We start from the raw sequence: 57,671 nt of genomic DNA on the forward strand, positions 1-57,671 counted from the left end.
AAGCATCCCATTGTAATGAGTACGTCGACAAACTCAAATCTCTTGGAATACAAATAAGTATGACGCAAAGCGGAGACCCATTGCACAACGCCCTGGCCGAGAGGATGAACAATACGCTCAAGAACGGATGGCTCTTCAGTACAGAAGACAAAAGTCTGCAGCAGGTCAGGCGCCTCACAAAGAAAGCCATCGACCTGTACAACACGTTCAGACCGCATCAGAGTCTGCAGATGAGAACGCCAATGGAAGAAGTCGGAAGGTTGACGGCATAACTTCCTCGGCACACATTATTAAGTCAAACAATAAAAAGAAGGAGGCAGAAACAACCGCAACAAGAAAATAAAAGAGTAATTTTGCAATTAGAAGACAACTGTCAACTAACTATGTAGTTAAGAAAAGACTACGACAAGTGTATTTGAACTTAGCAAATAAACTTGTCAAAGAAGAATGAAATTAAGAAACCAAAGTTGTCAACTAATTCTAGGACATTACAAAAAGTTATCAACTAATTCCAGGACATTACAAGGACATTTCGTATTCCAAGCTTTGGAGATTTTAATTCCAAAGCTTGGAATTTTTTTCCCAAGGCGGAGAATTTTATTCCCAACGTGCAGAGACGCTATTTGATAGCCTAGAAAATGAAAATGCATTACAGATCAGCAATTTACAAAAAGACGGAAAATAGAAAGGTAGGGCTTTATGCTTGCAGTTCCTTGTGGTCGGCCAAACGATAACATTCAGTAATTTCACTTGCCGGTTTCATGAGGGTTGTCTTTTCTTAACTTAATTGATTATCAACCATAAACACACGAAAGACTATCCTCTTTTAGTTTTTGTTGAAACTGTTTTAAGGTAAAAACAGGCATTGCTTATCTCTAATTGGGTTTAATAGTATTTACGTAAAGTTCTTAATAAAGTAAGATTTTAAAGAAGATATTTAGTAGAATCAATTTTTATGTGTAAATTTGGAAGCAGAAATCAATACACTCGAAAGCATGAACTATTAAATACTTTCTCGCGTACGCAGTTGGAGGAAGAGCTTGATAGCGTTACAGTCAAGAGGTCTAAACGATGTCATAGACGTTAAGTTTTGAAGGCTCTTTTTGGCACCGATCTCTTGCCCGACTGATCAGTATCTGACTGTATTTTGATAGATGTGCCTTTCTTTGGACAGCGGTGAACTTATGAAACTAATCCTGAAATTTATATCTCATGGTTCTTCAGTGCAAAACAGATATATCCGTGCAGTATTATTGCCGGGAATAATCCCCAACCCTTCCGGCTTGGTTGCACATTTTCTCAATCCTATGTCTAACTTAAGTTATTCTAATCGACAAGTTAAATAAATAACCGTAGTCGTGTTCTTACAGTTGGAGTTTCTGGAATGACACGATAAGCAATAAAAAACTCACCTCATTAAAACTTTAACTAATATGAAACGACATTTAAGGCAAAGCGTGAAAGTCTTTATGGCATGGTCTCTGATGTGTCTGCTTCACATTGGCAATGCGTATGCGCAGAGCGAGTACACAACCCTTTATGGCTGTATGGCTTCGGATAAGCACGGTGCAGGCTTGTTCTCCTTTACAACAGCAAAACTGGGCTTTACGCCGATAAAGCTGGAAAACGGCCTTAAGGCATTGGGCGGAGGAACCTTGGCTGAACATAAGTTCTTCTCCATCAATGCCGACGATCCGCAAAATCGAAGACTGTATATTTATGATGCAGACACTTGGGAATTGTTGGTTGACAATCCGGTAGAGAACCCTGCCGTAGATCTTACTTACGACCCTGTCTCAAAGAAAGTCTACGGTTGTTTTACGAAAGGTCAAACTGTTATGCTGGGAACGATAGACGAAAAGGGCAAACAGCAGACTATCGCCAATATGGATGTGCTTCCTTCGGCATTGTTCTGTGACAGAGAAGGACAGCTTATGATCATTGGGCAAGACGGCATTCTCTATAAATTAGACAAACAGACGGCTAAAACGGAGAAAGTAGGCGCAACCGGTATTATGCCCTTCTTTGTACAGTCGGCAACAGTCGATCCTAATACCGGCAAGTGCTTTTGGACGTCTATGACGCAAGAAGGTTCAGGTCTACAAGAGGTGGATCTCTCTACGGGTAAGGCGAAGCAAATATATGCCTTTGAAAATGTAGAAGAAATCGTAGGTCTTTTTATCCCAATTGTAGCCAAAGTTACGGCCCCTGCAATGGTAGAAGACATTATGCTGCAGTTTGCCGGTGGTTCGCTTACCGGTAAAGTCGTTTTCAATATGCCATCAAAGACCAAAGGCGGGGCTGCCATAGTGGGTAAGCTTGCCTATAAACTGATGGTAAACGATAAAGTGTATGAAGGGAAGGCTGTTGCAGGCTCACAGGTAGTTATAGATATGACGCTCACCGAGGGAAACAAAAAGTTGGTGCTTGTCACGACCAATGCTGCCGGCGAAGAAAGCGACCGAGCCGTAAAGGTGATGTGGGCCGGACAAGATGCCCCCGCTGCTGTAACAGGCGTAAAACTACATAAGGAAACTCCGGAACGAGTAAGGCTCTCCTGGAGCGCTTCAACAGAAGGTAAACATAAAGGCTATGTTGACCCGTCTACAATTACATACAAAATTGTGCGTTATCCCGATCAAGTAACATTGCATGAAAACTTTAAGAAAACGACGCTCACTGACAACATCGCTCCAACAGAACTTGTGAAATATTGGTATACCATTATACCGACAACTAACGGCAAGCAAGGAGAAGAAACGCAATCCAACAAGGTGATTATGGGGCCAAGCTATGAAACTCCTTACAAAGAATCATTTGCGACACAAGAAAGTTTTGAAAAATATACCGTAGAAGATGGCAATAAGGATGGGATCACATGGGGCTACAATATATATGGTAACTATGTAGAATATTCCGGTATTAAAAAAGGAGATGACTGGCTCATCTCGCCACCGGTGAAATTAGAAAAGCGGGGCTACTATAAACTCTCGTTCAATGTTCGATGCCTTTCAGCAAATGTACATCAATTGTCTGTATTTGCCGGCAGTTTGCCCGACACGGAAAGTATGAAGCAACAACTGGTGCCGACGACCGAGTTCAAGACAGACTTTATGGACAAACTGGTAGAGCAGAAGTTTATGGTGGATAATGACGGAGACCGCTATTTCGGTTTCCATACGACAGGGGAGCTTGGAGCGCCCGTCACGCTCAATCAGATTTGTGTGGAAAGAATATCATCGATTGATGCGCCTGCTTCCGTATCTGACCTGAAGCTTGTTGCCGGAGAAAAGGGAGCACAGAAAGTCTTCGTCTCGTTCAAGGCTCCGGTAAAAACGATTGGCGGCAGTCAACTCACAGCTATAGACCGCGTGGAATTGTTCCGCCTAACGGAGAATGGCGAAAAGAAAATTAAGACCTTCACAAGCGTCAAGCCCGGCACCTCCTTAGAGTTTACGGATAATGAGCCGGCACTCAAGGAAAACACTTATCGGGTAGTTGCCTATAACACAGAAGAAGCAGGCGATGATATTATCGCGACGGTGTATGTAGGCCAGGATGTTCCGGGAAAAGTTTCCAACATACGATTGAAAGAAGTAGGAAATGCCATTGTAGAAATATCGTGGGATGCTCCCACTAAAGGTGTGCACGATGGATATATAGATGTCTCGAAGCTCACCTATCACGTAAAGCGCAATGGTTCGCTCCTTGTTGGGGGAAAGCCTGCATCTTCGCTTCACGTGACTGACAGTATAAACGACTTGGGCGCAGACCAATTCTTCGTGGGCTATGAAGTCGTTGCTTTATCTGAAGCCGGGATGGGCCAAGGTGTTATTTCTCCATTCCTGACTGTAGGAGCTCCTTATGATGTTCCGTTTAAGGAATCTTTTGTCAATGGTAAAGGTGCAAAAGGCTGGGGAAACAACGCAGATAAGGAAGGCGTGAGTTGGTCTGCCCGTATGACCAGTGCCGAGGATTCTCAAGATGGCGACAAGGGCATCATCTCACTTGTACCCTATATGCCGGATAATGGAAAGACAGAACTTTTGTCACCAAAGATAGCTATAGGCAAGACGGTTCATCCAAAACTTTCGTTCTGGTTGCGCCATACGGCTATCGACGAGTCTTTGAAGGTAGTCATTTATTCTGCCGATAGGAAGGAACATCAGATGAGAGAAATCAAACTCAATGAGAACCCTGACGAATGGCAGAATTATGTGATAGATTTAGGAGAATATCGCAACGAGGAGTTTATACAAATAGGCCTTCAAGCATTTAACTTGCCGGTGAGGAGCAAGATTGATATGGACAACTTATCGGTGTTTGATGATCTGAAGCGCAACCTTAGCATTACTGAAATAAACGTCCCACAACGCGTTCGCGTAGGCGAGCAAGGCGAAGTTGTGATTACGGTGTCAAATCAGGGAACAGAGAAAGTCGATGCCTTTACCGTAGAGTTATATGATAAGGACAACAAGCTGATAGCCTCTTCAAATGGTGCAGGAATAGAACCGGCGGGAACACAAAAGGTAAACCTGATCGTCATACCGCAGGCTAAGGATCTCTATGAAATGACGGTGACAGCCGTTGTGAATTGTCAAGGCGATCAAAACTTATCCAACAACAGCAAGACGGGCAAGTTCACGGTTGTACCGTTGTCTTATCCAACTCCTACAGAATTGACCGGTATGAAAAACGGCACCAATGTCAAACTCTCGTGGAAAGCTCCCGACTTGACAAAGCCTTATTACGAAACTACCTTTGAATCGTTTGAGGACTATCCATCATTCACGGTCTCGGATCTTGGAGAATGGAGTATGATAGACGCTGATGCAAAAGAATACACGATGCAGTTCCGTACTTCCGATGGAAGGTGGATAGACTATGAGAATTGCGCCGGACCTATGGCTTTTCAGCTAATTGATCTTTCGCAGATTATAGGAACGGAAGATGAGGGCTGGAGCAGTGCGTCAGGCAAGAAAATACTAATTTCCGTCTATAGTTCAGGAGGAGGAAACGACGACTGGCTTATCTCTCCGGAACTTACCACCGAGGCCCAAACCATTTCTGTATGTGCGAAGAGCCTCAACTACGAAAGGAGTGGACTCGAATCTATGGAAATTCTCTATTCCGAGACAGATAAGCAGGCAGAGAGTTTCAAGTTGTTGAAGCAAGTGAGCGAGATCCCCACGCAGTGGACGGAATACAAGTTCGACCTGCCTAAGGGCGCGAAATACTTTGCCATTCACTCTAAAAAGGCCAACAGTGCACTTATGATTGACGATATTAGATACGTAAAGGCAGGGACGCAACAAGTAACGCTTGACCTGCAAGGATACAATATATATCGTGATGGAGAGAAGCGCAACGAGGCGTTGCTTAATGACCTTACCTTTGTTGACAACAACATTGAAGAAGACAAGACGTACAACTATTTCGTCACGGCAGTATATGCACAAGGCGAATCAGACTTTTCCAATGTCTACCAGCAATCTGCCACCTCTTCTGTAGAAAACATTGCCGACGGAAACACCTCCGTCAGCGTCAGATCGGCGGACGGACAGATTATCGTGAAGGGTCTCAATGGGCAGCAAGTAAGCCTTTATACGCTTTCGGGCACGAAACTATATACGACTTCAGGCAAAGAGAAGCTCACTCTACAAGTTACGGCCGGCGTTTATATCGTAAGGATAGATCAATCATCCTATAAAGTGATCGTAAAGTAATTCCGATGTAAACAGAGGGCCAGCGTGTACAAAAGTGGGCAAACCGCCACAATATATTGGCACATATCCCATTTAGCATACCTACCAATAGATAGACAGAATGCTCCTTTATGGGGCATTCTGTCTATCTATTGTAGAATACCCCTTTTATTTCGATTAACTTACCTAGATAATTTGCTTCTGAATAACTACATATCTATTGGTTTTGACAGAACAGTATTAAGCCCTTAAACCATCTAACAGAATCTCAGCAAAGAAACAATCTAGCTAATACAACTCCTCAAACTACACCAATTCATTTAACGCAAATATGATATAATGTCTATACACAAATCATTCTAAAATCTGCTCTCTGCAATATTAAAACTCGTTTTAGCTTTTTTATTCAACACAAGCCCATATCTTTGCATTTATATAGGTACGACCACAACTTTATGAAACTAGGGAAGAATACATTCATCTCTGTAAATATACTTTTGAAGGGAGTAAGGCATTCTAGAAATAAGGATCTTCAAAGCTTTAAATTTGAGGTTCTGAATTACCCACGTTTATAATCATAAGCAATTCTATCTTGACACCATCTTTAATGTGGCAAATTCTAAAGACGTTTTTTCTAAAAGAAATAGTACAAAATACTTCTAAGATACCAAAATATGACTATAGACCAGACCCTCTCGCTCAAATTGCTAAATATTGAAAAGTTAGCATAAGATATCTATAGATGAACATAATAAGATATGAATATAGTAAAACAATCCAACTCACACATATTTACCAATCAGAATGGCAATACCTTAATGAAAGAATTTGAGGGGGTATTGCAGCATAACCCGCAAATCAGGAATCTTGATGCTGTCGTGGGCTTTCTACGAGCATCTGGTTATTTTTCCCTTCGTCCATTCCTTGACAGTATTAACAAGGTAAGGGTGCTTATTGGCATAGATGTGGATAAGTATATTGCGGAAGCCACTCGACAAGGCAAACTTTTCTTTGGTGCGGAAGATGATGTAAAACAGGACTGCCTCCGTCAGATTCGTAAAGACATTGAAAGCTCTGATTACAGAAAGGAGATAGAGGATGGCATATTCCAAATGATTAAAGATCTTCTTGATGGCAAGTTGGAGTTACGTGCCCACCCATCGAAGAAGATACACGCAAAAATATATGTACTCTATCCCGATGATTTTAACCAATACACACAAGGCATGGCGATTACAGGCTCCAGTAATCTGTCTGGCAATGGTCTTGGTATTAGTGAGGAGCGACAGTATGAGTTCAATGTAAAGATGACCCAACACGAGGACGTTCAATTTGCCAAGGATGAATTTGAACAGTTGTGGGAGGAAGCCAAAGATTGCGAGATAACAGCCGATGATCTGAAGACCTCAATCGACCGTACATATCTGAAAGGTGAAGTTTCACCATACGACCTTTACATCAAAATGCTTATGGAGTACTTCTCCGATCGCATATTGGAGACAGACAATGATGAACCTCTTGATATGCCAGAAGGCTACACCAAATATGACTATCAGGTGGATGCGGTTATAGAAGGCTATCAGAAACTTGTTCGCTATGATGGTTTTTTCCTTGCCGATGTAGTTGGTCTTGGAAAAACAGTTATTGCTACTATGATAGCAAAGAAATTCCTAATCGAGAATGGACGTGACCACACCAAGATACTTGTGGTATATCCTCCTGCCGTAGAGCTGAATTGGAAAACGACCTTCAAAGACTTTGGAATTGACAAGTATGCTAAATTTATCAGCAATGGTAGTCTCTCCAAGGTTCTTGACGAAGACAATTATAACTATTGGAATGCTGACGAATACGACCTTGTATTAGTGGACGAAGCACACAAGTTCCGTAGCCATACAACCTCTGCCTTTGAACAGCTACAAGAGATTTGCAAGATGCCCCGTATAGAAACAGGCAACATTTCAGGCTATAAGAAAAAAGTGATGCTCATTTCAGCAACACCGATGAACAACACGCCTGCTGACCTCTATAATGAAATTCTGCTGTTCCAAGACCCACGTCATTGTACTATTGATGGTGTAGGCAATCTGACTGCATTCTTTGCTCCTTTAATTGTTGAGTTTAGGAAACTTCGTAACAACCCAGAAGCGGATATTAGGGATTTTAAGAAATTAGCAGAAAAGGTTCGAGACCGAGTAATCAAGCCTCTAACGGTTCGCCGTACCCGTACAGATATTGAAAATGTAGCACGCTACAACAAAGATGTAAATGGATTTCCAAAGGTAGAACGACCAATAGAGAGTAGATACGAGCTTAATGAGCATCTGGCAAATCTCTTTGATCGAGCTATGCAGACACTTGATAAGGAACTAACCTATGCACGTTATCAAGCTATTGCTTATTTGAAGCAAGATGTATCGAATGGCTTATATGATAATGCTGAACTAATCAGTCGGAGCTTGGCGGGAATCCGAAAAAATGGGCTGGTTAAGCGTTTGGAAAGCAGTTTTTACGCATTTCAAGTTTCTATTAACAGTTTCCGTCAGGCTAACCAAAATATGCTTGATATGTTTGCTAACAACAAAGTATTCATTGCGCCAGACCTTGATATCAATACGATGTTGGCAACAATGACAGAAGAGGAAATTGAAGAACGATTGAATGAAAAGGCTAAGAACAATCCAAAGAACGCAGTGTTCAAGGCAGATGATTTTCACCCAAATTTCATTGAAATGCTACAAACAGACCAAGTTATTCTTGAACAGATGTGCAACGAATGGCAAGATATTTCCGATGACGACGATTCTAAATTTGCTAAGTTCAGGGAACTGCTGAAACATGAACTTTTCAAAATAGAAAATAATCCTGAGCAAAAGCTCGTTGTATTCTCGGAATCTGCTGATACTGTGAACTATCTGCAACGCCGAATCAATCGCCCAGACGTTCTAGTTATATCGTCTGACAACCGGGGGCAGCAGTTCAAGACAATCAGAGAGAACTTTGATGCTAATTATAAGACAAAGCTCAATGATTATAATATCATCCTGACAACAGATGTCTTAGCTGAAGGTGTCAACCTTCATCGTTCCAATGTTATTGTAAATTATGATACACCTTGGAACTCTACTCGACTAATGCAGCGTATCGGGCGTGTGAACCGTATCGGCTCTGTTTCAAAACACATATACAACTATGTGTTCTATCCTTCTCGTGAAGGAAATAAGGAAATTAACCTCAACCAGATAGCTGTGAGTAAGATTCAGACGTTCCATTCTACATTTGGCGAAGATAATCAGATTTATTCTCAAAATGAAATTCTTGACCGTAGCATGAGTAAACTCTTTGATGAAGCATTGAAAGAACAGAAGAAAGATTTCAATCAAGAGATTCCCTACTATGAGGAATTACGATCACTCTATCAGACAAACCGTAGGGAGTATAATCGTATAGCAAAGTTATCTCTGCGTAGCCGTACAGGACGCAAGTATCGTATGGTTGATGGTGTAACACTTTCATGCGATACACTGGTTTTCCTCAAAACTAATTTCAGGAAAATGTTCTTCATCGTGTCTGAGAATGCCGAAGAAATTTCTGTGCTTGATGCTTTAAGGTATTTCAAGGCTTTACCTGATGAACAACCAGTGGAGCGAATTAAAGAACATCATCAGCATGTAGAAAAGGCGTTGGTGAAGTTCCGTGCTATCCGCGACACAGAAATACAGCAGGAAGAGACGGCAAGAGAAGCACAAGGCAATATGGGCGCACAGGTGAGTACTGCAATAAGTTTGCTCACAAACTTTATGCGTGAGATTGATGACAACGATCTATATCTGAAGGTAGCCCAACTAAAAACGTTGGCAGAGCGTGGCGTTATCACCTATATTGCAAAGCGTTTGCAACGGATGCAGAAAGACTTGCGTCGTGTAAGTGGCAAAACCCGAATGACACATGACGAGGCTTTGGCAGAGATTATTGAGATGGCAAAAAAGTATGCACCCTATTATATGGCAGAAGAAGCCTTACTCAACGAGAAAGAAACCGATGCCGAAATAATTCTTTCAGAGAGTTTCCAATAAATAGAAAATTGAATTATGAATTATAAGGAAGTCATAGAATCAAGATATAATCGTGCGGCATGGCAACAACTCCTTCACGATATTTTCCACAACAAGGTGAATTTCTGGAATCGTCCTTCAGAAGTTCATGTTAGTAGTCGTTTGGCAAAACAAGCGCTTAATCTTGGTAAAATATCTTTGTCAGACGGTGAGTCTATCGCTGTTTACGAAGTGGAATTAGCCGATAATGTGAACATAGAACGCAACCGTCGTGGCATACGTGACATGCTTACTACAGACTGGCATAATATGGGTTATGCTGGGGCATTTATGTTTTGCTTTCGCAAGGATGAAAGTGCGTTGCGTTTCTCCTATGTTAGTGAGACCTGGGGCTTTAACAAGCAGGGCGAATATGAGAAAATATCGACCAACACCAAGCGTTATACTTATCTGCTTGGTGAAGGGCGTGGTTGTCGTACAGCCATTGAACAGTTCAAAATCCTCCATGACAGCAAGCTGGCTTTGAGCGACATTACAGCAGCTTTTTCTGTCGAGACGCTCACAAAACAGTTCTATAAAGATTTGTTTGAGTGGTATCAGTGGGCTGTAGAACCAACTTCAAATATCACTTTCCCAAACAACACTACAACAGAAGACGATGACCGGGATGACATTGAGACAAAGATCATCCGCATGATTACTCGCATTATGTTCGTTTGGTTTATCAAACAAAAGAACCTTGTTCCTGATCGCATATTTGATATAGATTTTCTGAGTACAGTATTAAAGGATTTCGACCCATATAGTACATCAATTGGCAATTACTATAATGCTATCTTGCAGAATCTTTTCTTTGGGACGCTAAATCGTGCTATAATAGATGAGGACGGAAATACCAGGAAATTTGCAACATCAAGCAAACGCGATATAAAGACATTATACCGCTATGCGGAAATGTTTTCTATTAGCGAGCAGGAAGTCATCAAAATGTTTGCTGAAATTCCATTCTTGAATGGTGGCTTATTTGAATGTCTGGACAAAACTCGACATATTGATGGTGTTGAACAATGTTACAATTTTGACGGTTTCAGTCGCAATGACCTGCGTTTTGCCGATGGGCGCTACAAGCATCGTGCCGTTGTACCCAATAATCTATTCTTTGAGCCAGAGAAAGGATTGATTCCAATTCTCAACCGCTACAACTTCACCATAGAAGAGAACTCTCCAGAAGAGCAACAGGTGGCACTTGATCCAGAATTGTTGGGCAAGGTCTTTGAGAATCTTCTTGGGGCTTATAATCCAGAGACCAAAGAAACCGCACGTAATCAAAGTGGCTCTTTCTACACTCCGCGTGAAATAGTCAACTATATGGTTGATGAAAGTCTGATTGCCTATTTGGGCGACAACGATTTTACCCGCTCATTGTTCCGTAATGATTTCTCTTTTGAAAAGTCGAAAATCGAAGAATACAAGAAACTCGCAGAGAAAATAAAGACTGTAAAGATTCTTGACCCCGCTTGTGGCTCTGGTGCATTCCCAATGGGACTGCTAAACAGAATGGTTGAAATACTGGAACGCATCTCACCCGACGAATATATCTATAACCTGAAACTCTCAGTTATTGAAAATTGTCTTTATGGTAGCGACATACAGAGTATTGCAGCACAGATAACAAAACTCCGCTTCTTTATTTCATTGATATGTGACTGTGAGAAGGATGCGTCAAAACCTAACTTTGGCATACCGACACTTCCTAACCTTGAAACGAAATTTGTATCAGCAAATTCTCTTGTTGCAAAGAAAAAGAAACCTGCACAAGGAAATCTCTTTGAGAACCCAGAGATTGAACATACTAAAAATGAGTTGGCAGAGATACGCCATAAGCATTTCTCCGCAAAATCGGCATCTGCTAAACATCGTTTAAGAGAGAAAGATCAGGTATTGCGTGAGAAACTGGCAAAACTACTTTCAGACGATGATAACTTTGCCCCAGAAGATGCAAAACAATTGGCTGCATGGAGTCCCTATGACCAAAATGCTGTCAGTCCTTTCTTTGACCCTGAGTGGATGTTCGGTTTAACAGATGGATTTGACATAGTAATTGGCAACCCACCTTATATTCAACTTCAAAATAATGGCGGTGAATTGGCTCAGCTGTATGAGGGATGTGGCTATTCTACCTTTGCCCGTACAGGCGACATCTATTGCCTATTCTATGAGTGTGGGTGGCAGTTGCTAAAGAAGAATGGCCATTTGTGCTATATCACATCTAACAAATGGATGCGTGCAGGATATGGTGAGAAAACAAGAGGATTCTTTGCCAATAAGACCAACCCAATGCTTCTGATAGACTTTGCAGGAGTAAAGATTTTCGAGAGTGCTACGGTTGACACCAATATCCTGCTGTTCTCTAAATCAAGTAATCAGCATAAAACGGTCTGTGCTGTTGCCAACAAACAGAACAAAGATAGCGTAAAGAATTTGAGCGATTTTGTGCAGCAACAGAACTCCGTTTGCGACTTTGGCTCGTCTGACAGTTGGGTGGTTCTTTCACCTATTGAACAAAGCATCAAAAAGAAAATAGAAGCCGTTGGTACGCCATTGAGAGATTGGAATATAAACATCTATCGCGGTGTGCTGACAGGTTGCAATGAGGCCTTTATTATCAATACTGAAAAGCGTGATGAGATATTGGCAAATTGCCAAACTGATGACGAGCGGACAAGAACGGCTGAACTTATACGACCGATTCTTCGAGGCAGGGATATTAAACGGTATGCTTATGAGTGGGCAGAACTTTGGCTTATTGCAACATTCCCATCACGGCATTACAATATTGATGAATACCCAGCTATCAAGGAATATCTGCTTTCTTTCGGTATTGAAAGACTGGAGCAAACTGGCAAAACACATATTGTCAATGGTGAGAAAGTGAAAGCCCGAAAGAGAACCAGCAATAAGTGGTTTGAGACACAAGATAGCATTAGTTATTGGGAGGATTTTTCTAAGCCAAAAATCATCTATCCAAACATGACTAAATATATGCCATTTGTATTTGATAATGAAATGTGTCTTACAAATCAGAAATGCTTCATTATTACTGGGAAGTATGTGGCATATCTTACAGCGTTTTTCAATTCGTCGCTATTCAAGTATTGTTTTAGAGATTCATTCCCAGAATTACAAGGCGGAACGAGAGAGTTGAGCAAAATATTCTTTGACAAAATACCCGTTTATGAAGTTTCTGATGCCCAAAACCTACAATTTCAAGATGCTGTAGAAGATATACAAAAAGAATATACAAAACAAAAAGCACAGAGAATAGACTCTATGCTATTTGATTTGTATAATCTTTCATCAGAAGAAAGGGCAACTATTGACTTTGTTGAGATAGTTTGACAAATTGTGTAACATATTCTCGTTCAATAGGAGATAGGCTGTATATTGTGAAAACAATGTCGTTTATCTCCTTTTCTATCACATTAGAGCTATTGGTAATTTGGGCAGTAAGTAAAGAGGATAACCGTTCATCATATTGACTATTATAAGGAATACAGGCTGGTTCAATGGCTTGAACACTCACCAATAAATCCCCTGTTCCTGTTTTTGGAGAATCCTTCAACAAATAATGCCCCATTAAAGAATTGAGCACACAACATAAATATTCTATATGCTGACCTGTGGCAAAACATGTACTGTCTAAACCAAGACAGCCCTTGCTGTCATAAGAAAAACGTAATATAGATCCGATTCTTTTCCAAATGATTTTTGGCTTAGAAAAATCCTCCAAATAAGCGCAGTTACGAAGATTATATGGAGTGTCACCTTTATCCGCACGAGTGGAGATTCTGTCCCAATATTGGTCTAAATGCGTTTTTACAGCAGGATAATCGTTGATGTCAATGCGTGGGAGTTTGTTTCTAATGCCATTGTGGGTGTTGATTAAGAATAATCCATTGTCCACATAACCATATCTCTTTATATCCCTGCCTCGCAAAATCGGTCGAATAAGTTCAGACGTTTTCTTGCGTTCATCTTCCGTCTGGCAGTTGGCAAGGATTTCTTCTCGTTTCTTGGTAGAGATTATAAACGCCTCGTTAAATCCAGTCTTGATGCCATAGTTTATTTGGATGTCCCAATCTTTAAGCGGTGTTCCTACTTTCTCTATTTTACGTTTAATACTCTGTTCAATGGGGGATAGGATAACCCAGCTATCTGAATGAGAGAAGTCACAGATAGAGTTCTGTTGCTGCACAAAATCGCTCATTATTTCTCTGCCAATTCTTTAATCCTAATAAACCGTGCAAGCGTATTCCTATCAACCTTACAAACCTTGGCTATCTTGCGTTGGGAAGTGCCGTTCTTTAATAGTTCAGATATGAGAACTTCCTTACCTGAAAGTTTGTATTTGTTAGGGGAACTTTTGCGACCTCTCGGGCGACCAAGGATAACACCTTCTGCTTTCTTTCTTGCCAATGCCTCTTTTGTGCGTTGGCTGATGAGGTTTCGCTCGATCTCCGCCGATAACCCAAAGGCAAAGGCGAGTACTTTGCTTTGAATATCATCACCAAGACGATAGTTGTCTTTGATAGTCCAAACGCGACATTCCTTAGTCATACAGATATTCAATATTTCCATAATCATAAAGAGGTTTCTACCAAGGCGTGATAACTCGCTACAGATGATGATATCGCCCTTGTTGACTTTCTTCAACAGGTTGCCCAGCTGTCGTTTAGTATAATTCTTCATGCCACTGATGGTTTCTTCAATCCAATCGTCAATTGAAAGTTTTTGATGTTCACAAAAGTTGTTGATCTCGAATCTTTGATTTTCTACTGTTTGCTTATCGCTACTTACTCTAATATACCCATAAATCATAACTGCAAATGTTATTGTCTACATGAAAAACAAACGAAGGTCGTAATGTAGAAATGTAATGCAACAATTCCAAGACTTACGTATGCAAAAAATAGTACGTACTTTTCAAGGAAAAGGTCCGTACCTTTTATGAAAAAGATACAGACTAATTGATCAAAAAGTACGCATCTTTTGTGTAAAAGGTACGGACTATTTTTGCACAGTCAAAGGATTGTGCGTAAATGCCTATTAATCTTATCTTTATAGCTAAAATGACAAAAGAGAATAATTAGAGTAAACATCTACCAAAACTATAGTTTCCTGATTTAGGTTGACTACGTTTGAGCCTTATGCTTTAAAAGTTGACTCAGTTAAACACTATAACTGATTAAAGTTGACTTTACTAAAGTTTCCCACCCCTTAAAACGCAGTCTTTTCCCATTCACTTTTGCCTGTCTTCTCCCATATCCATTGAGTTTTAACACATGGCTAATAGAAGTTATGCAGACTGCCCACATACTTCATCCCATTTTTCCAACGCTTCAGCCATTACAAGGATTTTGCTCATCTCTTTGTCGTTGCCGCAGATCGTAGCCATAAGGTGTTGGGGCGTCACCCCAAGTGTTTCTCCTAAAACACGAAGAACGCGTTCGATACAGGCAAGCACTCGCTTCCATAACGTGAGTGCCATGAGATCGCCCTCCATATCCGAAAAGAGTTCGCCCAGGGTTTGATATTCTGTGAACCGCTTTTCCAAGGCCATGACGGTATTTACCCCAATTCGGGATAAGCAAGGCTTATTTTTGTCTTAAAATAGTTTCAATAAAAGCCCAAAAAGAGGATTATTTTTCGTATATTTGTTGTTGATAACCAAACAGATAACAAAAAACAATCCTCTATGAAACTTGTCAGCAAAGTTACGGGAATTTATTGTATTGCAGATGATTTCTGCAAAGAATATGAGTTAGAATTGAACAAAAAAGCACTTTCGCTTTCAACCCCCTCTCCAAACACCCCTAAAACTCGCAATAGAAAGGGAAGAATGAGCGATGCAGAAATGATTACCATTCTTGTGTTGTTCCACAGCAATACATTTCGCAATTTCAAACATTTCTATCTCTTCTACGTCTGTCGAGAACTTAAAGAAGAGTTCCCTAACCTTCTTTCGTATACCCGCTTTGTGGAACGTATGCCACGAGTGACGATCCCCCTTTTGCTCTTCCTTAAATTAGCTCTGATGGGAGAATGTACAGGGATTACTTTTATCGATTCAACGCGTATTCCCGTGTGTGAAAACAAGCGTGAGTATTCTAATCGTGTCTTCAAGGGCTATGCTCATAAAGGGAAAAGCACGATGGGATGGTACTATGGTTTTAAGCTGCATCTGCTGTGTAATGAACGAGGGGAATTACTCAACTTTGCACTTACCAAAGCCAATGTGGACGATCGTAACCCGGAGGTATTTAATAACTTGACTAAGGATTTATTCGGAAAGCTCTATGCGGACAAGGGATACATTTCACAATCTCTTTTTGCTTCACTCTTCGATAGGGGAGTTCACATCGTCACGGGAATACGCACTAATATGAAGAACCGCTTAATGGATGTGCACGACAAAATCATGCTCCGCAAAAGAAGCATTATCGAAACCATTAACGATATGCTCAAGAACGTGGCACAGATTGTTCATACCCGCCACAGAAGTATCTCAAACTTTATTGTCAACCTTTTGGCAGGAATGGCGGCTTATGCTTTCTACGATACAAAACCCTCTATCAATATGGAGTTTGAGATGGAGGGAGAAACAGAAGTGAAACAGCTCACACTTTTCTAAATTTACTTGCGTGAAACAATAAATCTTCGGCCTAAAACAAGGTCGAAAGAATCGTTGTGGACTATAATCTGAGTAAAAAGGAGGGGACCTTAAACCGAATTGGGGTTAATATGATATAAGCAGCTATTGTCGATATTGCCATTTCTCTTGAAACTAACGAGTGAGTTGTACTATTTCCCCTCCGATAATAGCCAATTCAAGTGTCAGTTTCTCCAACTTAGTGAGCATTGCAAAGGCTTTTTTCTCAGTAAAATTGCTTTTCAAAGCGACCACAGTTTGATTATAATTCACCCCGACACCGCGAAATTGTCCGTACAAAGTCGTCAGTTTTTGATAGTAATCGAGCAACGAGCGATCCACTTTTATCACCCGAAAGGTCTCATTAAAGACCCTTGCCTTGATGAAAGCGGCTTTATTTTGAAGCCCCGACTGCTCGAACATCGTTAGAAAACGAGCAAATTCTGTGTCCGTAAATCGAACCATACAACAATGGCTGGCTCGTTCATTCTTAGGTGGTCGTCCCACATTTCTCTTTGTCATTACTTTGGATTTTAATGGTTTGTAATTCTCTCTTTTGGAAATCGAACGTGCTAAACACAATTGAAATCCATCAGAGAGCGTTCACGATAAAATAGCCAATCAAAACAACGAAAACTTCCATCCAAGAACACCGACTTCGGAGGTGTTCCGCCCTCTGCCAAGAGTAAGGGTTTTGAGTTACCGAAATAATTTCGGGTAACGCAAGACATATCTTGCTATTTGCTCCGACGCAAATAAATCCGCCTTGAAAGGCGGTGCTTTATCTTCTCGAAATGTATGTTTTCAAAGCAATGAAATACCGGCTTATCGCTTGCTGCAAAGTTACGACCTCTTGTCCCCAAAGCCATTAAGAGAGACGAAGCCACAATTAACCAAATCGAAGCCACAAGTACGCACTAAAGAAAATCACGCTGATTATAGCATTACCGAGCCATATATTTGCACTGTCAAATATATCGGTAATGGTATGTGTCTTCGATAATATCACGTTTCGATGAGCGATATGAGCGAGGGTGTATATCAAAGAGCATATCCTTGATTCTTTCACTCGAATGTGGGAATGTGCGAAAGCTGATACAATCGAACGATTGTATTGATGGACACCGATGAACATCTCCACTGAATCTGATTATCGGGCATATCTTCGATAGCGGACGTATTCATCTTCATCGGTAAATATACCGACAACGAAATGAACATTGAATTGTATAACGACAATAAAAAATAAGTAAGTATGACAGAGAACCAAAACGGCAAGGTAGATCCCGTAGCCATCCGAGAACTTATTTCACAGGGTATTCCCATGAAAAGAAAAGAGAGTGAGATGAAACGCTCTCAATCAGAAGAGCTGTGTGTCGAACCAGAACGTCCAAATGACGAACCAATGTCAAAGGATTTTTCAAAAGCCCCAAGAAGAGAAAGGCGAAAGGCTGACAAAGGTGATTATGAGTCGCTTTTTATTTGTCGCAACACCTTGAAAAATCGGAAGACCATCTATATTGCCAAAGAATTGCAGGACACATTGGCGGAGATAGTCATGTCTATGAGGAATAGAGATATGACCATCGGTATCTATGTGGAGAACATCATCCTTCATCATCTTGAAACCTACAAGGATGAAATCAACAGATTAGCGGAGATGAAGTTTAGGAAGCTGTTGTAAATCCCTATCTTCAGATGTTTTAAATGGAACTGCCCTGCTGCTTTCCGTGCTGTCATATAATGTCAGAGTAGGCAGGTCGCTGGGATACGGCAATCATCCCAAAAGCCGACTAATACGAAAGATAGAGTCGGGTGACAGGAGTTTTTACCGCGAATTTGTCTCTTTCTGCCGATACAAAGGCAAAGTTCTGCGAGGGCTTGTCAAAGACGAAAAGTGGAGTTTGATCTGTTTTATGTACCCTAATTATCAAACACGCCTTTTGCGACATTTTTATGCTTCGCAAGAGGCGTTTTCTTGCTATTTGCTTCGCCTTTCTCACTATGAATGAGTAACTTTGCAACTAAAATATATTTTGAACGTATGAGTCGAAAATCAATACTTGAAATGTCGCATGAAGAAGCTAAGGACTTCTTTCTAAAAGACAAAAGTTATTGCAATATAGATCTTCCTGAATATTTCTCTTTCTCAAATCTATTAAATGAAATAAGCAAGGTGTTGGACGAAAAAAAACGCGTTTCAGACGTTTATGATACAAGTAAGTTGAAAAATTGCGAAAAAGTTAATCACACTCTATTTGCAAATAAAGATGGAAAATTATCTTGGCGACCTTTGCAAATTATACACCCATTTCTTTATGTTCTATTGGTTAAAGAAATCACAAAAGAATCTAATTGGAAGAAATTATTGGGTAGATTTCATGATTTTCAGAACAACAAAAAGATAAAATGCTTTAGTATTCCAGTAGAAGCTAAGAGCAGACAATCAGATAAGGCGGAACAGATACTTCAATGGTGGGAAAACATAGAACAAGAATCTATAAACCAATCATTGGATTATAAGTTTTCATATGATACAGATATTGCCGATTGTTATGGCTCTATATACACTCATTCCATAGCATGGGCTATTGAAACAAGAAAAATTGCAAAAGAACAAAGAGATAGAAATCTGTTAGGAAATAAAATAGATACTCATATAAGAAATATGCAGTATGGTCAAACTAATGGAATTCCTCAGGGGTCTGTTTTGATGGATTTTATTGCAGAAATAATTTTAGGATATATAGATAAATTACTTGCAGATAAAATAACTGAAAATAAAATAGAAGACTACAATATATTTAGATATAGAGATGACTATAAGATTTTCGTAAATACCCCCAATGACGGAGAGATGATTCTAAGGCTATTGTCGGAGCTCATCGTTCCTTTCGGATTAAAACTAAACTCCTCAAAAACAAGAGAGAACAAGAATATCATATCAAGTTCTGTAAAGCCTGATAAATTATCATGGTTTCAACTTAATCAAGGCGACCTAACTCTACAAAAGCAATTTTTATTGATTCATCAGCATAGTATTATATACCCCAATTCTGGAAGTATCGTTCGAGGATTAACTGAATTAAATAAAAAAATATCAGACAAAGAAAAATCCACCCAAATTATCAGCATAACAGTTGACATTATGCTTCATAATCCTAAAGCAATACCTGTATGCTGTTCTATCATTAGTAAAATACTAAAGAACACAGAAGAGAAAATGAAGTTGTCCATTTCAAACAAAATATATAAGCGTTTAATGGAAACACCTAATTCAGAATTTGCTCAAATTTGGTTACAAAGAATGCTGAAAAGCAGTGTTGAAAAATTTGACTTCAAGGAAACGTTGTGTAGTATCGTAAGGGGAGAAAGTGTTGAGATTTGGGATAGCAGTTGGTTTAATGGGAATAATAAATTCAAGAAACTAATACTTCCAACGTCCATTTTTGACAAAACTATATTTAATAAAATGGATGAAATAATAGAGGATAATGAAGTTGATATTTTTATACATTCTCTATGATGAAGCTATCATTCCATAAAGAATAGTCTGTATTGGCTTTTTGTTACTTTTGAGCCGTCTCAACTCACTGTCAAAAGTAACGAGGTGTTTTTCATTGGGGGGGCTTTGCTCCTTTCTTCTTTCTCCCGAAGCTCACGAAAGAAAGAAGCTCACGAAAGAAAAGAGTGGTCGGCAAATCTACCGACCGCTTTACTCCATCTGTTCTTCTTGAACGGTTATTTTTGATTTTATGCGGATTCCATAGGTGAGGGAGTTGAGTTTCAACTTTTTCTTTTTCCCTGCTTCTCGCATATCCGACATTTTTTTTATGCGTCTTTCCGTCGGGTCGGTCGTTTTCGTTTCAGTGGCGTAAAAAGGTAGGGATTGGGACAAACAAGGTTTTATGGCGAGAATACTACCTGCAATGAAATGGAAGTGTGGAGATTGTCGTCTAAACGGCTTGCCGCCTTGACCTTTTTTATCCGTAAAAGCCCGGAACAGCCTTTGCCGCTGACAACGAACAACAGATCCCGACATGATACACGGGCATAAGTGGAGGGAGGTGCAGACAGAGAAGCAGGGCGAAAACAGAAACACAGTCTCCAGAGACTGCATTTAGCATAGGAACAGAATACATTGAAAACAAAAGAGCCGCCCAAACGGACGGCTCTATCGAAATTAATTTGGAGAAAATTCTTTTTTCTCACTATATCCCTTTATCTTTGCAATAAGTTATTTGAGTTATGCAAGGAGTGGTATATCACTGCTGAAGAACGGTCGCCAAATCATTTCTGCTATATTTCATAACTCATAAGGCTGTTTATAGCCCATTATGCAGATTTATTATGAGATAGATTCCCTATTTCCAATATATATTCAATTAAAGTATAATGAAATCACGAATAGCTATACCACAGTTGGCAAAAGTAAGAGCCATACTTCAGAAAGAAATAGGATCAGTTTGTCCTTTTTGTCAAAATGATGATGTTGGGCATTTTGAGATTCACCATATAGATGAGAATCCTACACACAACGAAATGGGGAATTTACTTTTGCTTTGTCCTACTTGTCATTCAAAGATTACCAAAGGCGATATTACAAGTATTGATGTGTACAAAAAGAAACTTTCGCTTTTAACCGCTCCGATATCAAACAAAAGCGATTCTGGAAAAATTGCGAACTTTAATAACAATGTAGAAAATGCCATTGTCGGAGACAATAATAATATCTCAATAAATCAGACGAAGAAAACGGTAAAACAAAAATATCCAGAAGGCTGTATAGGTTTTGATACGATAAAAGCAAACTATATCGGACATCTAATTAAACGATATAATGAATATAAAGAGTATGAGGTGGGAAAAGAAAATATGAACTATGCAGCATTTTCCTCTCATCTAAAAAAACGATACAAAATAGGCCCTACAAGGACTCTCTATAATTTGCCAATTGAGAAATTTGAGGAATTAACAGTATATATTCAAACTAGAATAGACAAAACAAAACTTGCTAAAATGAAAGGGAAAGGACATAAAAACTACTCAACATTCTCAGAATATGCAGATGAATAGGTTAGTAAATGAGTTGCATTTGATATGATTTTTGTGCATGTGTGGTAATGTGTAAACTTGTAACTTTGTATTTTATACCATATGGTAGAGGTTAATGTCAAGCGTTAAAGCATTGTGTCCATTGCAAAGACAGGCTGCTTAATTATTATCTATCGAAAATCATTACTCACATTCTTTTGTGTAATTTTAGGTCTATTGTAAATTCATAATGAAACAACACTATATCCCAAGATGCTATCTGAAGAGATTTTCTGATAACGACAAGAGTATTTTTACATATGATAAGCTGCAATCAAAGGTATATCCAGGCAGTATGATGTCTGTCTGTTGTGAAGATGATATGTACTCTATTTCAGATTCATATGTCGAAAAGAATAATAAGAAATCCGGGAATAATCTCAATAGATTGTCGATAGAGCATGACCATTTTGCCAATTTAATTGAGCCAAACCTCTCTCAGCTTTTACAATCCATAGATGTCATAAAGGACGAATGGATTTCGGGCAAGGAACAATACCGTTTACAGTTTGAAGAGAAAAGAGAACTAGCATTGCATCTTGTTACTCAATTTTTTCGACATCCTCTATTTAAAGATTCAACAGTTGACGACTATCTCAGGATGGAGAGAGCAGGAATTGACATGGTGAAATATTTTCTAGCCAAAGAAAAAGGAGATGAATCTATTAATAATCTGGAAATAGACATAGAATGTGAAGCACCAGTTCTCCATGCACAGTTAACCTATTTAGATGATGAGACTCTTATGGATTTTGCTAATGCGATAGCAAATAATATATGGATGTTCCTCGTAAGTGAAAATGATGATTTCTATACAAGTGATTTTCCTATTATAGTTGAGCCTCATGTGAAAAATGCACGTCCTATGTATATGGGACTTGCTCAATATGGAGGAGAGTTGACATTCCCATTATCACCGACTCTAATGATAGTAGTTTTTGACAGAGTGTATTTTAAAGAAAAGGAGGAGTATGACTGCACATTCTCAATTGCAACTGATAAAGAAATCAGGCGCCAAAACATGTTAAGATACTTCTATGCTAAACGACATGTTTTTAGTGCTAAGAAGGACTTTAAACTTATTGATATGATATATAAATTAGAAGGTCATCATATTTTCGTCAACTCTAATTTCAAGTCTAAAATTGTAAGTGGCCTAGGGAAGTATTGATACTTTATGGCAAATACTCATATGGTTAGAAAAAGAAAACACACAAAGAAGAAAAGACAGCCCCCTAAGGCTAAGAAGAAAAAGACAGTAGTTAGGCAATGTGCTAATACTTCAAATCCATTTGAATTGCAAATGCGTGCTATGGGCAAGTATCTGCTTAAAGTCTTTAAAGATAAAGATGCTATTAAAACTGCTCTAAGGGAGCATATTGAGATAGTTGAGGGTTATTTTAGAAAATACGATTCAGTTCAGCTACTTGGAAGCATTGGATTATATTTGTTAGACCACCTACCAAACATTGAAAAGCACTTTATAGCTCAGATGAATGGCACAGATATGCGTCTGGATGAAAATGCAGAAGTGATAGCAGAATATGCTATGAATTTTGGACTTGCATTACCCAATGATGGGAAAGACTCCCCCACAGATGATGTCATAAAGGATTTGAGAGATAAACTGAAGACTTTGTTTGTAGCTTATATGCATCTTGATATGCCATTAGGTGACGAGCCTACCCAATTTATTGATTGGATGATTCATATGGATACCATCGCTGTTCGTGGCGATGGTTATCAAGTTCATGTGTATGAAGTATTTAAAGAAATGTTCTTCCCACATACGACCTTTTACCAACAGCAATTCGGCTATAGTGTGGACCAACTATTTGATTTCTTTATGGATCTGGAAAATAGGGTTATATGCAAGATATGTAGCCAAGATACTATCTATGGTGCAACAAAGATGCATGATCGGTGGGTGAAATGGGAAGAAAAGACTTTTGGCCCTATTGGCAATGAAGTTAGATTAGAGAATAAAGATTTCTCAAAAGGTATATTTGGTGCGTTCTTTGAAGCAAACCCAGATGTACCGCATACGGAAGATGGCATGCAATTCCTTATGTATCAACCAGATGATTATAGAGGATCTGATATGATATTTTGGGTCTATCCTCAAAGCGAGGTGGAGACAAGAATCCTAGATTCTCTTTCTATGAAATTTGGTGATAATTCTGCTTTTCTTGTAGAAAGCGAATTCAAAGGCAGTATTATGAATGGTCATAGTATTTTTGAGAAGCCGTTCGTTAAAGATGGTGATAAATATTATTGCTTTACTCCTATGATTCCTCATAGAAATCTGTTCTTGATTGCAGAAAAGCTTATGATGCGCAATGAAGCCTATTACCAGAAGAATTTCCAGCAGAACACGAATCCAATTAGCCGAGACGTTTATATTGAGAGTAAAGTAAAGTCCGTCATGGAATCATTTTTGTCCAACGTCACATTCTATTCTTCCGTACACTACAATATAATAGAAGAAGATGGTCAAAAAAAGAAACCAGAACTTGATATCCTTGGTATCTCAAATAAAGCTATCTATATTATAGAAGTTAAAGCACATGAACTTTCTTATAAAGACAGAGTTAGGCTAGATGGAGCCAAGGATAAGTTCAAGGCATCTGTTGCTGAGGCATGTAAACAATGCTGTAGAGCTGCTGATTTTATTTATAATTCTACAAAACCTGAATTTGGCACACAAGAAGGAACAGTTACTATTGATAAGAAGAAGCCAATATATAAGATGGCTGTAACCTTCCAACATTTTTCTTCATTGTTGGGGCAGATGGACAAGCTTGTGACTGCTGGTTTGATGGAGGAGCATTTCCGTGATACATGGGCTGTGTCATTGTTTGACTTGATGGTCGTTGCTGATTTTGTTGAATCAGAAGATGAGTTTTTGTCCTATCTTGATATGCGAAAAATAATTAATACGAATCATAGTGCATTTCATGACGAACTTGATTTGTTGGGGCAGTTTCTGAATGAAAATCTTGCTGACAAGGTAATTTCCAACAAGCCAATGAAGGTTATTGGTGGCTCTGGTGATATTGATGAGGAATATGCTAAAGATTTCTATATTCCTATGGACTTTGGCTTTGGAGAGTAATAAGTGAAGCTTTTGCATAACACATATTATAAGTAAATGGGATTCAAGAAGAGGCTTGCTAAAACAGAAAATACATCTTCTGAGGCTGTACTTTACCATGAGAACAGACTGCGTTAAAAACAAAAAGTCATACAAAAGACGACTCTGTGAAAATAACTCAGAGGAAATTCTTTTTTCTCACGATATTCCCTTATCTTCGCATCAAATAAAGTGGTTCTTTGAAATGGCAAAATAAGTAAGGTGGAGTATAGAAGTTCGCTGGTTTCTTTATCGTTACCTCCCTATATTGACAAACAATATAATCTATTGATTATTTGATGTTTATAAAATTCTCTATGCCTTGCAAGGTGGAAAGTAAGATTTTTGCCAATACCGCAAATGTCAGCTATTTCCTTTAGATAAGCATTCATTTTTTGATTACTTAATACAGGAAACAGTTTACCATCACGATAAGTCTTATTGCTATATTTAGCTATAATCTGTTTTGGAATATCAAGAAGCAAAATGTTAGATTCTACATTCGTTTTCTGTCTCTTCGTCATAATCCACTGCTTATCGTCCATATTAACTAAATGTTCCGGTGTGAGATTGGCAACATCTATGTATGATAGCCCTGTGAAACATGAGAAAATGAATATATCACGGACAAGAGATAAACGAGGTATCGTAAGTTTTTTATTCACAATTTTGAGAATTTCTTCATCAGTGAGAAATCCTCTGTCGACAAGCTCCAAGTGAAAATGGTAATTAGCAAACGGATCATGGTGCAGCACACCCAATTTCCGACCTAAAATGGTTATTGTCTTAAAAATCTTCATTGTCTTTGTTGCTGTGTTACGACATTGCCCGGCAACTGTTTGAAGATAAAGGTCAAAATCATAGATGACAGTATAAGTTAATTCACACAACTTTATATCTGTCCGACCATATTTCTGCTTCAGGAACTCTGCAAAGTGACGCTTGCATAATTCATACTTTCGCAAAGTAGTAGCAGATACAGAAACTCCTACTTGCTTTCGGAAGTCTTCATTATGCTTCTCGAAAAGAGCCATAAACGTATCTATGTCTCCTTTCTTTCCTAAAAACTCTTCTTTGATTCGTTCCAAACACAAATCATCTGAAAACTCCAAACGGCGGAAGATATTAAGCAACCCATTACTGATATTATCGAGTTGCAAATTCGTCCTCAGGACTTCAGTTGTTCGACCTTTGAGACGTTCTTTGTCAATATCCCAAAGAGACTTTAAAACAGAGATACCCGTTGATCCGATCGAGAGACGCTCATTGTTGAGATAGATTCTCAACATCACAGGATTCTTCCCTTCTTTGTTTACGTAATTACTTCTAAGATAGAAGGTTGACTTAAAAATTGACTTCATAAATACTTGTTTTTAATTGTAGCCATAGTATGGATTTTGTGTAGCCAAAACCAAAAAACAGTGTAGCCATTTGTATCCACTGCTATGCTGCAAAGTTCAACATAATTTCCAAATGATGAGCAATTCTTACGTACTCTTGATGTACTCTGTAGCCACTCTTGGCTACAATTTTTGAAATTCAAAAAATTCTGTAGCTGAATTGTAGCCGTTGTGGAGTATTTTGGAATATTTTTGTGTATCTACACATACTCCGAAAAGAAGAAGTGATACAAAACAAAAGTATCATAACTCCCTGAAGTTATGATACTTACGATTTTCTTTAGAAATCTCTGATGCTATTTTCAGAGTATTTAAAGCGGTACGTACGGGACTCGAACCCGTGACCTCCTGCGTGACAGGCAGGCATTCTAACCGGCTGAACTAACGCACCAATTCACTTGTTGTGAATGCGAGTGCAAAAGTAACACATATTCTTGATCTAGCAAATATCTTTGACTTTTTTCATCAATATAATGCGTTATTTCGCGTGATGAATTGATATATAGTGCTTTAGAAAGGAAATAAAATGTGGTATATGTTTGTTTCTCAGTTTCTGTTCTTTGTTATCTGATTGGAAACTAGTTTATTGAGCCAATTGTGATATGATTTTTATGTCAAATGTACGAATAATATATAGTTTACTTTTGGTATATTAATGGATTATCTTAGATCATGAAAAATACTCTGATATAAATATTTATGCACTTCTTTTATAGTAAAACTTGAAATCGAAATTCACCTCAAAAAGACAAGAAAAAAGGGAATTTTACAAAGTATTTTTACAACAGTGTAGCAAGATGGCCAAAGATAAAGGAAATGTTATGTATTGAAATCTAACTTAAAGAAGGAGGATAAATAAAATCTTAATGTCTTCAATGAGTTTTGGGAGCTTTTGAGAGTAATTGGTAACTATTTGTTGAGGGAGTTTTATTGTTTGCTGGCACCAAACTATCGTTTGATGTCAGCAAACAGTAATTTGGCTCCAGCAAACGATAGTTTGGTGCCAGCAAACAAAAATAGCCTCCATTTTTCATACTGGAACTATGAGTCTTGGTCTATCAAAATAAGATGTCTGTGAAGATATAGCCGCTTTAATGTTATAATAAATTGGATGTGTTTTTCTGGTTATATGATCGATATATTAAGTGTTGAGAAATAGGATGATAGATTCGGATTATTATAGACTTTTAAAGCGAGTTGTTTGGCACCTGAACAATAAAAAGTTTCCGGATAAGTATCATTGAGACTTTTCCGGAAACTACAAAAAAAATAATGCTCGTATGAAGGATCAAAAACTTAATAGGGTAGCGCCGTAGGCGGGAAGTGATAATGATACAATCTTATCTTGTTGTAAATCTAACGTGCATATTTCGCCCGTCAGCAAGTCTTTTGCTTTGCGCTTACCAGCCTTTAGTGATAGGTAGTCAAAAGCGTGTGCCGGTATGCAAACACCAACCTGTGTGGGGGTTGCATCAAAATTGGCTACAATTAGTATGTGGTGTTTTCCATCCGATCGTAGGAAAGCATATTGTTTATCAGGGTTGAAATTGTTTGCACGAGTATTGTTGACATACATCAAGTCAAACATCTTACCTTGAGAAATAGCAGGTGTATCCCTGCGGATCTGTAGCAACTTTGTGTAGTAATCGCTTAGCTTTTTTTCGTTTGGCGTGTACGAGGCTTTTCCTTTAAGGAGCTTCAAATAAGATGAGACGGTCCAATAATCAAAAATTGTTGTTCGTCCATCACACCCGCTGAAACCTTCGTCGTCCATTCCACGCTCGCCTAATTCTTGACCGGCATAAACCATAAAGGGGTTGTTGCTTAAACAAGTACTAACTACTAAAGCAGGGAGAGCTTTAAACGGATTAGTTGCAAAGAAGTTAGACGCAATGCGTTGTTCGTCATGGTTTTCGAGGAAATTAAGCATATGCGGACGTATGTCGTCAATCGCTTGCCAGCAAGAGGTAATAGCAGATGCCGAACTCTGACCGCAAACTACAGAGCGTAGCGTATCATACAAGCCAACCTTGTCATATAGATAGTCGAATTTGCCCTGATGTAAGTAGTTCCTGTATTCAGCCGGGTTATATACTTCAGCAATGAAGATAAGGTGAGGATAATCTGCTTTTAAGCGAGATAAAGCATAGTTCCAAAATTCTACGGGTACCATTTCTGCCATATCGCATCGGAAACCATCTATTCCTTTTTGGGCCCAATAGCGTAGGATGTCTGTCATTTTCAACCAAGTATCAGGAATGGGGTCAAAATGCTTGGAGCGATTGTCGAAATAGTTGACACCATAGTTGAGCTTGATGGTTTCGTACCAATCATTTTTATTCGGCTCTGCATCAAATCGGTCATTTCCTGTGGCCTTTGCAGGACTTTCTTTGTAAGAACCTTCGTGTCCTAAAATATTATTAAGCTTAAGCGGCTCATTGGGGCAGTAGTAGAAGTTATTAGTAGAATCGAAAGCTTTGGTTATATCATCATTTTGACCTAGATCGCTTGTTCCTTTAGGGCGCGCTATGGAATGATACTGGCGAGAAACGTGATTGGGTACAAAATCAATCAACATTTTCAGTCCAGCCTTGTGCGTGCGCTCAACTAGTGCTTCAAATTCCTGCATCCTGTTTTGAGTAATGGTGGCCAAATCCGGATCGACATCGTAATAATCCTTGATAGCGTATGGAGAACCTGCTTTCCCTTTTACCACTTCGGGGTTGTCTTGTGGTAAATTTTGATAAGCTGTTTGTGTAGCATGCGCGATAAGACCCGTATACCAAATGTGTGTATAGCCATTTTGCTGTAGTTTTTTTAAGCGAGACGAGGTGAAGTCTACAAATTTTCCGCAGCCGTTTTCAGCTAACGTGCCATTCTTTATGTTATTATTGCGCGTATTACCATAAAGTCTTGGTAATACTTGATAAATGTTGATTTGTGCCATCGTAGTCAAAGAAAAAAATGACAGTGCTATAAGCAGAAGTCTGTAATTCATGTGTTATAGTAAAAAAGAATAGACCTTGTCCATCAGTTTCCTTAAGGATAGATAGGCAAGGTCTTGTTAATTGTAAAGCAAAATCTTATTCTTCTACGCCTTGTATTTGTACTTCTGTTCCTTGAGCTTGAGCAATTTTGTAAATCATGCCTTGAAGAGCTTTACCCGGCCCACATTCAGTGAAGTCTTTACATCCATCAGTAATCATGTTTTGAACTTCCTTCGTCCATAGTACGCTATGGGTGAGTTGCTGAATAAGGTTATTCTTGATTTCTTCAGGGTTTGTATGTGCTTTTCCGTCTACATTTTGATAAACGGGGCAAATAGGCTTTTTAAACTCTGTTGTAGCAATGGCTGCTTCTAATTCCTCTTGTGCAGGCTGCATCAATGGGCTATGGAAAGCTCCACCTACAGGTAGGATTAATGCGCGTTTAGCACCGGCTTCTTTAAGTTTTTGGCAGGCTTCTTCTATTGCTTGAAGATGACCTGAAATAACTAATTGGCCAGGACAATTATAGTTAGCCGGAACTACAATGTGTCCATCATTGCTTACTTCAGTGCAGACTGATTCTACTTTTTCATCGGGTAAAGCAATGATTGCGGCCATTGTTCCAGGAGCAGTTTCACAGGCTTTTTGCATTGCTCTTGCGCGAGCAGCAACTAATTTTAATCCATCCTCAAAACTTAAGCAGCGAGCAGCAACTAAAGCCGAAAATTCACCTAAAGAATGGCCCGCTACTAGATTTGGGTTAAATTGCTCACCTAAACAAAGTGCTTTAATGACGCTATGTAAAAAGACAGCAGGCTGAGTAACTTTCGTTTGTTTCAATTCCTCATCTGACCCATCAAACATTATGTCAGTTATACGGAAACCTAGAATTTCATTGGCCTTTTCAAAGAATTGCTTAGCTACTGGGTGACGTTCATAAAGAGGTTTACCCATACCAACAAATTGTGCTCCTTGTCCCGGAAATATAAATGCCTTCATATCGAATAAGTTATTTTGTATAGGATTGTTGTAGGCCAAAATATAAAAGTAGGTCCGTACAAAATCGCTTGCAAAGGTAGTAATTTATTATTAGGAATCAGGCCCTTGACGGCTATATTATAGAGATGGATAGCCTATATTTCGGAATTTGAAGTTTAATCTCCTATTAATTCGAATTTTAATAGAGCTGGAATACTCTCTAAGCGTCTTCCAATAGCCTTTTTTATGAAATTCTTTCCTATAGCTTTGTAGCTATAGGTGCCGTCTGAGTTAATTGTAAATTCGACCTCTTGAGTATCTGCCCCAATATCATTGACAAAGCGTAGGGTTGCCTTGTTTGCTTGAACTTTGTGCGTAACAATCAACCAAACACCGTATAGATCACCACTTGAGTTGCCTTTCATATAGCCATTCATTTTTCCTAGAAAGCTATATCCAGGCACTTCTATAGAGCTCTCATAAAGATCTAAAACTAGAGTAATGTGATTTGATTTGCTATAAAACTTTCCTTTAAACGGTTGTTGCGCATTAATAGAATGACTTATGAGCAACAGGAGTAGGGTTGTGAAAACTCTCATTCGTCAGTTAACTTAAGGATCATTGTTGCAGCTCCTATGTTGATAATGTCTCCTTCTTTGATAATAGCTTGCTCGCGAGGCTGCAAAAGTTGATTTTGTAAGAATGTTCCTGTGTTGGAAGGTGCATCTTGTAGCAAAAAAAGAGTTTTTCCATCTTGTTCTTTTTCAGCGGTAATAATGCAATGGGTCGTATCTATACTAGGATCAACGGTTCGAAAAGCAAGATTGGCTTTTGTCCCTTTTACTGATCTACCAATGATATTTTCTCCTAAAATAATTGGTAAGACTTGCTTAAATTGGAACGCATTTTCCAAGATTGTTAGATAGCCAACGGGAAGATTTTTAGGAAGATCTTGATTGTTTTTAGGGCGAGGTAATCGAATTTTGAATTGCTTATGACACTCTGTACATTCAAAGACCAAAATTCGTCCTACCTCATATTGGGTTTCATCAAACAAGATTGTTTGATCGCATTTGGGACAACGTATGCGCTTCATAGGTTCGACAGCTTAGGTACTTGTAGAATCCAGCCTTGCTCAAAGCGATTGTCTTTCTTATATAGAGTTAATGCTTTGTGTGCTTCTTGAGCTGTTGCATATTTACCATAAACTACTCTATTCATTTTCGATTTACAAAGAATAACTCCTTCTTGAAATCCGTCAGTTCGGAGTTGTTTTATAAACGTTTTTGCATTTTTCTTGCTAACCGAAGAAGCTAAAACTATTGTAAAATATGATGTCGGAGTATTTGCGAGTCGTTGGTGATGATTTTCAACAATTTGTTTGTTAATTGTAATCAGATCTGTTATCTTTCTTTGTTTGTGAACGAGGGTATCTCTAACCTTAACATCTACTTCTTTGGCGATGTGTTCAACAAGTGGAACGACTGCTGCTTGATGTGGTTGAGAGTCGTTATTTAGAATGAATGAATCTCCCCAAACAAAGAAATAACACACAATAGCAATTATTGCTGCTGCAGTATAATTGATGAGTTCTCTGTTAATAGAAATTGTGTAGTTCTTTTTGTTTGGTATGGTTGCTTCTTGACTTCTTAGAACAACTCGTTTTTCCTTTAACTCCTGAATGGGGATCGCATCTAATCCAAATAGTTCTGGAGCTAAAATACCCGAATTAATCGGGTGAAAATTATAATGCCCGTCTATGTTAAGATTCAATGTTCCTACGCCATTTAATTCATAACAGCCATTTTGTTGCAGCTCTGTTTTTAAATTAAATACAGCATCTTCGATCATTTGTATTGTTTCTGTGTATGAGGTATCATAAACTCTCATATACGACTGTACCAACAATCCATCGTTGACAATAAGCTGAGGATTAAAACCAACACTGCGATAAGGAGGCAAAAATAGCTTTTCGTCTTCAACATAACGCGCCGAGACATATTGCGTCACAAATCCTCCTAGATGCGGTACTATTACGCATTTGTGCTCTAGAAGAAGATTCTCTATATGTCTGGCAATTTCATTCATAGACTGCAAAAATAAGGATTATTCTTGAATTCTTCGAAGATCAAAATAGACTTGTTATAGACTCAACGCGAACTTTTTTTGAGATTAAATGCTAATATGTTGATTTGTAGGTAGGAGCGAAAAGTAAGAAAAGTTCTATTACTTTTTTATTATTCGCTTCCTTAACTTAGGTAGTTTGAGTTTTGTCCCAATAGGAACCAAGTCGGGATTTTTTAGTTGATTAAAAGTAAAAATGTAGATGGCATAAGATTTATCACCATATACTTCTTTAGCTAAATGGTATATGTTCTCGCCTTTTTGTAGTTCGTGAGTTGACAATGTCCCGATAATTTGAAAGCGCCCATCTGGTAGTTGAGGGTAGGCTTTATCATAATTGATCGTGTCCGCTTCAGCTATTTTTTCTTGCTTATAGTTACTACTTTCCGTTTTTTTCGACTGCATTTGTGGTGAGGATTGGGGCTGGCTTGCTACCATTTCTTGGCTGGTTGCAGATTGGGGGAGAGCTGTATTTTTTTCGTAAGGACAAAACCAGCGATAATAACCAGCATAATAACAAAATATCGCTTGTAGAATAAAGATGGAAAAGATCGCAATCCTCTTCAACCAACGACTCTTACTCTGTGATGGAAAATCTTGGTTTGACGATGTTGCGTCCTGTTCGTCAGATGTTTGAGCTGATTGTGAAGCATCTTCCATCACTTCTTCGTTTGTGTGATATTTTTTGGAGGGATCTATCTCAAGCTTTTTATCCTCACTATCATCAATGGCTATAAGGTAATTTGACGGTGCTTCAGTTTGAGTTGGAAGAGGGGGAATTTTTCCACCTAAGGATAAATCATTAGATCCTGTATTTAAATCTTGTAAACAAGAGTCTTCTTTTACCGACCTATTTGATGCTTCTTGAAAAGACAGATTTTCTTTTTGATGATTAGTTGATCCTATGGGTTCTATTGAGTGTAAGTTATTATCAATCTCTTTTTGATAACATTCCTTCTGATTGAAAGTTGATTCCTGTTGCAAAGATTGACTTGTGCTAATCTCTCGCTCAATCTTAATCTCTGCTTTGGTGAGCTCCTCTTCAGTTGTTCTGTCTTGAAGAGTGATTGTCTGGAAATCAGCAAAAGGTTTATTGATCAAATCCTTTAGTTGACTATCCGGCACGAATGATAATTTAGCGTGGCTGTCAATTCTAATTCTTTCTCCGGTATTAATGTTTATACTTTCTCTTTCATTGACCGTTATAACCTTAAATGTACCGAAACCCTTTATCTTTACAAAGCTTTCGTGTGTCAGCTCTTCTTCTATAAGGTCAAAGAAAGCCCTACAGAATGCTTCTGCTTTCTTTTTCGAAATATTGGCCCGTTGTGCAAAGGCGTCAGCTACTTCTTGTAGCAGCAACTTTCTGTTCATCGCTTTCTATTATTTGATTTTGTCTTTTAGTATATTACTCGGCTTAAAACTCAAAGCCAATTTTGGAGGCACAAGCATACGTTGCTTATTTGTAGGGTTGGTTACAATCCTTTCTAACTTTTTCTTTACTTCAAAAGTGCCAAAGCTTTGAATTGAAAGACTGTCTCCCTCTTCCAGACTTTCCGCAAATACGGTGGAAAATATTGAGGCTAATCTTTGAGTCTCTTTAGCCTTCTCATCCAATCTCGTTGCTAAATCAGCTATAAACTCCTTATTGTTCATATTGCGTTGTTCCGTATAGATCGTAATCCGTGGCATCTTGAATGAGTACATCATAAAATTTGCCTACTTGTAAGTTTTCTGCTTTATTAATGTATACTTCTCCATCAACCTCTGGAGAGTCGTAAGCTGTGCGTCCAATATAATAGTCACCTTCTTGTTTATCGATAATTGTTTTCAGCACGGAACCTATTAACTCTTGATTAAGTTCTTCAGAAATTCCTCTTTGCAGCTCCATTAAGCGGTCTAAACGTTCTTGTTTAACGCTTTCTGGTACATCATCTTTATAGTGGTTGGCTGCATAAGTTCCTTCCTCTTCACTGTAAACAAATGCTCCCAATCGATTGAAGCGAGTTTCCTTTACAAATTGCAGCAATTCTTCAAAGTCTTCATCTGTTTCTCCAGGGAAGCCTAAAAGCAGTGTTGTGCGAATGCATATATCGGGTACTTTCTCTCGCATTTTGCGGATTAAGTCTATTGTCTCTTGCTTTGTGACGTGACGATGCATGCGTTGTAAAACATTGTCGCTGATATGCTGTAATGCTATGTCGAGATAATTGCAAATATTATCATGTTTGCTAATCACTTCCAATAGAGAATCCGGAAATTGATTCGGGTAAGCATAATGGAGACGCACCCATTCTACACCGGGAGTCTCTGCAATCTTTTCTACTAATTCAGCGATGCATTGTTTATGATATAAGTCTACACCATAATAGGTTAACTCCTGTTCGATGATTTGAAACTCTTTTACACCTTGATTGACGAGTGTGCGAACTTCAGCTAGGATATCCTCTATCGGCCTACTTATATGCTTTCCCGTTATTAAAGGTATAGCACAATAAGCGCATTTGCGGTCGCATCCTTCTGCAATTTTTAGATACGCATAATGAGGTGGTGTTGTGATCTGGCGTTCGTTGGCAGAGCGGAAGTCATAACGTTGGCTTAGTCCTTTGAGTAATTGATCCCAGTCAAATTTACCGTAGAATTTATCTACTTGTGGAATTTCTTCCTGCAATTCAGACATATAACGCTCCGAGAGACATCCCATTACATAGACTTGCTTCAAATTTCCAGCCTCTTTTTGCTGGCACAATTCTAATATAACATTGATACTTTCTTCTTTTGCCGCCGCAATGAATCCGCAAGTGTTCACTACAGCAATTCCCCCGTGCGTTTGCTCGGGGTTATGATAAGTAGTAAAACCATGTGCTTCAAATTGGTGAAGCAGTCGTTCTGAATCGACCAAATTTTTGGAACATCCCAAGGTGAGAATATCTACGTTCATCTTATTTCTCCCCTGTATCAAATAAGCTTTCTACGAAATCTGTTTTGTTGAATGGTTGAAGATCTTGCATACGTTCCCCTAATCCAATATATCGTACGGGCACTTTTAATTGATGAGAGATTCCTAAGACAACGCCACCTTTTGCTGTGCCGTCTAACTTTGTAATGGCGAGACTTGTAACATCTGTAGCCTTAATAAACTGTTTGGCTTGCTCGAATGCATTCTGACCTGTACTGCCATCTAATACAAGTAAGACTTCGTCGGGTGCTTCCGGAATTACTTTCTGAATGACTTTCTTTATTTTAGTCAATTCATTCATTAAGTTTACCTTGTTGTGAAGTCGTCCGGCCGTATCAATTAATACGACATCTGCATTATTGGCTTTTGCCGAACTGAGGGTGTCGTAAGCAACGCTAGCAGGATCGCTACCCATTTGCTGTTTGATAACGGGGACTCCTATTCTTTCGCCCCAAATGCATAATTGTTCGACGGCTGCTGCGCGGAATGTATCTGCTGCGCCCAAATATACGCGCTTTCCTTCTTGTTTAAAATGGTAGGCCAACTTGCCGATAGTCGTTGTTTTGCCCACACCGTTTACGCCAACTACGAGAATGACATAAGGACGTCCGTTTTCGGGGATAATAAAGCCTTCATCTTCGTTATTTCCGCTTTCAGTAAGGAGTGATGAAACCTCATCTCTCAACAGCTTATTCAATTCAGATGTTGTCACGTATTTATCGCGTGCAACGCGATCTTCTATTCGGCGAATGATGTCGACGGTCGTTTCTACGCCTACATCTGAAGAGATGAGCGCATCCTCCAAATCATCTAAAACCTCATCGTCGACTTTTGACTTTCCGACTACGATGCGTGCAAGTTTATTAAAGACATTTGTCTTTGTCTTTTCAAGTCCTGCATCCAGAACCTCTTTTTTTTCTTTTTTGGAAAATAGATTGAAGAATCCCATAGCTATGTTTTCTTGGTGCAAACTTACGAATTTATTTTCGTATTTGCAGATATAAAAAACCCTCTCGTAGTTGCGAGAGGGTATATAGTAAATATACTATTGAGACTTTAGTTCTTGAAAAAGTCCTGAACTGCTTCGTTCGGAACCATCTTTTCATCAAAGAAGTAAGCACCATTCTCGGGGTTCTTAACCATCTTGATAACTTTCGTGTAGGAGCGGCCGTCTTTTTTGCCTTCCTGCAACGTAGCGACTGTTTTCTTTGCCATTGCCTGTATGTTTTTAGAATAAGTAGCGTTATCTATGATTGAGCATACTGAATTGTATCAGCAGGTCATCAAAGACTAATTACTTAATCTCTTTGTGGATAGTCATTCGTTTGAGGATGGGGTTGTATTTCTTCAACTCCAAACGCTCGGGAGTATTTTTGCGATTTTTAGTCGTAATATAACGAGAGGTTCCCGGCAGACCACTTTCTTTCATTTCTGTACATTCGAGGATGACCTGCACGCGATTGCCTTTTGCTTTCTTTCCTGCCATGATATTATATCTTTTAACCGATTACCTTTATATCTTTCCAGTCGCAGTAACCTTTTTCTACCGCGCTGTTCAGCGCAGCATCAAGGCCGACTTTGTTTATGAGCCGAAGTCCTGCTGCGCTAATGCGAAGGCTGACCCAGCATTCCTGTTCTACATAGTAGAACTTCTTAGTGAACAAGTTTACGTCAAAGCTACGCTTTGTGCGGCGCTTTGATTTCGAAACATTGTTGCCAATCATGGCCTTTTTTCCTGTAAGTTGACAAATCTTAGACATTACTATCTATTTCTGTTTTTTATTCTTCGTGAACGATTCTCCCAATACGAGGTGCAAAGTTAATCCTTACTTTTTTTTCTACCAAATCTTTTCCCAAAAAATGCGTCTTAAATCACACTTTCTCAATGTATATACTCACTAAAAGCCAAAGAAAAATAATTTCGTAACATCTAATGAGTGCCTTTACGCTATTATTATATTATAGATCAACTTGTATGTAGAAAAGTTTGAGGCTTTACCTTTCTCGTTTGTCTATCTTATCTACTACGAGTATATAAATAATGAATTTCAAATTTGAGTGTTTCGTGAATCGCGACTTGTTTTCCGCAATAAAAATGATGATTTATATAGTCTAAGGCCTTTTTCGACATTCTCCCTTCACGAGCGTACAGTCATTCTCTCGTGGACGTAGAAAATTCCTCACGTGAAGAAATTTTTGTACCTTTGCAGTGGTATCCAATTTTTGCTTGAGATGAGTAATAATACTCAAGCTTGTTTAGATGCTAAAGGCAGGTGGACGCGGCTACTTGCCTAGTGAAGATATTTATTTTATAACCTTAAACAATTCGTAGTATGACAGTATTCTATAAATTACAGAAAACGACAGGAGGCCTTCCTATAAATTCAAAAATGAAAGTGATGCCGGTAAGGCAAATAACGGTTGACTTTGAATCTTTAGCACAAAAGATCTCTGTGGGTACGACTTTTTCGTCGGCCGATCTGATTGGCGCATTGGATGCATTGAAAGAAGCAATGATTGCTGAATTGAAAGAGGGCGGGCGCGTACACCTTCCGGGGCTTGGCTATTTCTCTTTGTCAATTAAGGGGGAGGTTTATCAAGATGCTAAGACGCAGCGTTATCGCCTACGGTCTCCTCGCATACGCAAAATTAAATTTCTTCCTGAAAGAACCTTGATGAAGCGATTAGCAGATACGCATTTCGCTAATGTTGGCTCTACATCGTCGACGTCGAAGCCACTAAACGAGATGGAAATAGACAATGCATTGCGTTTATTGTTTGCCCAACAGCAAGTATTGACAGTGGGGCAGCTTCAAGATTACCTTCATTTGCGTCACACATTCGCTTATCGTTTGGTAAAAAACTTAGAGATGAAAGGAAAAATTCGCAATATTGGCTCGGCGCATCGTAAAGTCTTCGTACCAGGGGAAGTTTTAAATGTTCCTTCAGAACAATGAAGAGTAGGCAGGTGTTGTCAGTGAACACATAATATATAATATAGCTTCAAGCATTTATTGAGGGGGCTTGATTGAAGCAGGCGATGCCGCGTTATCATCGTGTGTTTTAGTCGAGCCTCCTTTGTTTGACTATTATTATTGTCGTATATCTCATTTCGGTAAGACAGAGAAGTGAAGGCAAAGTAAAGTGGAAAATTGTAGTTGGTTGGGTGTGCGAGAATCATAACTCTTTTTCTTTGTTTCAAACAGAATTTGGCGCGGATAAATTTGGATGTTTAGACCTTTTCATCGTAACTTCGTTGCCAGATTACAACCTAATATGGAAGATTTTGTTCATTTACACGTTCACTCTCAATATTCTATTCTTGATGGACAAGCCTCTATCGGCAACTTGCTAAAGAAAGCTGTTGCTGATGGAATGCAAGGTATGGCGCTTACAGACCACGGAAACATGATGGGCGTCAAAGAATTTTACAATGAAGCTAAAAAAGCCATAGGTAAAGCTAAAGAGAGTCTCAAGAAGGCACAAGAAGAGGGGGGGAGTGAAGAGCAAATCGCCAAATTACAAAGAGCGGCTGCTTTTAAGCCAATTTTGGGCTGTGAAATGTACGTTGCTCGTCGCACGCTGAAAGACAAAAAAGATAAAACAGACCAAAGTGGACACCATCTTATAGTCTTGGCCAAAAATAGTGTGGGATATCATAATCTTATTAAGCTCGTTTCTAAAGCTTGGGTTGATGGTTTTTATATGCGGCCGCGTACAGATCACGAGGAGTTGGCCAAATATCGCGAAGGACTTATTGTTTGTTCCGCCTGTTTAGGAGGAGAGATTCCAAGCAATATACTAAAAGACGATATAGATAAGGCAAAAGAGGCCGCTCGTTGGTTTAAAAGCATTTTTGGCGATGACTATTATTTAGAGTTGCAACGCCACGAAGTAAAAGATCCATCAATTCAAGCCAATCGCGAGGTATACGGGCTTCAAACTAAGGTAAACGAAGTTCTTATACAATTGGCAAAAGAGCTGGATATTAAGTTGATTTGCTCCAATGACGTCCACTTTGTTAATGAAGAAGATGGAGAAGCTCATGATCGACTTATATGCCTATCTACAGGAAAGGATTTAGACGACCCGAAGCGTTTGCTTTATACGAAACAAGAGTGGTTTAAAACTCAACGGGAAATGAACAAAATCTTTGAGGATATTCCCGAAGCAATGCGGAATACCATCGAGATTTGCAACAAGGTCGAACTCTATTCTATTGATCACGCGCCAATCATGCCCAATTTCCCGATCCCGGAATCTTTTGGAACGGAAGAGGAATATAGAAGTCGCTTAACGGAAGAAGATTTGTTCAATGAGTTTACGCGAGATGAAAATGGAAAAGAGATTGTGTCGCGTGAAGAAGGATTGAAGAAAATTGAAAAACTTGGCGGCTTCAATAGACTATATCGCATCAAATTTGAGGCAGATTATTTAGCAAAGCTTGCATATGATGGCGCAAAACGGCGCTATGGTGAGCCATTGTCGGATGAGGTCAAGGAGCGCGTTAATTTTGAATTGCACATTATGAAAGTTATGGGCTTCCCTGGCTATTTCTTGATTGTGCAAGACTATATTAATACAGCTCGTAACGAATTAGGCGTAAGCGTAGGGCCGGGTAGAGGTTCTGCAGCTGGCAGTGCGGTGGCTTATTGTTTGGGCATAACGCAGATTGATCCGATAAAATATGATCTTCTGTTTGAGCGTTTTTTGAATCCGGATCGTATTTCTCTCCCCGATATTGATGTAGACTTTGACGATGACGGCCGTGGGCGCGTCCTGCAATGGGTAACAGATAAGTATGGTGCAGAAAATTGCGCCCACATTATAACTTACGGTACGATGGCAACTAAATCTGCCATTAAAGATGTAGCCCGTGTTGAACGTCTGCCTTTATCTGAAAGCAACCGTCTGTGTAAGTTGATTCCCGACAAACTACCGGAAGATAGTAGCGGCAAGAGTCCAAAGTTGACGTTAGATAATGCCATAGCTGCTATTCCGGGTTTGCGAGAAGCGGAGGCGTCCGACAATCCATTGTTGAGAGATACTATTCGTTATGCTAGGCAATTGGAGGGAAATGTTCGCAATACAGGTGTCCATGCTTGCGGATTTATCATCTGTAAGGATAAGATTTCAGACTGGGTTCCCATATCTACGGCCGACGACAAAGAGACTGGAGAAAAATTACGCTGTACGCAATACGAAGGACGTGTGATTGAGGAGACTGGTCTCATAAAAATGGACTTTTTGGGCCTGAAAAACTTGTCGATTATAAAAGAGGCCTTAGAGAATATCAAGTTAAGTTTGGGCATTGATCTTGATATTGATAAGATTGATATCAGTGATAAAGCGACCTACCAACTTTTTTCTGATGGCAATACAATCGGAACCTTTCAATTCGAGTCTACCGGAATGCAAGGACATTTGAGAAATTTGCAGCCAAGCACTTTTGAAGACTTGATTGCAATGAATGCGCTGTATCGTCCAGGCCCGATGCAGTACATTCCGAAGTTTATTCAGCGAAAGAAGGGTGAGGAGACGATTACTTATGATCTGCCTTGTATGGAGAAGTACTTGAAGGAGACATATGGTATTACGGTTTATCAAGAGCAAGTGATGCTCCTTTCGCGCGAAATAGCCAATTTCACGCGTGGAGAAAGTGATACGCTTCGAAAAGCGATGGGGAAAAAACTCATCGACAAGCTGAATCATATGTATCCAAAGTTTATTTCGGGTGGCAAGGCTAATGGTTATGACGAAAAGATCTTAGAAAAAATTTGGGATGATTGGAAAGCTTTTGCCTCTTACGCATTCAATAAGAGCCATGCGACTTGTTATTCTTGGATAGCCTATCAAACCGGATATTTAAAGGCTAACTATCCTTCCCAATATATGGCAGGTGCGATGAGTCGTGCCCTTTCAAACATAACTGAAATCACAAAGTTTATGGATGAAAGTAAGCGAATGGGAATTAATACTCTTGGGCCTGATATCAATGAGTCTTTAATGAAGTTCAGCGTCAACCATCGTGGCGACATCCGCTTCGGCTTAGGTGCCATAAAGGGCGTTGGGTCGCAGGCCGTAGAAAACATTCTAAAGGAAAGAGAAGTGAATGGCCAGTTCTCAGACATTTATAATGTGATGGAGCGCATAAACCTGACTACTTGCAACCGGAAAACGCTAGAGAATCTTGCTATTGCAGGTGCTTTCGATAGCTTTGGCATCGCTCGAGAACAATTTGTAGAAATAGACGAGTCAGGTGGCGACTTTTTGGATGCGCTTATCAGATACGGCACACAATATAAAATAGATCAAAGTCAAGCTCAGAATTCTCTTTTCGGCGAAGAAGCGGCGGCAATTATTACAAAGCCGCTTCCTGCCCCCGTATCGCAGCCTTGGACCAACTTAGAACGCTTAAACAAGGAGCGTGATTTGATTGGTATATACATATCCGGGCATCCTTTAGACAAATATAAAATCATACTAAATAAAGTTTGTACCACTACCGTAGCTGATTTGGACAACCTCAATGCTTTGGCTGATCAAGACATTTCTTTTGGTGGCATCGTTACAGATACACGTGAGGGAATGACAAAGCGGGATAAACCTTATGGAGTTATTAAGTTAGAAGACTACAAAGGGGCTTACGAGCTGATGTTTTGGGGAGATGATTGGGCAAGACTGGGGAAGCAATACAATACAAAAGGAAATTTTTTGTATATACGTGCTCACGTCACCCCGAGAAGGTTCAAGGAAGGAGAATACGACTTAAGATATAATGAAATCTCTTTCCTTTCAGATGCAAGAGAGCGATTGCTTGACAATTTGACCATTACTCTAAATGTTGAACTCTTTAGTGCAGCTATGGCTGAAGAGCTTTGTGGTTTGATTCAACGTGAAGCCGGTAAAACAGATCTAAAAATCGTAGCTAAAGACTTGAAAGGGAGAAGTCTATCTTTTGTTTATGGAGGGAGTAAGATCGCTATAGATAATAAGCTTACCGACTTCTTAGACAACTGCGAGGCGATAAACTATACGATCAATTAGATGTTTATAGGTTATCTGCTTTAATAATGGCATAGATGTTGCTTTTGCAATTATATATATCCAACCAAAATAAATAGTTACAATGGAAAAAATTATCACTGATGCGAATTTTGAGAGTGAATTAAACGCTGGGCTACCTCTTGTCGTAGATTTCTCAGCAACATGGTGTGGTCCTTGCAAAAAGATTGCTCCAATTATTGACGAATTGGCTGAAGAGTATGATGGCCGTGTCAATGTTGGCAAATGCGACGTTGATGAAAATTCAGATCTGACAACGCGTTTCGGTATCCGAAGCGTTCCTACTGTTCTGTTTTTCAAAAATGGCGAGTTAGTTGACAAGACTGTTGGCGCCGGCTCTAAAGCGATGTTCAAAGAAAAGTTTGACGCTTTATTATAATCAGCAAAAAATGATGGAGGCAATGGGGAATACAAGTTCCTTGTTGCCTCTAACTTATCCTTCTAAGCAAAGTGAAACGATTTTTTTGCTTAGTTCGTCCCGTGAAGCTCCCAACAAGTGATTCATCGGGATTTTTTGTATCCTTTCAACCTTGATTTTTTATATACCTTTTCTATTTATTTGGTAGCAATCGCTTAGGCTTTTTATCAATTCTTTTTGAGTGTTGATCGTAATAAGCTTGGTAATATTTCACTATACCTACTTCTGTCTACAGAAGTGCTTAAACGGCTTTAGGTTGTTCTGAATACACTGATCATATTCTATTATAATTCAATTATATAGTCTGAATTTATTAGACTTAAATATCGATATGCTCAACTTGTTGTCGTGAGCGTAAAGTTGTCCCTTCACGATGGTACGAGTTTCCCTTCTCAGGAGTACAATTCTATCTTCACGATGAAACGAGCTGTAACTCAATTCTACATCTTCGGTATTCTATTAGGCATGCTGTCGCCTTTTACATTGTTGTCGAAAAATAAAGAATACGGGGTATAGAACCTCATTTAAGCGTAAGTATTAAATATGTCCGTAAAACGCAGTTTTCTTTGGTTGAATGTAGGTTATCAACAAGAAGTGTGGCTACAATCGCGAAAATTTTATAGAAAAATGAAGTGTAGAACAGAAAAAAATAGAAAAACGCTTTACCATAATGTTTTTTCTCACTATTTTTGGAAGTGTCAAACTAAATACAATATCTCTTTGAGGATTTTGCCTTTTGAGAAAGACTAAACATAAGCAGAGTATGGACGCTCCGAAAGACATACCCGAGGTCTTCACATCTATACTCACTAAATATAAGAACAGCTATGGCGTATCTCCATTTTGATAAAATTCAGATGACGAATCTGCAGGAATCTCTCAACAAAGAGTTTTTGATTACCAACCATTCAGGAGCCTATTGCTCCTCTACGCTTGTAGGTTGCAATACGAGGAAGTATCATGGTCTCTTTGTCGTCCCCATTCCAGAGATGGATGATGAAAATCATGTATTGTTGTCGTCTTTAGATGAAACGATCATACAGCATGGAGCCGAGTTTAACCTTGGTCTTCACAAGTATCGCGGCGATAGTTTTAGTCCGAATGGCCATAAATATATCGTTAGCTTTGAGCAAGAGAAAGTACCGACTTGGATTTATAGAATCGGTGGCGTATTGCTGAAGAAAGAGATTTGTTATAGCGCTCATCAATCGCACCTTTATATAAGATATACCTTGTTAGAGGCCCATTCACCGACACTGTTAAGGTTAAAGCCATTTCTGGCTTTTCGTAGTGTGCGGCAATGGACTCACGAAAATGATGTCGCAAACACAGCATATGAAGAAATTGAGAATGGGATAAAAATGTGCCTTTATAGGGGATATCCGACCTTGCATATGCAATTGGCGGCTAAGTCTTCCTTCCACTATGAGCCCAACTGGTATTTAGGACTTGAGTATCCGAAAGAAAGAGAGCGCGGTTACGACTCAACAGAGGACTTGCTTGTGCCGGGATTCTTTGAATTGCCGATTACTAAAGGAGAGAGCATTATCTTTTCTGCTGCCTTAGAAGAAGGTAGTCCAAAGGACTTCCACAAAATGATGGAGACAGAAATCGAGCCGCGAACGCCACTGGATAGTTTCTATCATTGCTTGGTACACGCAGCCCATCAATTTCGCTACAAGAAAGATGACGAAGATTATCTGTTGGCCGGTTATCACTGGTTTAAGCCGCGTGCTAGAGATACGTTTATCGCTATGCCTGGTCTTACGCTTGCCATTGGTGAACAGCAACAGTTTGAAAAATATATGTCAACAGCCCAGAAGGCCGTGACTGACTTTCTCAAAGGGGAATCGATTACAGGTTTATATGAAATAGAACAGTCGGACATATTACTATGGTGTGTTTGGTGTTTACAGCAATATGCAAAGTATACTTCACGCCAGGAATGTTATAAAAAGTATGGCTTGCTGATTAAGCAAATATTGCTGTTTATTTATGAAGGAAAGCACCCCAACCTTTTCGTACACGAGAATGGCTTACTTTATGCCAATGGGAAGGATAGGGCAGTGACCTGGATGAATGCAACTGTCGACGGAAAGCCAATTATTCCCCGCTCTGGCTATATCGTGGAGATTAATGCACTTTGGTATAATGCGCTGAAATTTTACGAACAGTTGGTTGGCGAGCAGGGCACAGAAGACGAAAAGAGTCACGTTGATTTTTGTTCGATAGAGTCGCAAAAGATTGAGACTTCTTTTAAAAAGGTCTTCTTGAATGATTATGGTTATTTATTAGACTATGTAGATGGGCAAATGATGGATTGGAGCGTTCGTCCCAACCAGCTTTTTGCTATCGCTTTAGACTTTTCGCCATTGAACATAAAAGAGAGAAAAGGAGTCTTGGATATTTGCACGAAAGAACTGGTTACGCCAAAAGGTATTCGCTCGCTTTCTCCGAAAAGCGGTGGATATAATCCGATGTATATCGGCGAACAACGTAATAGAGATTATGCCTACTTTAGCGGGACTGCGTGGCCTTGGCTTACCGGCTTCTATTTGGAGGCATATGTTCGCGTCTATAAGATGAGTGGAGTTAATTATATCGAGCGACAACTCATAGGCTTTGAAGATGAACTCTTCTATCATAGTATTGGAACGATACCAGAGCTTTTTGATGGCAACCCTCAGTTTAGCGGACGCGGAGCCGTTTCTTTTGCAATGAACGTGAGTGGCATCCTACGCGCTATCCGGCTGTTGGAAAAATACAAGCAACAAGGAGAATAAAAGCTTCATATCAATAATCTATGACCCTTGCTTAGCTGGGTCACAACAAAAGACAAAGAAATAATGAATGTTTTAATGTTTGGATGGGAATTTCCTCCTCACATCTTGGGCGGCCTTGGTACGGCGAGCTATGGCATAATCAAAGGTCTATCCCTTATACCTGACACAAACATCACGCTTTGCCTGCCACGTCCTTATGGGGACGAGGATAGAAGCTTCGTCAATATAATTGGAATGAGCGAAACTCCGATTGTGTGGCGCGATGTTGATTATGATTATGTTCAGCAGCGTATTGGGGACAAAATGGACCCCAATCTCTATTTCAGCCTGCGCGATCATTTGTATGCAGACTTTAGTTATCGAATGACAAACGACTTGGGCTGTATAGAGTTTTCGGGAAAATATTTAGATAATGTTTTATATGACGAGATAAACAATTATTCTATAGTGGCCGGTGTTGTAGCTCGTCAGCAACAATACGATATAATACACGCTCACGACTGGTTAACTTATCCGGCAGGTATTCATGCGAAGAACATATCCGGAAAGCCTTTGGTCATACACGTGCACGCTACTGACTTTGATAGAAGTAGAGGAAAAGTTAATCCAACAGTCTATGGTATAGAAAAAGATGGAATGGATCACGCTGATTGTATAATGTGTGTAAGTGAGCTTACACGCCAGACAGTCATTAATCATTACCATCAAGATCCGGGAAAATGTGTGGCGATGCACAATGCGGTTTATCCTCTTTCTCAAGAAGTGATGGACGTTGTCAATCAACGTAAACCTTTTGAGGAGAAAAAGGAAAAAGTTGTCACATTTTTGGGGCGTATTACAATGCAGAAAGGTCCGGAATATTTTATAGAAGCTGCAACTAAAGTCTTGCAACGCACAAAGAATATTAGATTTTGTATGGCCGGTTCCGGAGATATGATGAATAGTATGATAGAATTAGTTGCACGTCGAGGGATTGCAGACCGCTTTCACTTTCCTGGCTTCATGAAAGGAATGGAAGTATACAAAGTTTTTCGCGATTCTGATGTCTATGTGATGCCTTCCGTTTCCGAGCCTTTCGGTATATCTCCCTTAGAAGCGATGCAGTGCAGAGTTCCTTCTATTATCAGTAAGCAAAGCGGATGCGCAGAGATACTTGATAACTGCATCAAGACAGATTATTGGGATATTGATGCTATGTCAGACGCTATTTATTCACTTTGCACAAATGATTCTCTTCACAAATATCTCTCTGAAGAAGGAGTAAAAGAAGTTGATCAGATCTCGTGGGAGAAAGTGGGACAGCGTATTTATAGTTACTATCAGCAACTTCTAAAATAAGAAATAAAACAATGAAGACAGTTTGCCTTTACTTCGAAATTCATCAGAATATTCATCTTAAACGTTATCGCTTCTTTGATATTGGTACAGACCATTACTATTATGACGATTACGAGAACGAAAGATCAATCACTGAAACTGCGGAAAAGTCCTACATACCGGCATTGCATACTCTCATCGAGATGGCAGAACGTTACGGCGACTTCTTTAAGTGTGCCATTTCATTGTCCGGTTGCGCAATAGAGCAATTGGAGAATCACGCGCCACAAGTTATAGAGCTTTTACAGACATTGAACGAGACCGGCTGCGTTGAGTTTTTAGCAGAGCCGTATTCCCATGGTTTTTCTTCTCTGAAAGATCAAGACTATTTTAAGTCAGAAGTGCGGCATTTGTGCGATAAAGTTGGCGAGCTCTTTGGTCAAAAACCAAAAATCTTCAGAAACTCCTGTTTGGTTTATGATGATGAAATTGGAGAACTTGTAGCCGGTATGGGCTTCAAAGGAATGTTGGCTGAAGGTGCAAAACACATCTTGGGCTGGAAAAGTCCACACTTTGTATACAACTGTAGCCGCAATCCGAATTTGAAACTCTTATTGCGTGACTATACATTATCAGAAAATATTAGCTATCGCTTTAATGATTCATCTTGGAGCGAATATCCATTGTTCGCAGATACGTACGCAAACTGGATTGCAGCACTACCTGAAGAGGAACAGGTGATAAATATCTTTATGGAACTTTGTACACTCGGCATCTTCCAACCGTTATCATCTAACATTCTCGAATTTTTCAAAGCCTTGCCTGAGCAATTGAGGCAGCGAGGCATTACATTCTCAACACCGAGCGAGATATGTGCTAAGATAAAAAGTGCGGGCGATCTCTCGGTAGAGTATCCCACATCCTGGGCTGATGAAGAGCGCGACTTGTCGCCCTGGTTGGGCAACGTGATGCAGCAGGAGGCTTTTAATAAACTCTACTCTGTATCAGAGCGTGTGCGTATCTGTCGCAATAAGCGATTGCAACAAGATTTCGACTACTTACAGGCTTCCAATAATCTTCATTTTATGAGCACAAAGCCCGGTAGTTATGGAGGATATAGGGGTATTTATGATACACCATATGATGCCTTTATCAACTATATGAATATTTTGGGTGACTTTATCACAAGGGTCAATAATTTGTTCCCAAATGTGGATAATGAAGAACTCAATTCTCTGTTGACAACGATCAAAAATCAAGAAGATGAACTTGAGATTAAAGACAAAGAAATAGAAAAATTGCAGCATATGATGCGTCACTTAGAGACTCTAGAAGGGGAGCAAACAGTAAAAGGAACGAAAAAAAAGACGACTGTCAGGAAAACGAAAAAATAAGTATGTGAATCGATCCTGAAACCAAAGAATTAAGGTCGATTACCATGCTTTTTGAGTAATCGACCTTAAATGACTTAAACTTTTTTGAAGTGTTGTCAGAAAATCTTATCTTTGGCCCAAATTTTGAAAAAGCAACAGAACATGCGAAAATTCTATCTCTTTTTAGCGGGTATACTTTTATTAGTCACATCCTGCAAAACTCCGGAAAAGATACTTTATTTTCAAGATGTACAACCTGGCGATGAAATTCCAACTCAGACGCTTTCTGCACTCTCTTTCCAGCCCGGAGACAAAATTAATATTTATATAGCTAGCGCGACCACGCCCGCACAAGCTAAGCGTTTTAATCTTTCTGAAACAGGAGGTGGAGCTAATGGCAATACTCCTTATATAATAGATGAGAATGGCGTTGTCGAAATTCCCGGCTTAGGTCGTGTGTTGATTGGAGGCCTGACAAGAGCTGAGGCCGTTAAGAGAATTAGTGACGCCCTCCACAAAGGGATTCTTAATGATGCTGTCGTTACGATTACACCATATGATCGTTATATTACGATTTTGGGAGAAGTAAACAGACCTGGTAGAATAGAAATCAACAAAGATCATTTTACAATCTTAGAAGCTATCGGCGCTGCTAACGATTTGACGATTCAAGCTAATAGAGATCCTATATTGGTGATTCGTCAAGAAGGGGATATATCCAAGACATATAGCATTAATCTGCGCTCAAAGGATCTTTTGAGTAGTCCTGTTTACAATTTGAAGCCTAACGATGTAATCTACGTGCAGCCGAACACAGTTAGGATGGCGCAATCTACCTTTAATGAAAACAGCTTCCGCCAAGTAGCTACGTGGATTTCGCTTTCATCTCTTTTACTCTCAATGGGTATCCTAATCTTTAGGAAATAGATATTTAAATAGACATTATTAGGAAGGCACTCCGTAAATGTATCGGGGTGCCTTTTATCTTACTTGAAGTTTATTAAATTATTGCTAGGACAGAATGGATACCATATATATGAAGTAACTAATCTATACAACTTAGCAGACTATTATTGCGGCTCTTCTCGTGTTATTTTTGTTGAACGATTTGCTTTGTAATCATGTTCATCAGACACACAAGTGTCGATGATTTATTTTGTGCAATTTATATCACGACAAAAAAGGTTTACCTTGACGATAAAATGTTCTTATCTTCGTGGGAGGAAAATCTTACGCTCGTGATGAAAAATAAAGTCAAATAGTTTTCGTTCCTCAAAAGATAAACATTATCGTATATTAATACGTGCAGATTCGTATGAATCCCGCCTTTATAGTACAGAATAAAGTTTTGCCAGTTGGTTCTTACAATATAAAAAGGCGAGACTCTTAGTTAAAGTCTCGCCTTCTAAATTTTATTGATTTCTTATCAATTAAAATCCTTAGGATTAATAGTTTACCGTAAGAATTTCAAAGTAAGACTGTGGGTGAGCACATACAGGACATTTCTCCGGTGCCTTCTTGCCAATTACGATGTGCCCACAATTAGAGCATTGCCAAACGCAGTCGCCTTCACGAGAGAAGACGATGCTATCTTCAATATTCTTCAGCAATTTACGATAGCGCTCCTCATGTGCTTTTTCAATTTTAGCCACCATTTCAAACTTCGCTGCAATTTCTGTAAAGCCTTCTTCGCGTGCAATTTTAGCAAAGCTTGGGTACATATCAGTCCACTCGTGATTCTCTCCAGTTGCTGCATCTTTCAAGTTAGCTTCTGTAGCAGGAATCTCTCCACCTTGAAGATACTTAAACCAAATTTTCCCATGTTCCTTCTCGTTGCGCGCCGTTTCTTCAAAGATATTAGCCATTTGTACGTAGCCATCTTTCTTTGCACGAGAAGCGTAAAATAAATACTTCGTGTGAGCTTGTGATTCACCAGCATAAGCTGCTTTTAAACACTCTTCAGTTCTAGTTCCTTTTAAATCCTTCATAATGTGTCGTGTTATGTTCCAAAATCTATGCAAATTTAGTCCTTTTCAATCAAATAAACAGCTAAAAAACCAGAATATTCAAATTGTCGAAAAATAAAATTGTAAGCTGCTGCAAAAATCTAAACTTTTATCTATCTTCGCTGTGGATTTAGAAAATGGGGCTTTTATGAAGGACGCACACAATTTTGTGACTATCGCAAATTTATCAAAGGAGAAGCTACGCTATCTGATTGAGATGGCTGCTGAATTTGAAAAACATCCTAATCGTGAAATTCTTAAAGGCAAGATTATCGCTACGCTGTTTTTTGAACCCTCTACAAGAACACGTTTATCTTTTGAAACAGCAGCAAATCGGCTTGGCGCTAAAGTGATAGGTTTTACAGATCCAAAAGTTACAAGTTCTACGAAAGGCGAGACCCTAAAAGATACGATTATGATGGTAGCCAATTATGCCGATGTCATTATAATGCGCCATTATCTGGAAGGAGCTGCAAAATATGCGAGTGAAATATCTCCGATACCCATAATTAATGCTGGGGATGGCGCACATCAACATCCTTCACAAACGATGTTGGATCTGTATTCTATATATAAGACCCAGGGAACGCTTGAGAACTTAACGATAACGCTTGTGGGTGATCTAAAATACGGAAGAACCGTACATTCACTATTAATGGCAATGCGCCATTTTAATCCTTCCTTTCGTTTTATAGCACCCAAAGAGCTTGCAATGCCAGTTGAATACAAACAATATTGTGAAGAACAGGGCATTCGATACGTTGAAACGGAGAATCTTAGCGAAGAGACAATAGCTGATTCTGACATATTGTATATGACGCGTGTACAACGTGAGCGTTTTACAGATCTGATGGAATACGAAAGGGTGAAAGATATTTATATCTTGAAAAAATCGATGCTTACAAAAGCTAAGCCTAGTCTCAAGATCTTACATCCTCTGCCGCGTGTTAATGAAATATCTACGGATGTTGATGATACTCCACAAGCCTATTATTTTCAGCAAGCCGGCAATGGGCTGTTTGCTCGTGAGGCTATTATCTGCGATGTGTTGGGGATAGATCTTGATTCGTTGAAGTCGGATCAGACAATTCTTTATTGATAGAAAGTGGAACACAAATAGACAACAATGAAAAAGGAACTACAAGTAGCTGCATTAGAAAATGGGACTGTGATAGATCATATTCCCAATGATAGATTGTCAGAGGTTGTTCGGCTATTGTGTCTGGAAACTATAAAGGACTCTTCTATAATGATTGGTTATAATTTGGATAGCCATAAGATGCGGAAAAAGAGTCTGATAAAAATATCTGACCATTACTTCTCTGATGAAGAATTAAATCAATTGTCTGTTATAGCACCTCATATATCTCTTTCCATTATCCGAAATTTTGAAGTTGCGGAGAAGAGACAAGTAGAATTACCCAAGGAGTTAGTTGGCATTGTCAAATGTCCAAATCCTAAGTGCATAACAAACAATGAACCGATGCAAACAATGTTTCATTCAATTAAGGCGTCTAAAACGATCTTGCAATGTCATTATTGTGAGAAAGAGATTGATGTAGATGAAGCAAAGTTCTGTTGATATATAAGCAAAATAAATTGTAATACATACTCTAAACACTAAAGTAACTATGCAAAAAGATGCAGAAATCTTCAGATTGATTGAAGAAGAACACCAAAGACAATTACGTGGTATTGAGTTGATCGCGTCAGAAAACTTCGTTAGTGATGATGTGATGAAAGCAATGGGTTCTTGGCTTACCAATAAGTATGCTGAGGGTTATCCCGGTCATCGTTATTACGGCGGTTGTCAAATCGTAGACCAAACGGAGAATTTAGCTATTGAAAGAATTAAAAAGCTTTACAATGCTGAATACGCAAATGTGCAGCCTCACTCAGGTGCTCAAGCTAATGCAGCTGTCTTATTGGCTATTTTGAAGCCGGGTGATACGTTTATGGGGCTTAATTTGGACCATGGCGGCCACCTTTCTCACGGTTCACTCGTAAATACTTCCGGTATTCTCTATCATCCGGTAGGGTATAACTTAAATCGCGAGACCGGCCGTGTTGATTATGATGAAATGGAGGCTTTGGCTAAGCAACACAAGCCGAAATTAATCATCGGCGGTGGTAGCGCATACAGCCGTGAGTGGGATTATGCGAGAATGCGTAAGATTGCGGATGAAGTAGGTGCTATTTTCTTGGTAGATATGGCTCACCCCGCAGGACTTATTGCCGCAGGTTTGTTAGACAACCCTGTAAAATATGCACACATTGTTACTTCTACGACGCACAAGACGCTTCGTGGTCCGCGCGGAGGTATTATCTTGATGGGTAAAGACTTTGAAAACCCATTTGGCTTGAAGACAAAGAAGGGCGACTTGAAGATGATGAGCACGCTTCTCAACAGTGCAGTGTTCCCTGGTCAACAAGGTGGGCCATTGGAGCATGTAATTGCAGCGAAAGCCGTTGCATTTTATGAGGCTCTTCAACCGGAGTTCAAGGTATATCAGACACAAGTGAAGAAGAATGCCGCAAAGTTAGCTGAAGAGTTAGTTAAGCGTGGCTTCAGCATCGTCAGTGGCGGTACAGACAACCATAGTATGTTGGTTGACTTACGTCCGAAGTATCCTGAGCTGACAGGTAAAGTGGCTGAAAATGCTTTGGTTGCAGCAGATATTACGGTAAATAAGAATATGGTTCCGTTTGATACGCGCTCTGCTTTCCAAACTTCAGGTATTCGCTTAGGCACACCTGCTATCACAACGCGCGGTGCGAAAGAAGACTTTATGGTTGAAGTCGCTGAACTTATTGAGACGGTACTCAATGCTCCTGAAGATGAGCAAGTAATTGCCAAAGTTCGTGCTCACGTCAACGAGATTATGCAGCAATTCCCCCTATTTGCTTATTGATTTAAGTAATCAAAGAGTGACATTTAATAAAGGCGTCAGCTTTCAATACTTTGAAAGGACGCCTTTATTTTTTATTTGAATTCGTCTATCTGAATTTTATATCAAGTGCGTTGCGTTACAAAGTGAGTTCGATGCAACTTTATCCCTCTCGCATTTGTTTAAGCAATTCTCGTTGACGCTCTGAAAGATGCTTCGGCAACTTTACATCATACGTTATAATCATATCTCCAAACGTACCATCGCCTTTATCATAGCCTTTTCCTTTCAGTCGCACCTTAGTTCCATTCTGTGTTTCGGGTTTTACCTTCAATTTCAATTTTCCATTTGACGTTTGCAAGATAATATCTCCGCCCAGCAGCGCTGTGTACATATCTATTGATACTGAAAGATTTAAATTGTAGTCTACCGAACTATTAGTATATCTAGCAGAGCGATTTGTACCGCCGAAGTGCATTTCTCTCCCGCCCCCAAAAAGATTTTCAAAGAAAGAAGAGAATCCGCCCCCACCAGAGAACTGGCTGAAATCGAAATCGTCAAAGGAACCTGCACTGCCTCCAAAACCACCTCCGAAGCCTCCACTTCCACCAGCCCCTCCGAAAGCGCCGGCATCTTTCCAGTGCTCACCATATTGATCGTACTTCTTACGCTTTTCGGGGTCGTTTAAGACATCAAACGCCTCGGTCAAAGCCTGAAATTTTGCCTTGGCTTTAGGATCATCCGGATGTAAGTCAGGGTGAAATTGCCTTGCACGTTTTTTATAAGCACTCTTTATTTTCTCCTGCGGAGTATCTTTTGCAATGCCTAATATCTTGTAGTAATCTATAAATGCCATACGATTTATTATCTATTTTATCCTTTATTGTTTCGACTTACTACAAATAGAGTGCCGTTTATTCGTGATGATAAGGTTCTCCGTGCAAAATTGTTTCGGCTCGGTATAATTGTTCCAAGAAGAAGAGCCGAACCATCTGGTGAGAAAATGTAAGTTTGGAGAGTGAAAGCTTGAATGTCACCTTGTTATATATCTCTTCTGAAAAGCCATAAGGTCCTCCTATGATGAAAACCATTCGCCGGCCTCCGGCATTGATTTGCTGTTGTAAAAAAGAAGCAAAGTCTACAGATCGAAATTCCCGTCCACGCTCGTCGAGCAGAATAATTTTATCGCCCGCTTGTAAGAGTCGCTGAATGCGCTCTCCCTCTCGTTGCTTCTGCTCTTTCTCCGAAAGTGCTTTGCAATCCTTTAAATCATCTACGACCTTGATTTCAAACGGCAAATAATGCTTAATGCGTTCTTCATATTCGAGCATTAATTGCGCAATATGCTTATTGGTGGTTTTGCCCACCATAATAAAGACTACCTTCATCTTGACTTATAAAATGCTGTCTTAATAAAGACAGGATTAACAGATGCCAAAGATAAGCGTTTTTCTTGAGTTGAAATAAGGATACGCGTATCATTCGTAATCAATTTATGCCAATTTGTCACTTCTACTTGTCTGCTTTTTTATCTACTTTAGCTAAGTCTTTCTTTATGCTCACTTATCTAAAGCTAAATCTGTTTCCTGAGCGATAATAAGCGCAATAGAGGTTGCCGGATATGGGGCGTTCTATTGTTTGCTAGGGCCAAACTATCGTTTGCTGGGAGCAAACTATGGTTTGCTGAAACCATACTATCGTTTGGTGGCGCCAAACAATAATGCAACCCCTAATAATCAATAGAAAACAGTGATTCTATATGTATAAACTCGAATCGTATATGCTTTATAATAAAGAAGATATTTTCATTTAATAAACAAATAGATGAGGTGGGAGAGAGGTTACTATGTATTAACCAATGTTACTCTCTAGCTTCGTAAAGCAGCTTATTTGTATAAGAACATTAGTGGATTTATTGTTTGATAACAGCAGTAAAAAGCAATAAGAAGCTTATTGCTGGTGCTTTATTGATAACTAAATATGAAGGAACGTTACGATGTTTTACTGATCTTCTTTACGCTTGTTCTAATCGTCTTGAGTAAATATGATATAAACAACTCTTTGTTAATTGATTAAATAAAATAATCAGAGAATATCTTCTTTCAGAAATAAAGGCAATGTATTGCTTGGAAAAGCATTCTAATGCATACCAAAGCAATAGAATGAAGTAAATAACAATGGAAATAGTTAACTTTGCTCCATAGTTAAGAAATATGCCAGAACAAAGCACGAAACGAAAGCCACGAAAAGTGGCGAAACAGGCCCCATTAGAAGATGATTTTGGTCATTTGCAGCCACAAGATATAAAGATGGAACAAGCTATCTTGGGCTCGCTGATGATAGAAAAAGAGGCCTATGACCGAGTTTCAGAGATACTGAAGCCTGCTGTTTTTTACAACAACAGTCATCAACTTATTTTTGAAGCCATTCGCGATTTAGAGGCTGAGGAAAAACCAGTCGACTTCCTGACTGTCACAGAAAAACTTGATCGCAAAGGACAATTAGAAGATATTGGTGGGGCTTTTTATATTACACAATTGAGCAGTATGGTTTCCTCTACGGCTCACTTGGAATATTATGCGCATATCATCGCGCAGAAAGCCACAGCACGCGAATTAATCGCTTATGCCTCAGATATACAACAAAAAGCCTTTGATGCTACAACGGATGTCGACGAGTTGATGCAGGAGGCTGAGGGCGCACTTTTCCAACTTTCGCAGGAGAATCTGAAAAAGGATTACACGCAAATCAATCCTGTTGTAGATGAGGCCTATGAAATGCTGAAAAAGGCCGCAGCGCGTTCTGACGGATTGAGTGGTTTGTCCTCTGGTTTTAAGAAATTGGATGAGATTACGTCAGGCTGGCAAAACTCAGATTTAGTTATTTTGGCTGCACGCCCTGCTATGGGAAAAACGGCTTTTGCTTTGAGTATGGCTAAGAATATCGCCATAGATTCACGTAACCCCGTAGCCTTTTTTTCTCTTGAAATGTCAAACGTGCAGTTGGTCAATCGTATCATTGTCAACGTATGTGAGATAACGGGCGATAAGATTAGAAGCGGCCAATTGGCTCCTTATGAGTGGGCACAATTGGATAATCGCATCAAAAAACTACACGATGCGCCGCTTTTTGTAGATGATACGCCATCTCTTTCAGTTTTTGAGTTGCGAACTAAGGCGCGCAGACTCGTACGTGAGCACGGAATCAAGCTGATTATGATCGATTATTTGCAATTGATGAATGCCAGCGGTATGAGTTATGGTTCCAGACAAGAAGAAGTCAGTACGATTAGCCGATCATTGAAAGGACTAGCGAAAGAATTGAATATCCCTATTATCGCACTCAGTCAGTTGAACAGAAGCGTGGAAAAACGCGATGATACAAAAGGAGGAGATGAAGCAAAAAGACCGCAGTTGAGTGACCTACGTGAGTCTGGCGCCATCGAGCAAGACGCTGATATGGTCTTATTTATTCATCGTCCGGAATATTATCATAACTATAAGGATGCACAGGGTAAGGATATGCGCGGAAAAGCACAGATAATCATTGCAAAACATAGGAATGGTGGTGTCGGAGATGTGACGTTGAACTTTAAAGGAAGTTATGCTCGCTTTGAAAATGAAGAGGAACAGAATGTACCTTTTCCCGAAAGTGACACGAATTTTGTTAGCTCGCGTATGAATATGGATGCTCTCGGCTATGATGAAATGATTCCTCCCGCAGCAGAAAATCCATTTCCCACATCGGATAATGATGTGCCATTTTAAGTCTGTCATATATGGAAACAATTTGCGCTATTGCCACAGCGCCAGGCGGCGCTATTGGTATCGTTCGCCTATCTGGAGATGATGCTATAAGCTTAACGGAGAAAATACTTGACCGGAATTTGCAGGAAAAGGTCACTTATGCACATATTCTTGATAATGGGGAGATTTTAGATGAGGTGATTGTGACGATTTTTCGGCAACCTCATTCTTATACGGGGGAAAATACAGCCGAGATTTCCTGCCATGGTTCTCCATATATTTTGCAGCGGACAATGGAACTCCTCATTGCACAAGGTTGTAAACCTGCAAGACCGGGAGAATTTACGCAGCGGGCTTTCTTGAATCATAAGATGGATTTGAGTAGGGCAGAGGCGGTGGCTGATTTAATAGCTGCGAGGTCTAAAGCTCAGCAAAAAATGGCTATGCAACAAATGCGGGGTAATTTTTCTAAGTCTTTGAGTGAGCTGAGAGACCAACTATTGCACATTACTTCCTTATTAGAATTGGAATTAGACTTTTCTGATCATGAAGATTTGGAGTTTGCAGATCGCTCTGAACTAATCGCTTTGGCTAAAACGATAGAAGAAAAGGTCAGTTCTTTATTAAATAGCTTCAAATTGGGGAATGCTATTAAGCATGGTGTGCCCGTAGCAATCGTGGGTAAAACAAACGCAGGAAAATCTACACTCCTAAATGCACTCGTCGGAGAAGAACGAGCTTTGGTTAGCGATATTAATGGTACGACTCGGGATACGATAGAAGATATAGTAAACATCGGGGGCACGCTTTTTCGATTTATTGATACAGCTGGTATACGCAGAACAGACGATATCGTAGAAACTATGGGTATTGAGCGAACATTTCAAACGATAGCTAAAGCTGATATTATCCTATGGGTCATTGATGCTCA

The 57,671-nt window shown here is 39.4% G+C and carries 41 protein-coding genes, 1 tRNA gene and 2 pseudogenes (1 of these 44 running past the window's edge); 23 read left to right on the forward strand and 21 right to left on the reverse strand.

Annotated elements, in window-relative coordinates; translation table 11 throughout:
• The 4 genes from GCWU000325_RS06170 to GCWU000325_RS06185 form a co-directional block, all read left to right on the forward strand.
• On the forward strand, positions 1-272 hold a 272-nt coding region (locus GCWU000325_RS06170), incomplete at its 5' end, for an IS3 family transposase (protein ID WP_006255432.1).
• 1,161 nt (positions 273-1,433) lie between these two features.
• Complete coding sequence (locus tag GCWU000325_RS06175; protein WP_006255433.1) at positions 1,434-5,726, forward strand: choice-of-anchor J domain-containing protein; 4,293 nt, start codon at positions 1,434-1,436, stop codon at positions 5,724-5,726.
• 737 nt (positions 5,727-6,463) lie between these two features.
• Positions 6,464-9,781, forward strand: a complete 3,318-nt coding sequence (locus tag GCWU000325_RS06180) for a helicase-related protein (RefSeq protein ID WP_006255434.1) — start codon at positions 6,464-6,466, stop codon at positions 9,779-9,781.
• Between the two features lie 15 nt (positions 9,782-9,796).
• Positions 9,797-13,159: an Eco57I restriction-modification methylase domain-containing protein gene (locus GCWU000325_RS06185; protein ID WP_006255435.1), complete on the forward strand. Its 3,363-nt coding sequence runs from the start codon at positions 9,797-9,799 to the stop codon at positions 13,157-13,159.
• Here GCWU000325_RS06185 and GCWU000325_RS06190 read toward each other — a convergent pair.
• From GCWU000325_RS06190 to GCWU000325_RS06200, 3 genes and pseudogenes are all read right to left on the reverse strand, one after another.
• On the reverse strand, positions 13,134-14,027 hold the full coding sequence (locus GCWU000325_RS06190; RefSeq protein ID WP_006255436.1) for a TaqI-like C-terminal specificity domain-containing protein: 894 nt from the start codon (positions 14,025-14,027) through the stop codon (positions 13,134-13,136). The genes GCWU000325_RS06185 and GCWU000325_RS06190 overlap by 26 nt on opposite strands.
• On the reverse strand, positions 14,027-14,638 hold the full coding sequence (locus GCWU000325_RS06195) for a master DNA invertase Mpi family serine-type recombinase (RefSeq protein WP_006255437.1): 612 nt from the start codon (positions 14,636-14,638) through the stop codon (positions 14,027-14,029). The genes GCWU000325_RS06190 and GCWU000325_RS06195 overlap by 1 nt, the downstream gene beginning before the upstream one ends.
• A gap of 478 nt (positions 14,639-15,116) precedes the next feature.
• Positions 15,117-15,386, reverse strand: a pseudogene (locus GCWU000325_RS06200) (IS4 family transposase); the annotation flags it as partial.
• Between the two features lie 129 nt (positions 15,387-15,515).
• Here GCWU000325_RS06200 and GCWU000325_RS06205 point away from each other — a divergent pair.
• Positions 15,516-16,451 (forward strand): IS982 family transposase, encoded by a 936-nt coding sequence (locus GCWU000325_RS06205; RefSeq protein WP_006255439.1) that lies wholly within the window; start codon positions 15,516-15,518, stop codon positions 16,449-16,451.
• Positions 16,452-16,604: 153 nt separating this feature from the next.
• On the opposite strand, the gene mobA is transcribed toward GCWU000325_RS06205, so the two are convergent.
• Entirely contained in the window at positions 16,605-16,991 is a 387-nt protein-coding gene (gene mobA, locus GCWU000325_RS06210; RefSeq protein WP_407636332.1) for a conjugal transfer protein MobA, read from the reverse strand.
• Positions 16,992-17,724: 733 nt separating this feature from the next.
• Between mobA and GCWU000325_RS06215 the strand changes: the two genes are divergently transcribed.
• The 6 genes and pseudogenes from GCWU000325_RS06215 (at position 17,725) to GCWU000325_RS06240 (ending at position 24,678) form a co-directional block, all read left to right on the forward strand.
• Positions 17,725-18,153, forward strand: coding sequence for a DUF3408 domain-containing protein (locus tag GCWU000325_RS06215; protein WP_006255445.1), 429 nt, complete (start codon positions 17,725-17,727; stop codon positions 18,151-18,153).
• A gap of 31 nt (positions 18,154-18,184) precedes the next feature.
• Positions 18,185-18,396: pseudogene (locus GCWU000325_RS12405) on the forward strand (glycoside hydrolase family protein); the annotation flags it as partial.
• Positions 18,397-18,477: 81 nt separating this feature from the next.
• Positions 18,478-19,995 (forward strand): RNA-directed DNA polymerase, encoded by a 1,518-nt coding sequence (locus GCWU000325_RS06220; RefSeq protein WP_006255446.1) that lies wholly within the window; start codon positions 18,478-18,480, stop codon positions 19,993-19,995.
• 869 nt (positions 19,996-20,864) lie between these two features.
• Positions 20,865-21,545, forward strand: coding sequence for an HNH endonuclease signature motif containing protein (locus GCWU000325_RS06230; RefSeq protein WP_006255449.1), 681 nt, complete (start codon positions 20,865-20,867; stop codon positions 21,543-21,545).
• Between the two features lie 208 nt (positions 21,546-21,753).
• Complete coding sequence (locus tag GCWU000325_RS06235) at positions 21,754-22,734, forward strand: DUF4238 domain-containing protein (protein ID WP_006255450.1); 981 nt, start codon at positions 21,754-21,756, stop codon at positions 22,732-22,734.
• Positions 22,735-22,740: 6 nt separating this feature from the next.
• On the forward strand, positions 22,741-24,678 hold the full coding sequence (locus GCWU000325_RS06240) for a hypothetical protein (RefSeq protein ID WP_006255451.1): 1,938 nt from the start codon (positions 22,741-22,743) through the stop codon (positions 24,676-24,678).
• Positions 24,679-24,959: 281 nt separating this feature from the next.
• Here the strand turns inward: GCWU000325_RS06240 and GCWU000325_RS06245 are convergent, their stop codons facing one another.
• From GCWU000325_RS06245 to rpmB, 14 genes are all read right to left on the reverse strand, one after another.
• A complete protein-coding gene (locus tag GCWU000325_RS06245) occupies positions 24,960-26,057 on the reverse strand; it encodes a site-specific integrase (protein WP_006255452.1) in 1,098 nt (365 codons plus the stop codon).
• Positions 26,058-26,413: 356 nt separating this feature from the next.
• Positions 26,414-26,487, reverse strand: a tRNA-Asp gene (locus tag GCWU000325_RS06250).
• Between the two features lie 897 nt (positions 26,488-27,384).
• A complete protein-coding gene (locus tag GCWU000325_RS06255) occupies positions 27,385-29,094 on the reverse strand; it encodes an alpha-amylase family glycosyl hydrolase (RefSeq protein ID WP_006255453.1) in 1,710 nt (569 codons plus the stop codon).
• Positions 29,095-29,179: 85 nt separating this feature from the next.
• Entirely contained in the window at positions 29,180-30,082 is a 903-nt protein-coding gene (gene fabD / locus GCWU000325_RS06260) for an ACP S-malonyltransferase (protein ID WP_006255454.1), read from the reverse strand.
• A gap of 155 nt (positions 30,083-30,237) precedes the next feature.
• Positions 30,238-30,660, reverse strand: coding sequence for a hypothetical protein (locus GCWU000325_RS06265; RefSeq protein ID WP_006255455.1), 423 nt, complete (start codon positions 30,658-30,660; stop codon positions 30,238-30,240).
• Positions 30,657-31,157 carry an FHA domain-containing protein gene (locus tag GCWU000325_RS06270; RefSeq protein ID WP_006255457.1) on the reverse strand — a complete coding sequence of 167 codons (501 nt, stop codon included), beginning with the start codon at positions 31,155-31,157 and terminating at the stop codon, positions 30,657-30,659. The genes GCWU000325_RS06265 and GCWU000325_RS06270 overlap by 4 nt, the downstream gene beginning before the upstream one ends.
• Positions 31,154-32,149, reverse strand: coding sequence for an HU domain-containing protein (locus GCWU000325_RS11000; RefSeq protein WP_006255459.1), 996 nt, complete (start codon positions 32,147-32,149; stop codon positions 31,154-31,156). Before GCWU000325_RS11000 ends, GCWU000325_RS06270 begins: the two co-directional genes overlap by 4 nt.
• A 138-nt stretch (positions 32,150-32,287) precedes the next feature.
• Positions 32,288-33,559 (reverse strand): HU family DNA-binding protein, encoded by a 1,272-nt coding sequence (locus GCWU000325_RS06280; RefSeq protein ID WP_006255461.1) that lies wholly within the window; start codon positions 33,557-33,559, stop codon positions 32,288-32,290.
• A gap of 9 nt (positions 33,560-33,568) precedes the next feature.
• Positions 33,569-33,841, reverse strand: a complete 273-nt coding sequence (locus tag GCWU000325_RS06285) for an HU family DNA-binding protein (protein ID WP_006255462.1) — start codon at positions 33,839-33,841, stop codon at positions 33,569-33,571.
• Positions 33,831-35,126 (reverse strand): 30S ribosomal protein S12 methylthiotransferase RimO, encoded by a 1,296-nt coding sequence (gene rimO, locus GCWU000325_RS06290; protein WP_006255463.1) that lies wholly within the window; start codon positions 35,124-35,126, stop codon positions 33,831-33,833. The genes GCWU000325_RS06285 and rimO overlap by 11 nt, the downstream gene beginning before the upstream one ends.
• A 1-nt stretch (position 35,127) precedes the next feature.
• Positions 35,128-36,093, reverse strand: coding sequence for a signal recognition particle-docking protein FtsY (ftsY, locus tag GCWU000325_RS06295; protein ID WP_006255464.1), 966 nt, complete (start codon positions 36,091-36,093; stop codon positions 35,128-35,130).
• A gap of 107 nt (positions 36,094-36,200) precedes the next feature.
• On the reverse strand, positions 36,201-36,359 hold the full coding sequence (locus tag GCWU000325_RS11525) for a DUF4295 domain-containing protein (protein ID WP_006255465.1): 159 nt from the start codon (positions 36,357-36,359) through the stop codon (positions 36,201-36,203).
• 79 nt (positions 36,360-36,438) lie between these two features.
• Positions 36,439-36,630, reverse strand: coding sequence for a 50S ribosomal protein L33 (gene rpmG, locus GCWU000325_RS06300; RefSeq protein ID WP_006255466.1), 192 nt, complete (start codon positions 36,628-36,630; stop codon positions 36,439-36,441).
• 13 nt (positions 36,631-36,643) lie between these two features.
• Positions 36,644-36,904, reverse strand: coding sequence for a 50S ribosomal protein L28 (gene rpmB / locus GCWU000325_RS06305; RefSeq protein WP_006255467.1), 261 nt, complete (start codon positions 36,902-36,904; stop codon positions 36,644-36,646).
• A 573-nt stretch (positions 36,905-37,477) separates the two neighbouring features.
• Between rpmB and GCWU000325_RS06310 the strand changes: the two genes are divergently transcribed.
• The 7 genes from GCWU000325_RS06310 (at position 37,478) to GCWU000325_RS06340 (ending at position 49,027) form a co-directional block, all read left to right on the forward strand.
• Positions 37,478-38,101, forward strand: coding sequence for an HU family DNA-binding protein (locus GCWU000325_RS06310; protein ID WP_006255469.1), 624 nt, complete (start codon positions 37,478-37,480; stop codon positions 38,099-38,101).
• A 319-nt stretch (positions 38,102-38,420) separates the two neighbouring features.
• Entirely contained in the window at positions 38,421-42,191 is a 3,771-nt protein-coding gene (gene dnaE / locus GCWU000325_RS06315; protein WP_006255470.1) for a DNA polymerase III subunit alpha, read from the forward strand.
• Positions 42,192-42,273: 82 nt separating this feature from the next.
• The gene (gene trxA, locus GCWU000325_RS06320) at positions 42,274-42,588 is read left to right on the forward strand and encodes a thioredoxin (protein WP_006255471.1); all 315 of its coding nucleotides are present in this window, start codon (positions 42,274-42,276) and stop codon (positions 42,586-42,588) included.
• 866 nt (positions 42,589-43,454) lie between these two features.
• Positions 43,455-45,410, forward strand: a complete 1,956-nt coding sequence (locus tag GCWU000325_RS06325) for a glycogen debranching enzyme N-terminal domain-containing protein (RefSeq protein WP_006255472.1) — start codon at positions 43,455-43,457, stop codon at positions 45,408-45,410.
• A 63-nt stretch (positions 45,411-45,473) separates the two neighbouring features.
• The gene (locus GCWU000325_RS06330; protein WP_006255473.1) at positions 45,474-46,748 is read left to right on the forward strand and encodes a glycosyltransferase; all 1,275 of its coding nucleotides are present in this window, start codon (positions 45,474-45,476) and stop codon (positions 46,746-46,748) included.
• An 11-nt stretch (positions 46,749-46,759) separates the two neighbouring features.
• Positions 46,760-48,121, forward strand: a complete 1,362-nt coding sequence (locus GCWU000325_RS06335; RefSeq protein WP_006255474.1) for a glycoside hydrolase family 57 protein — start codon at positions 46,760-46,762, stop codon at positions 48,119-48,121.
• A gap of 141 nt (positions 48,122-48,262) precedes the next feature.
• Positions 48,263-49,027: a polysaccharide biosynthesis/export family protein gene (locus GCWU000325_RS06340; protein WP_040599666.1), complete on the forward strand. Its 765-nt coding sequence runs from the start codon at positions 48,263-48,265 to the stop codon at positions 49,025-49,027.
• Between the two features lie 518 nt (positions 49,028-49,545).
• Here GCWU000325_RS06340 and rbr read toward each other — a convergent pair.
• Positions 49,546-50,088 carry a rubrerythrin gene (gene rbr, locus GCWU000325_RS06345; RefSeq protein ID WP_006255478.1) on the reverse strand — a complete coding sequence of 181 codons (543 nt, stop codon included), beginning with the start codon at positions 50,086-50,088 and terminating at the stop codon, positions 49,546-49,548.
• Between the two features lie 166 nt (positions 50,089-50,254).
• Between rbr and pyrB the strand changes: the two genes are divergently transcribed.
• Genes pyrB through glyA form a run of 3 tightly spaced genes read left to right on the forward strand, consistent with a single transcriptional unit; the run spans position 50,255 to position 53,018 of the window.
• On the forward strand, positions 50,255-51,205 hold the full coding sequence (pyrB, locus tag GCWU000325_RS06350; RefSeq protein WP_040599444.1) for an aspartate carbamoyltransferase: 951 nt from the start codon (positions 50,255-50,257) through the stop codon (positions 51,203-51,205).
• 27 nt (positions 51,206-51,232) lie between these two features.
• Positions 51,233-51,688 (forward strand): aspartate carbamoyltransferase regulatory subunit, encoded by a 456-nt coding sequence (locus GCWU000325_RS06355; RefSeq protein WP_006255480.1) that lies wholly within the window; start codon positions 51,233-51,235, stop codon positions 51,686-51,688.
• A gap of 49 nt (positions 51,689-51,737) precedes the next feature.
• A complete protein-coding gene (gene glyA / locus GCWU000325_RS06360; protein ID WP_006255481.1) occupies positions 51,738-53,018 on the forward strand; it encodes a serine hydroxymethyltransferase in 1,281 nt (426 codons plus the stop codon).
• Between the two features lie 139 nt (positions 53,019-53,157).
• Here glyA and GCWU000325_RS06365 read toward each other — a convergent pair whose 3' ends face one another.
• Both GCWU000325_RS06365 and rlmH read right to left on the reverse strand, forming a co-directional pair.
• Positions 53,158-53,850, reverse strand: a complete 693-nt coding sequence (locus tag GCWU000325_RS06365) for a DnaJ domain-containing protein (protein WP_006255482.1) — start codon at positions 53,848-53,850, stop codon at positions 53,158-53,160.
• 58 nt (positions 53,851-53,908) lie between these two features.
• The gene (gene rlmH, locus GCWU000325_RS06370; RefSeq protein ID WP_006255483.1) at positions 53,909-54,382 is read right to left on the reverse strand and encodes a 23S rRNA (pseudouridine(1915)-N(3))-methyltransferase RlmH; all 474 of its coding nucleotides are present in this window, start codon (positions 54,380-54,382) and stop codon (positions 53,909-53,911) included.
• Positions 54,383-55,207: 825 nt separating this feature from the next.
• On the opposite strand from rlmH, the gene dnaB reads away from it, so the two are divergent.
• Together dnaB and mnmE are read left to right on the forward strand one after the other, a co-directional pair.
• Complete coding sequence (gene dnaB, locus GCWU000325_RS06375; RefSeq protein ID WP_006255485.1) at positions 55,208-56,761, forward strand: replicative DNA helicase; 1,554 nt, start codon at positions 55,208-55,210, stop codon at positions 56,759-56,761.
• Between the two features lie 11 nt (positions 56,762-56,772).
• A protein-coding gene (mnmE, locus tag GCWU000325_RS06380) for a tRNA uridine-5-carboxymethylaminomethyl(34) synthesis GTPase MnmE (protein ID WP_006255486.1) crosses the window boundary here: on the forward strand, positions 56,773-57,671 show its 5' portion. It continues 430 nt past the right edge of the window; 899 of the gene's 1,329 nt are visible here — the first part of the coding sequence; the start codon lies at positions 56,773-56,775; the stop codon falls past the right edge of the window.

Origin of the sequence: Alloprevotella tannerae ATCC 51259 (assembly GCF_000159995.1) — a bacterium.
Taxonomy (GTDB): Bacteria; Bacteroidota; Bacteroidia; order Bacteroidales; family Bacteroidaceae; genus Alloprevotella; species Alloprevotella tannerae.

Coding starts and splice junctions, on each gene's coding strand:
- GCWU000325_RS06230 (WP_006255449.1), top strand. CDS start 20,865: ATGAAATCACGAATAGCTATACCACAGTTGGCAAAAGTAAGAGCCATA.
- ftsY (WP_006255464.1), bottom strand. CDS start 36,093: ATGGGATTCTTCAATCTATTTTCCAAAAAAGAAAAAAAAGAGGTTCTG.
- rbr (WP_006255478.1), bottom strand. CDS start 50,088: ATGAAGGATTTAAAAGGAACTAGAACTGAAGAGTGTTTAAAAGCAGCT.
- glyA (WP_006255481.1), top strand. CDS start 51,738: ATGCAAAAAGATGCAGAAATCTTCAGATTGATTGAAGAAGAACACCAA.
- GCWU000325_RS11000 (WP_006255459.1), bottom strand. CDS start 32,149: ATGAATGAAATTGCCAGACATATAGAGAATCTTCTTCTAGAGCACAAA.
- GCWU000325_RS06215 (WP_006255445.1), top strand. CDS start 17,725: ATGACAGAGAACCAAAACGGCAAGGTAGATCCCGTAGCCATCCGAGAA.
- GCWU000325_RS06240 (WP_006255451.1), top strand. CDS start 22,741: ATGGCAAATACTCATATGGTTAGAAAAAGAAAACACACAAAGAAGAAA.
- dnaE (WP_006255470.1), top strand. CDS start 38,421: ATGGAAGATTTTGTTCATTTACACGTTCACTCTCAATATTCTATTCTT.
- fabD (WP_006255454.1), bottom strand. CDS start 30,082: ATGAAGGCATTTATATTTCCGGGACAAGGAGCACAATTTGTTGGTATG.
- GCWU000325_RS06175 (WP_006255433.1), top strand. CDS start 1,434: ATGAAACGACATTTAAGGCAAAGCGTGAAAGTCTTTATGGCATGGTCT.
- GCWU000325_RS06190 (WP_006255436.1), bottom strand. CDS start 14,027: ATGAGCGATTTTGTGCAGCAACAGAACTCTATCTGTGACTTCTCTCAT.
- GCWU000325_RS06220 (WP_006255446.1), top strand. CDS start 18,478: ATGAGTAACTTTGCAACTAAAATATATTTTGAACGTATGAGTCGAAAA.
- GCWU000325_RS06185 (WP_006255435.1), top strand. CDS start 9,797: ATGAATTATAAGGAAGTCATAGAATCAAGATATAATCGTGCGGCATGG.
- GCWU000325_RS06205 (WP_006255439.1), top strand. CDS start 15,516: ATGAAACTTGTCAGCAAAGTTACGGGAATTTATTGTATTGCAGATGAT.
- GCWU000325_RS06180 (WP_006255434.1), top strand. CDS start 6,464: ATGAATATAGTAAAACAATCCAACTCACACATATTTACCAATCAGAAT.
- pyrB (WP_040599444.1), top strand. CDS start 50,255: ATGAAGGACGCACACAATTTTGTGACTATCGCAAATTTATCAAAGGAG.
- rpmG (WP_006255466.1), bottom strand. CDS start 36,630: ATGGCAGGAAAGAAAGCAAAAGGCAATCGCGTGCAGGTCATCCTCGAA.
- GCWU000325_RS06365 (WP_006255482.1), bottom strand. CDS start 53,850: ATGGCATTTATAGATTACTACAAGATATTAGGCATTGCAAAAGATACT.
- GCWU000325_RS06245 (WP_006255452.1), bottom strand. CDS start 26,057: ATGAAGTCAATTTTTAAGTCAACCTTCTATCTTAGAAGTAATTACGTA.
- GCWU000325_RS11525 (WP_006255465.1), bottom strand. CDS start 36,359: ATGGCAAAGAAAACAGTCGCTACGTTGCAGGAAGGCAAAAAAGACGGC.
- GCWU000325_RS06330 (WP_006255473.1), top strand. CDS start 45,474: ATGAATGTTTTAATGTTTGGATGGGAATTTCCTCCTCACATCTTGGGC.
- GCWU000325_RS06270 (WP_006255457.1), bottom strand. CDS start 31,157: ATGAAGCGCATACGTTGTCCCAAATGCGATCAAACAATCTTGTTTGAT.
- GCWU000325_RS06325 (WP_006255472.1), top strand. CDS start 43,455: ATGGCGTATCTCCATTTTGATAAAATTCAGATGACGAATCTGCAGGAA.
- GCWU000325_RS06355 (WP_006255480.1), top strand. CDS start 51,233: ATGAAAAAGGAACTACAAGTAGCTGCATTAGAAAATGGGACTGTGATA.
- rpmB (WP_006255467.1), bottom strand. CDS start 36,904: ATGTCTAAGATTTGTCAACTTACAGGAAAAAAGGCCATGATTGGCAAC.
- trxA (WP_006255471.1), top strand. CDS start 42,274: ATGGAAAAAATTATCACTGATGCGAATTTTGAGAGTGAATTAAACGCT.
- GCWU000325_RS06280 (WP_006255461.1), bottom strand. CDS start 33,559: ATGAACAGAAAGTTGCTGCTACAAGAAGTAGCTGACGCCTTTGCACAA.
- rimO (WP_006255463.1), bottom strand. CDS start 35,126: ATGAACGTAGATATTCTCACCTTGGGATGTTCCAAAAATTTGGTCGAT.
- GCWU000325_RS06255 (WP_006255453.1), bottom strand. CDS start 29,094: ATGAATTACAGACTTCTGCTTATAGCACTGTCATTTTTTTCTTTGACT.
- GCWU000325_RS06195 (WP_006255437.1), bottom strand. CDS start 14,638: ATGATTTATGGGTATATTAGAGTAAGTAGCGATAAGCAAACAGTAGAA.
- GCWU000325_RS06310 (WP_006255469.1), top strand. CDS start 37,478: ATGACAGTATTCTATAAATTACAGAAAACGACAGGAGGCCTTCCTATA.
- GCWU000325_RS06235 (WP_006255450.1), top strand. CDS start 21,754: ATGAAACAACACTATATCCCAAGATGCTATCTGAAGAGATTTTCTGAT.
- dnaB (WP_006255485.1), top strand. CDS start 55,208: ATGCCAGAACAAAGCACGAAACGAAAGCCACGAAAAGTGGCGAAACAG.
- mobA (WP_407636332.1), bottom strand. CDS start 16,991: ATGACAAAGAGAAATGTGGGACGACCACCTAAGAATGAACGAGCCAGC.
- GCWU000325_RS06340 (WP_040599666.1), top strand. CDS start 48,263: ATGCGAAAATTCTATCTCTTTTTAGCGGGTATACTTTTATTAGTCACA.
- GCWU000325_RS06265 (WP_006255455.1), bottom strand. CDS start 30,660: ATGAGAGTTTTCACAACCCTACTCCTGTTGCTCATAAGTCATTCTATT.
- GCWU000325_RS06335 (WP_006255474.1), top strand. CDS start 46,760: ATGAAGACAGTTTGCCTTTACTTCGAAATTCATCAGAATATTCATCTT.
- GCWU000325_RS06285 (WP_006255462.1), bottom strand. CDS start 33,841: ATGAACAATAAGGAGTTTATAGCTGATTTAGCAACGAGATTGGATGAG.
- rlmH (WP_006255483.1), bottom strand. CDS start 54,382: ATGAAGGTAGTCTTTATTATGGTGGGCAAAACCACCAATAAGCATATT.